The 49,979-nt window shown below is 72.1% G+C and carries 40 protein-coding genes and 2 pseudogenes; 19 read left to right on the forward strand and 23 right to left on the reverse strand.

Annotated elements, in window-relative coordinates; all coding sequences use genetic code 11:
* Positions 1-7: 7 nt before the first annotated feature.
* From E1211_RS08005 to tmk, 6 genes are all read right to left on the reverse strand, one after another.
* Entirely contained in the window at positions 8-847 is an 840-nt protein-coding gene (locus E1211_RS08005) for a regulatory iron-sulfur-containing complex subunit RicT (RefSeq protein ID WP_132346999.1), read from the reverse strand.
* A gap of 288 nt (positions 848-1,135) precedes the next feature.
* Positions 1,136-1,822 carry a hypothetical protein gene (locus tag E1211_RS08010; RefSeq protein WP_132347001.1) on the reverse strand — a complete coding sequence of 229 codons (687 nt, stop codon included), beginning with the start codon at positions 1,820-1,822 and terminating at the stop codon, positions 1,136-1,138.
* Positions 1,822-2,127 (reverse strand): hypothetical protein, encoded by a 306-nt coding sequence (locus E1211_RS08015; RefSeq protein WP_132347003.1) that lies wholly within the window; start codon positions 2,125-2,127, stop codon positions 1,822-1,824. Before E1211_RS08015 ends, E1211_RS08010 begins: the two co-directional genes overlap by 1 nt.
* Position 2,128: 1 nt before the next feature.
* Positions 2,129-2,458 (reverse strand): YbaB/EbfC family nucleoid-associated protein, encoded by a 330-nt coding sequence (locus E1211_RS08020; protein WP_120673670.1) that lies wholly within the window; start codon positions 2,456-2,458, stop codon positions 2,129-2,131.
* 144 nt (positions 2,459-2,602) lie between these two features.
* On the reverse strand, positions 2,603-3,862 hold the full coding sequence (locus E1211_RS08025) for a DNA polymerase III subunit delta' (protein WP_132347005.1): 1,260 nt from the start codon (positions 3,860-3,862) through the stop codon (positions 2,603-2,605).
* The gene (tmk, locus tag E1211_RS08030; protein ID WP_256371315.1) at positions 3,862-6,186 is read right to left on the reverse strand and encodes a dTMP kinase; all 2,325 of its coding nucleotides are present in this window, start codon (positions 6,184-6,186) and stop codon (positions 3,862-3,864) included. The genes E1211_RS08025 and tmk overlap by 1 nt, the downstream gene beginning before the upstream one ends.
* Before the next feature lie 147 nt (positions 6,187-6,333).
* On the opposite strand from tmk, the gene E1211_RS08035 reads away from it, so the two are divergent.
* A complete protein-coding gene (locus E1211_RS08035; RefSeq protein ID WP_132347007.1) occupies positions 6,334-7,542 on the forward strand; it encodes an amino acid deaminase/aldolase in 1,209 nt (402 codons plus the stop codon).
* A gap of 286 nt (positions 7,543-7,828) precedes the next feature.
* Here E1211_RS08035 and E1211_RS08040 read toward each other — a convergent pair whose 3' ends face one another.
* Positions 7,829-8,404 (reverse strand): TetR family transcriptional regulator, encoded by a 576-nt coding sequence (locus E1211_RS08040; RefSeq protein WP_132347059.1) that lies wholly within the window; start codon positions 8,402-8,404, stop codon positions 7,829-7,831.
* Between the two features lie 225 nt (positions 8,405-8,629).
* Here E1211_RS08040 and E1211_RS08045 point away from each other — a divergent pair, with 225 nt between their 5' ends.
* Positions 8,630-9,943, forward strand: a complete 1,314-nt coding sequence (locus tag E1211_RS08045) for a D-arabinono-1,4-lactone oxidase (RefSeq protein WP_132347009.1) — start codon at positions 8,630-8,632, stop codon at positions 9,941-9,943.
* 223 nt (positions 9,944-10,166) lie between these two features.
* Positions 10,167-11,048 (forward strand): DUF559 domain-containing protein, encoded by an 882-nt coding sequence (locus E1211_RS08050; RefSeq protein WP_132347011.1) that lies wholly within the window; start codon positions 10,167-10,169, stop codon positions 11,046-11,048.
* A 66-nt stretch (positions 11,049-11,114) separates the two neighbouring features.
* On the opposite strand, the gene topA is transcribed toward E1211_RS08050, so the two are convergent.
* The 6 genes from topA to E1211_RS08080 form a co-directional block, all read right to left on the reverse strand.
* Positions 11,115-13,943 carry a type I DNA topoisomerase gene (gene topA / locus E1211_RS08055; protein ID WP_132347013.1) on the reverse strand — a complete coding sequence of 943 codons (2,829 nt, stop codon included), beginning with the start codon at positions 13,941-13,943 and terminating at the stop codon, positions 11,115-11,117.
* Positions 13,944-14,353: 410 nt separating this feature from the next.
* Positions 14,354-15,148, reverse strand: a complete 795-nt coding sequence (locus E1211_RS08060; protein ID WP_243709417.1) for a hypothetical protein — start codon at positions 15,146-15,148, stop codon at positions 14,354-14,356.
* Positions 15,139-15,681, reverse strand: a complete 543-nt coding sequence (locus E1211_RS08065) for a hypothetical protein (protein ID WP_132347015.1) — start codon at positions 15,679-15,681, stop codon at positions 15,139-15,141. The genes E1211_RS08060 and E1211_RS08065 overlap by 10 nt, the downstream gene beginning before the upstream one ends.
* Positions 15,682-15,780: 99 nt before the next feature.
* Positions 15,781-18,141: a sodium-translocating pyrophosphatase gene (locus E1211_RS08070; protein WP_132347017.1), complete on the reverse strand. Its 2,361-nt coding sequence runs from the start codon at positions 18,139-18,141 to the stop codon at positions 15,781-15,783.
* 311 nt (positions 18,142-18,452) lie between these two features.
* Entirely contained in the window at positions 18,453-18,890 is a 438-nt protein-coding gene (locus E1211_RS08075) for an ATP-binding protein (protein WP_132347019.1), read from the reverse strand.
* Positions 18,887-19,243, reverse strand: a complete 357-nt coding sequence (locus E1211_RS08080; RefSeq protein ID WP_076470816.1) for an STAS domain-containing protein — start codon at positions 19,241-19,243, stop codon at positions 18,887-18,889. The genes E1211_RS08075 and E1211_RS08080 overlap by 4 nt, the downstream gene beginning before the upstream one ends.
* Before the next feature lie 169 nt (positions 19,244-19,412).
* Here E1211_RS08080 and E1211_RS08085 point away from each other — a divergent pair, with 169 nt between their 5' ends.
* Both E1211_RS08085 and E1211_RS08090 read left to right on the forward strand, forming a co-directional pair.
* Positions 19,413-21,776 carry a DEAD/DEAH box helicase gene (locus E1211_RS08085; protein ID WP_371686137.1) on the forward strand — a complete coding sequence of 788 codons (2,364 nt, stop codon included), beginning with the start codon at positions 19,413-19,415 and terminating at the stop codon, positions 21,774-21,776.
* A gap of 224 nt (positions 21,777-22,000) precedes the next feature.
* A complete protein-coding gene (locus tag E1211_RS08090) occupies positions 22,001-22,579 on the forward strand; it encodes a hypothetical protein (RefSeq protein WP_132347023.1) in 579 nt (192 codons plus the stop codon).
* A gap of 120 nt (positions 22,580-22,699) precedes the next feature.
* On the opposite strand, the gene E1211_RS08095 is transcribed toward E1211_RS08090, so the two are convergent.
* From E1211_RS08095 to ssd, 8 genes and pseudogenes are all read right to left on the reverse strand, one after another.
* A complete protein-coding gene (locus E1211_RS08095; protein WP_132347025.1) occupies positions 22,700-23,290 on the reverse strand; it encodes a hypothetical protein in 591 nt (196 codons plus the stop codon).
* 83 nt (positions 23,291-23,373) lie between these two features.
* Positions 23,374-23,859, reverse strand: coding sequence for an Rv3654c family TadE-like protein (locus E1211_RS08100; protein ID WP_132347027.1), 486 nt, complete (start codon positions 23,857-23,859; stop codon positions 23,374-23,376).
* A gap of 118 nt (positions 23,860-23,977) precedes the next feature.
* The gene (locus E1211_RS08105) at positions 23,978-24,349 is read right to left on the reverse strand and encodes a TadE family type IV pilus minor pilin (protein ID WP_132347029.1); all 372 of its coding nucleotides are present in this window, start codon (positions 24,347-24,349) and stop codon (positions 23,978-23,980) included.
* A complete protein-coding gene (locus E1211_RS08110; protein ID WP_208418639.1) occupies positions 24,346-24,474 on the reverse strand; it encodes a DUF4244 domain-containing protein in 129 nt (42 codons plus the stop codon). The genes E1211_RS08105 and E1211_RS08110 overlap by 4 nt, the downstream gene beginning before the upstream one ends.
* A 65-nt stretch (positions 24,475-24,539) precedes the next feature.
* Positions 24,540-25,385, reverse strand: a complete 846-nt coding sequence (locus tag E1211_RS08115; RefSeq protein WP_371686136.1) for a type II secretion system F family protein — start codon at positions 25,383-25,385, stop codon at positions 24,540-24,542.
* Positions 25,385-26,824 (reverse strand): hypothetical protein, encoded by a 1,440-nt coding sequence (locus tag E1211_RS33295; RefSeq protein ID WP_243709419.1) that lies wholly within the window; start codon positions 26,822-26,824, stop codon positions 25,385-25,387. Before E1211_RS33295 ends, E1211_RS08115 begins: the two co-directional genes overlap by 1 nt.
* On the reverse strand, positions 26,821-28,029 hold the full coding sequence (locus E1211_RS08125; protein ID WP_132347031.1) for a TadA family conjugal transfer-associated ATPase: 1,209 nt from the start codon (positions 28,027-28,029) through the stop codon (positions 26,821-26,823). The genes E1211_RS33295 and E1211_RS08125 overlap by 4 nt, the downstream gene beginning before the upstream one ends.
* Positions 28,026-29,127 (reverse strand): annotated as a pseudogene (gene ssd, locus E1211_RS08130) (septum site-determining protein Ssd). Before ssd ends, E1211_RS08125 begins: the two are co-directional and overlap by 4 nt.
* Before the next feature lie 270 nt (positions 29,128-29,397).
* On the opposite strand from ssd, the gene E1211_RS08135 reads away from it, so the two are divergent.
* The 3 genes and pseudogenes from E1211_RS08135 to E1211_RS08145 all read left to right on the forward strand — a co-directional run.
* Positions 29,398-30,015: a DUF6518 family protein gene (locus E1211_RS08135; RefSeq protein WP_132347033.1), complete on the forward strand. Its 618-nt coding sequence runs from the start codon at positions 29,398-29,400 to the stop codon at positions 30,013-30,015.
* Between the two features lie 230 nt (positions 30,016-30,245).
* A complete protein-coding gene (locus E1211_RS08140; protein WP_132347035.1) occupies positions 30,246-30,662 on the forward strand; it encodes a hypothetical protein in 417 nt (138 codons plus the stop codon).
* Between the two features lie 156 nt (positions 30,663-30,818).
* A pseudogene (locus E1211_RS08145) lies at positions 30,819-31,169 on the forward strand (transposase); the annotation flags it as partial.
* An 18-nt stretch (positions 31,170-31,187) separates the two neighbouring features.
* Here E1211_RS08145 and E1211_RS08150 read toward each other — a convergent pair.
* A complete protein-coding gene (locus E1211_RS08150) occupies positions 31,188-31,538 on the reverse strand; it encodes a hypothetical protein (RefSeq protein ID WP_132347037.1) in 351 nt (116 codons plus the stop codon).
* Positions 31,539-31,752: 214 nt separating this feature from the next.
* Here E1211_RS08150 and E1211_RS08155 point away from each other — a divergent pair, with 214 nt between their 5' ends.
* From E1211_RS08155 to E1211_RS08180, 7 genes are all read left to right on the forward strand, one after another.
* Positions 31,753-32,652 (forward strand): hypothetical protein, encoded by a 900-nt coding sequence (locus E1211_RS08155; RefSeq protein WP_132347039.1) that lies wholly within the window; start codon positions 31,753-31,755, stop codon positions 32,650-32,652.
* Positions 32,653-33,400: 748 nt separating this feature from the next.
* Positions 33,401-33,676: a hypothetical protein gene (locus tag E1211_RS33300; protein ID WP_243709420.1), complete on the forward strand. Its 276-nt coding sequence runs from the start codon at positions 33,401-33,403 to the stop codon at positions 33,674-33,676.
* A gap of 63 nt (positions 33,677-33,739) precedes the next feature.
* Positions 33,740-34,117, forward strand: a complete 378-nt coding sequence (locus E1211_RS33305; RefSeq protein ID WP_243709424.1) for a tyrosine-type recombinase/integrase — start codon at positions 33,740-33,742, stop codon at positions 34,115-34,117.
* 222 nt (positions 34,118-34,339) lie between these two features.
* The gene (locus E1211_RS08165; RefSeq protein WP_132347041.1) at positions 34,340-35,146 is read left to right on the forward strand and encodes an HAD family phosphatase; all 807 of its coding nucleotides are present in this window, start codon (positions 34,340-34,342) and stop codon (positions 35,144-35,146) included.
* Positions 35,147-35,553: 407 nt separating this feature from the next.
* Entirely contained in the window at positions 35,554-36,486 is a 933-nt protein-coding gene (locus E1211_RS08170) for a hypothetical protein (protein WP_132347043.1), read from the forward strand.
* Positions 36,483-37,829, forward strand: a complete 1,347-nt coding sequence (locus tag E1211_RS08175; protein WP_132347045.1) for a methyltransferase — start codon at positions 36,483-36,485, stop codon at positions 37,827-37,829. The genes E1211_RS08170 and E1211_RS08175 overlap by 4 nt, the downstream gene beginning before the upstream one ends.
* Entirely contained in the window at positions 37,742-38,374 is a 633-nt protein-coding gene (locus tag E1211_RS08180) for a TetR/AcrR family transcriptional regulator (RefSeq protein WP_132347047.1), read from the forward strand. Before E1211_RS08175 ends, E1211_RS08180 begins: the two co-directional genes overlap by 88 nt.
* Before the next feature lie 19 nt (positions 38,375-38,393).
* Here the strand turns inward: E1211_RS08180 and E1211_RS08185 are convergent, their stop codons facing one another.
* The gene (locus E1211_RS08185) at positions 38,394-39,140 is read right to left on the reverse strand and encodes an oxidoreductase (RefSeq protein ID WP_132347049.1); all 747 of its coding nucleotides are present in this window, start codon (positions 39,138-39,140) and stop codon (positions 38,394-38,396) included.
* 276 nt (positions 39,141-39,416) lie between these two features.
* On the opposite strand from E1211_RS08185, the gene acs reads away from it, so the two are divergent.
* The 4 genes from acs to E1211_RS08205 all read left to right on the forward strand — a co-directional run bounded on the left by acs (position 39,417) and on the right by E1211_RS08205 (position 49,871).
* Complete coding sequence (gene acs / locus E1211_RS08190) at positions 39,417-41,408, forward strand: acetate--CoA ligase (RefSeq protein WP_132347051.1); 1,992 nt, start codon at positions 39,417-39,419, stop codon at positions 41,406-41,408.
* A gap of 266 nt (positions 41,409-41,674) precedes the next feature.
* Entirely contained in the window at positions 41,675-44,467 is a 2,793-nt protein-coding gene (locus tag E1211_RS08195) for an immune inhibitor A domain-containing protein (protein WP_132347053.1), read from the forward strand.
* 381 nt (positions 44,468-44,848) lie between these two features.
* Positions 44,849-47,155, forward strand: coding sequence for an immune inhibitor A domain-containing protein (locus tag E1211_RS08200; RefSeq protein ID WP_132347055.1), 2,307 nt, complete (start codon positions 44,849-44,851; stop codon positions 47,153-47,155).
* 319 nt (positions 47,156-47,474) lie between these two features.
* On the forward strand, positions 47,475-49,871 hold the full coding sequence (locus E1211_RS08205) for an immune inhibitor A domain-containing protein (RefSeq protein ID WP_132347067.1): 2,397 nt from the start codon (positions 47,475-47,477) through the stop codon (positions 49,869-49,871).
* Positions 49,872-49,979 lie beyond the last annotated feature (108 nt).

A 49,979-nucleotide genomic window follows, 5' to 3' on the forward strand; every position in this document is an offset into this window, starting at 1 on the left:
CGGGGGGTCAGGTGTTGTAGTGCTGGTCGTGGGCCTGGCGGGGGGCGCAGACCGACGCGCGGGAGCAGGAGCAGCGGGAACCGTCGGCGTCCAGCCGGACCGTCAGCGAGTCGCGCGGGACGCTGTGGCCGACCACCCGGCCGTCACCCTCCGGTGTGGAGACCCTCGCACCGACCGCCGGCGCCGTCTCCTGGAACCGCTGGTACAGCGGGTGCTCGTACTTCAGGCAGCACATCAGTCGGCCGCACGCCCCGGAGATGCGCAGCGGGTTGAGTGGAAGGTCCTGGTCCTTCGCCATCCGGATAGTGACCGGCTCGAAGTCGGTGAGGAAGGTCGCGCAGCAGAGATCCCGCCCGCAGGAGCCGATGCCCCCCTGCACCCGGGCCGAGTCCCGGGCCGAGAGCTGACGCAGCTCGACCCGGCAGTGCAGGGTCGCCCCCAGATCGCGGACCAGGGAGCGGAAGTCCACCCGGTGCGGGGCGGTGAAGTAGACGGTGCTGCGCTCCCCGCCGGCCTCGGCGGAACCGAGCACATGGTCGACGGCCACCACCTTCATCGGCAGCCCGTGCGCCCGGATCAACCGCTTCGCGGCCACCTTCGCCTCGGCCTTACGGCGGCGCAGCGCCTCGTCACGGCGGAGGTCGTCCTCGCCGGCCACCCCGGCCAGCCTGGGGAAGCCGTCCGTGTCCTCGCTGACCCACTGCGCGGCCCAGACGCACTCCGCCACCTCGGGCCCGTCGTCCGTGGGCACCAGCACCTTGTCACCGACCTGCGGGCGGAACTCGCCGGGGTCGAGGTAGTAGAGGCGCCCGTACCGGTTGAAACTGACCGCGCAGAGCATGCCCATGCCCCCCACCCTACGACGAATCGGTGCCCCGCGTCGGGGCCGCCGTCGCCGCCCGGCTACACCGTGCAGCCATCCATGGGAGTCGAATCGAATGACTCGACGGCCAACCCGTCGTGCCGTTGGTCCTCGCCCGGACGGCTGAATCCGGGCCGCGACGGGCGACAAACGGCCCGCGGGCGCGTTGAGTGAGGACCAGACCTGCGGGGGGTGCAGGGGGAAGACCACGGCGTCGCCGACGGCAGCGGGTTCGGCCCGGTGCCCGAACGCGACGCCGTGGGCCGTCCGGGGTCACCACCCGACGCGGGTGGTGCCGTCGTAGCGGGGGCGGCCCACCACCGTGGGGCGCCACGTCGCCTCGGCGAGACTCGGCCCCCACTGCCGCAGCAGCGTCTCCGCCCCGTCGTACGCGACGCAGAGCACCGCCAGCACCCGCGCGGCGATCTCCGCCGCCTCCGTCACGCGCGGACCGGCAGACCCCGGTCGGGCCGCCGCCCCGGTCAGCACGGAGGTCGCGGCGACCACCGCCACGGCCTCGGCCGAGCGGAGTACGTCGGCGAGCGCCCGGGCCAGCGCGAGCCGGCTGCCCTCGATCCAGTCGGCGAGCGCGTCGGCGTAGCCCGCCGTGGAATCGAGCCGGCCGACGAGGCTGTCCGGCCCCTCGTCCAGGTGGCGCAGGAGCGCCGCCCGCGACTGCCCGTACGCCTCGGCGGCCGGCCCGGACCAGAGCATCGGATCGGTGAGCGTGGTGGAGACGTCGTCGTAGCCGCGGACCAGCCGACGCACCCCGTGACCCGCGTCGGCCATGGGCGTGGGGCGCAGCTCCAGGAAGTGGCGCACCGCCTCACCGGGGAGCACCTGCATCCGGCGCAGCAGCGGCCAGACCCGATGCTCGTCGGGGGCACCGGCGGCGAGCAGTGTGTCCACCCGGCGCAGCAGGTCGAGCCCCGGTTCGGCGAGGCGGTCCAGGGCGTCCATCACGCCTCCCCGGCCAGCCGCCGCCGGACCCCCCGGTCGACGTCGACGTAGTGGTCGGCGGCTTCCCGCACGGCTGACGCGGCGGCGTTGAGCCGGCCGGCGGCCATGCGGGCCTCGCGGGACCGGTTGTCGGTGGCCGCCGTCCACTGCCGGTGCAACGCGCGACCGATCTCGCCCGGCCGACCGGGCGCGTCGGCGCCGAACGCGGCCTGCGGCGGGTCGCTCGCGGTGACGGTGTGGGACAGCGTGGTGAGGGTGGCGGTGGCCTCGTCGAGGCGGGCGGCCAGCGCCCGCAGCGCGTCCATCTCAGGCCCCCGCGAGCGGTCGGTAGGCGGCGAAGGTCTCGTTGTGCAGCTTCTCCCGGGCCCACTCGGCGGCGTCCGCTGCGGCGGTGACGGCGGCCTGCACTGAATTGGCCACGTCACGGGGGTTGCGGGCATGCAGCGGGCCGAGGAAGCGGACGTCGGTGATCCGGCCACCGGCGGTCACCACCACCTCGACCAGCCCGTCCGGCGAGCGCACGGTGACCTCGACGGTCGACACCGCCTGGTCGAACTCGGCCTGGAGCGACTCGATCCGGCGGTAGCGCCGCACCGCCTCCTCGATCCACGCCTCGTCGATTTCCCCCCGTGGCATCGGCGGACTCCTCCCCCGGCTCATCCTCACTGAGCGTGGCTTCCCCGTCACCACGGCATGCCCCGGACCGTACCGTATGGAAATCGAACCTGTCGATGCCTGTGGACGAGCGGTCCGGCAGGCGGGATCCGCGCCGGGCTCCGGTCAGCCCTTCCAGAGGGCGAGCATCATCGCCTCGACGGCGATCCGTGGCTTCACGTTCGCCTCGAGGGCCGCGCGGCAGGTGAGCACGGCCTCCAGTCGGCGCAACGCTCCCTCGGCGTCCCACTTCTGCGCGCCGGCGGCCGCCACCTCGGCGGTGTCGGTGTGCACCGGCGCGACCGGTGCGCGTAGCGCCACGGTGAGCGCGTCCCGGTAGAAGCCGGCCAGGTCGACCAGCGCCCGGTCCAGCGCGTCCCGCTGGGCCCGGGTGGCCCGCGACTTCTGGCGCTTCTCCAGCTCCTTGAGCTGCCCGGCGGCGCCCCGGATGGCGCCGGCGGCGCCCCGGCCGGTGCCGCCCGCCCCGAGCGCCGTCTCCAGGGCAGTCCGCTCGGCGGCGTCGGCCTCCGCCACGGACGCCTCGGCCTCCGCCTCGGCGGCCTCGATCAACGCGGACGCCGCGTCGAACGCCGCGCCCACCCCGGTGAGCCGGCGCGGGACCGCGAGCACGGCGTCGCGCCGCTTGCGGGCCTCCGGGTCGCGGGCCAGCCGTCGGGCCCGGCCCACGTGCCCCTGGGCGGCGGCCGCCGCCCACTGCGCCACGTCGGGGGCGACGCCGTCCCGGCGGACCAGCACCTCGGCCACCGCGGCGGGCGGCGGCTGCCGCAGCGGTACGACCCGGCACCGCGACCGGATCGTCACCGAGACGTCGTCCGGGTGGGTGGACGGGGCGCAGAGCAGGAAGACCGTACGCGGGGGCGGCTCCTCGATCGCCTTGAGCAGCGCGTTGCCGGCCGCCTCGGTGAGCCGGTCGGCGTCCTCGATGATCACCACCTGCCAGCGCCCGCCGGACGGGGTGCTGGCGGCCCGCAGCACCAGCGCCCGCATCTCGCCGACGCCGATGGAGAGCCCCTCCGGCACCACCAGCCGGACGTCCGCGTGCGTGCCCGTCATCGTGGTGTGGCAGCCGGGGCACTCACCGCAGCCCGTGCCGTACGCGCACTGCAGGGCGGCGGCGAAGGCGCGCGCCGCCACCGACCGCCCGGAGCCCGGCGGCCCGGTGAAGATCCAGGCGTGGGTCATCCCGGCGCCCGGGTCGGCGGCGGGCGCGGCCTCGTCGACAGGCGCGCCGTCGACGGGCCCCGCCGGCACGAGCGCCCGCTCGCCGGCGGCGTGCCGCAGCACGGCGGCCGCCGCCGCGGCGGCCCGGCGCAGCGTGGCGACCGCCTCGTCCTGACCGACCAGGTCGGCGAAGACGTCCGGCATCAGGTCCGTTGCTCCATCGTCACCAGCTCCGCGTCGGATAACTCCGGCTGCACGGAGGTGTCCGGTCCCTGCGCCCGGCGCGGGTGCACGATCCCGGCCGGGTCGCCGAGCAGCTCGTCGACCCGCTGCGCCACCAGCCGGGCGATCTCCTCCAGCGGCCGGCCGGCGTCGAGCACCAGGTAGCGCTTCGGGTCGGCGGTGGCGAGGTCGAGGAACGCGTACCGGACCCGCTCGTGGAAGGCCACGGACTCGGCCTCCAGCCGGTCGGCGGACTCGCCGCGGGCCGCCGCCCGGGAGAGCCCGGTGCGCGGGTCGACGTCGAGCAGCACCACCAGGTCCGGCTTGAGCCCGCCGGTGGCCCAGGAGGAGAGCCAGGAGACCTCGTCGACCGGGAGCGTGCGCCCCGCCCCCTGGTACGCCAGGGAGGAGTCGACGTACCGGTCGCTGATCACCACACCGCCCCGGGTCAACGCCGGGCGGACCACCGTGGCCACGTGGTGGGCGCGGTCGGCCGCGTAGAGCAGCGCCTCGGCGCGCGGCGACGGCGCCTCCCCCTCGGCGGTGTCGAGCAGCAGCGACCGGATCCGCTCACCCACCGGCGTGGCACCCGGCTCGCGGGTGACCACGACGTCGCGGCCCTGCATGCGCAGCCGGTCGGCGAGCAGCGCGAGCTGGGTGGACTTCCCGGCGCCCTCGCCGCCCTCGAAGACCACGAAGAGCCCGTTGGAGACGAACGGCTCGGCGGGCATGAGCGGACGGCCCCGGATCGAGCCCCAGAGGTCGGCCAGGACGGGTACGCCCTTCTTGTCGTCCATCTGCCCGAACGCGCTGATGCCGGCGAAGATGCCGGCCGCGCCGGCGGCGAGCAGCAGCAGCCGGGTCGAGGAGACCGAGACGCCCAGGTCGGCGATCTCCAGCTTGCGGGAGCCGCCGACACCGGCGAGCAGGCTGCTCAGCGCGATCGCCAGGATCAGCACCAGCCGGGTACCGATCTGCACGACCGCGAAGACCCGCCCGCGCACCTCGTCGGCGATCTCCCCGCCGAGCAGCGTGGTGCCGGCCAGGAAGGCCATTCCGGCTCCGGCGCCGACCAGGATCGCCCCGACGATCGCCATCGACAGGTGGATGGCGAAGGCGAGGGTCATGACCGCCGCGCTGGCCAGCACGATGCTCATGCCGAACCAGCGGCGCCGGGACATCTCCTTGACGATCATCGGGCCGAGCCCGATGCCGAGCGCCAGGCCGATGAAGATCGCACCGAAGAGCAGGAAGAAGGCGGCGTCGCCGGCACCGAGCGAGTTCGCGAAGAACCGGGCGGTGCCGATCACGATGCCGCCACCGGCGAACGCGCCGAAGATGCCGAGCACCAGGCCCCGGACCAGTCGGGTGTGGGAGATGAACCGCCAGCCCTCGACGAACTGCCGGGTCATGCTCTGCTCGGCGTGCTCCTGCTTGCCGCCCCGGGTCTGGCTGATCTCCTTGATCCCGAACGCCACCACCACGGCGGTGGCGAGCCGGGAGAAGGAGTTGAACCAGAGCGCCAGCTGGGCCGGCTCCGCCCAGCCGGGGACCTCACCGCCGGTCGCCGCCCGCACGCTGCGGTCGAGCCCCGCGATGGCCAGCGCGGCGAGCACCGGCGTCAGGCCGTACGTGGTGATGAGGGTGAGCTGGTTGGCCGTCTCCAGCCGGGCACGCGGGATCAGGTTGGGTACCGCGGCCTCCTTGGCCGGGATCCACATCAGGGTGATCGACTCGATCAGGAAGGTGGCGATCGCCGCCCAGGTGACCACGAGGCCACCGCTGGCGCCGGTGAGGGCGTACAGCGGGATCGAGGCGAAGAGCACGAAACGCAGCAGGTCGCAGATGACCATGGTCCAGCGCCTGTCGAACCGGTCGGCGAAGACGCCGGCGAGCGGCCCGAGCACCAGCGCCGGCAACAGCCGTACGGCGATCACACCACCGAACGCGGCGCCCTGCGCCGTGCTGCCCTGCACCTGCGCCGCGGCGAAGACGGAGGTAGCCAGGAGGCCCAGCCAGTCGCCGAAGGAGGCGACACCGAGCACGAGCCAGAGCCGGCGGAACGGTCGGATGCGCAGCACCGAGCGGATCGCGTTGTAGCCGGACCGGTCGGTCTGGGGCGGGGTGCCCGGTTGGCTCGCGGCGCCGCCGACCTGCCCCTCGGCGCTGCCGAGCGGGGCGGTGGAACTCTCGACCGGGCCCGGCGGGCCGTCGGGCTGGCTGGCGGACGGCGACACGCCGGGCGACTCGCCGTTGTTCTGGCTTTCGATGGCCGTACCTCCACGTGCCGGCCCATCGCTGGGCATCCCCGGTGGAACACTCTAGACCCGGTGGGCTGCGGTCCCACCCTGACATTCTCCTGCTCGCCGAGCCTAGGCCGCCGGGACCATCACCCGCAGCCGGGCGTACGCGAGGCTATTTCGCATTGACCGCCGGACAGTTAGCGTGCACACGTGGCCATCGAACGCGACGAACTTCGCGAGCGCCTGGAACGGGCGACCGCCCACCTGGATCCGCCGTACGCCGTGGTCGACCTGGCCGCCTTCGACGCCAACGCGGCCGAGTTGGTCGGCCTCGCCGCCGGCAAGCCGCTCCGGCTCGCCAGCAAGTCGGTACGCAGCCGCGAGTTGATCGCCCGGGCCCTGGCCCGGCCGGGCTGGCGGGGCGTGATGGCGTTCACCCTGCCCGAGGCGATCTGGCTGGTCCGGGCCGGCGTCTGCGACGACGTGCTGGTGGCGTACCCGAGCGCCGACCGGGGCGCGCTCGCCGCGCTGACCGCCGACCCCGACCTCGCCGCGGCGATCACGTTGATGATCGACAGCACCGACCAGCTCGACCTGATCGACGGCGTGCGTGCCGCCGACCGCCGGCCCGAACTCCGGGTCTGCCTCGAACTCGACGCCTCCTGGCGGCCGATGGGTGGGCGGGTGCACGTCGGCGTACGGCGCTCCCCGGTGCACGGCGCGGCGGCGGCCGGCGCGTTCGCCGCCACGGTCGCCGGGCGCGCCGGCTTCCGGGTGGTCGGCCTCATGGCGTACGAGGCGCAGATCGCCGGCCTCGGCGACGCGCCGCCCGGGCAGGCGTTGCTCGGTCAGGCGATCCGCCTGGCCAAGCGTGGCTCGTACCGGGAACTGCTCGCCCGGCGGGGCGCGGCGGTGGCGGCCGTACGCGAGCACGCCGACCTGGAGTTCGTCAACGGCGGCGGCACCGGCAGCGTGGCCGCGACCAGCGCCGACCCCGCGGTCACCGAGGTCACCGCGGGATCGGGTCTCTACGGTCCGACCCTCTTCGACGCGTACCGCGCCTGGCGCCCCACCCCGGCGGCCTACTTCACCTGCTCGGTGGTGCGCCGGCCGGCCCCCGGCCTCGTCACGGTGCTCGGCGGCGGCTGGATCGCCTCCGGTCCGGCCGCGGCCAGCCGACTGCCCCGGCCGGTCCTCCCGGCCGGACTGAAACTGCTCGGCCCCGAGGGCGCGGGCGAGGTGCAGACGCCGCTGACCGGCGCCGCCGCGGACACACTCCGCGTCGGCGATCGGGTGTGGTTCCGGCACGCCAAGGCCGGTGAGCTCGGCGAGCACGTCAACGAGCTGCACCTGGTCGAAGGGGACACGGTCGTCGCGACGGCGCCCACCTACCGGGGGGAGGGGCACGCCTTCCTCTGACCCGGTCCCCCGCGCCGGCCCGGGCGCCGCACGCGGGGTTCGTCGCGCAGGCGGGGTCCTCGCCGCACGCGCGGGATCGGCGCCGCGTGTGCCGGATCGGCGCCGCGCATGCGGCATCGGCGCAGCAGACGGGGTCGTGGCGCCGCGCGCCGGTTCGTCGCCGCACACGCGGGATCGTCGCCGCACACGCGGGATCGTCGCCGCACACGCGGGTCGAGCCGGGCCGGGCGGCGCGGACCGGCCGGCCCGCACGTCGGTCCGGGACCGATCGGGCCGGCCGGACGGCTCAGCCGGCCCGGGCGCCGTCGGTCGCGGCGTCGACCTGACGGTGCAGGTACTCCCGGATCAGTGCCTTCGCCTCGGCCAGCACCCGGTCGTCCCCCTCGGTACTCCGGCGGAACGCGAGCTTGATGAGCGCGTCGGCCGTCTCCACGGCGACTTCCAGGTGGAAGCGGAGCTCGGGGACATCGGTGAGCCCGAAGCGCTCGGTGAGCACCCGGGCCAACTGGTCCGCGATCACCCCGTTGTTGTCCCGCTGCTCATCGAGCAGGTGCAGGTCGACCACGTCGCCGAAGTGCAGGGTACGGAAGCCCGGAACGGTGCGGTGCATCGTGATGTACTCGTCGATGCTCGCGTCGACGCCGTCCCACCAGTGGGTCAGGTCGTCCGAGGCGAACCGCTCGTCGAGCCGCTGGAGGTAGGACTCCATCGTGCGCAGGGTCAGCGCCTGCACGATCGCCCGCTTGTCCGGAAAGAACTGGTAAACCGACCCGATCGCCACCTCGGCACGCTCGGCGAGCAAGGTCGTGGTCAGCCCCTCGTACCCCACCTCGTCGACGAGTTCGGCGCAGGCGTCCAGCATCCGCTGGACTCGCGCGACACTTCGACCCTGCACCGGTACGCGGCGCAGCGGCCCGGTCGTGGCAGCTGGTGTGGACACTCGGCGCCACCCCCCTTCGACGGATGAACATATCTGCACGTCACTAGCTCGTGACTACCGGTACAACGAGCGGACCTCAGTTGCGGTATTTACCAGCGACAACGTTCCTGATATGAAGTCACTTCATATTCACATCGAGGAGCGCGCATGGCCGGCACCGCACCGTCCACCGTCCCCTGGTCCAACTGGGCCGGCAACCAACGCGGTGCCGCCATCATCCTGCGCCCCGGCTCCGTCGCCGACGTCGTCGATACCGTTCTCGCCACCCGGGACGCCGGCGGACGGCTCCGGGTCGCGGGCAGCGGCCACTCGTTCACCCCGATCGCCCTCGCCGACGACCGGCGGATGGAGCTGTCGGCGCTCGACACCGGCGTACGGGTCGACGCCGAACGGCGGCTCGTCACCGTGCCCGCGGGGACGACGCTGCACGCGCTCAACGACCTGCTCGCCCGGCACGGCCTCGCGCTGCCCAACCTGGGCGACATCGACGCGCAGACCGTCGCCGGGGCGATCTCCACGGGCACCCACGGCACCGGCGCCGGGTACGGCTGCCTGGCCACCTTCGTCGAGGCGATCACGCTGGTCACCGGGGCCGGCGAGGTGCTGCACTGCTCGGCCGAGGAGAACTCCGACGTCCTCGCCGCCGCCCGGGTCTCACTCGGCGCGCTCGGCGTGCTGGTCGAGGTGACGCTGCGCGTCGTGGACGCGTTCGTGCTGCACGCGCACGAGCGGCCGGCGCCCCTCGGTGACGTGCTGGCCGGGCTGCCGGAGCTCGTCGAGGCGCACGACCACGTCGAGTTCTACTGGTTCCCGTACACGGCCCGGGTGCAGGTGAAGGCGAACGACCGGGTGCCCGTCGACGATCGGCCGCTGTCGCGGCTGCGCGGCTGGCTGGACGACGAGTTCCTCTCCAACACCGTCTTCGCGGGTGCCTGCCGGGTCGGACGCGCCGTACCGGCCCTCGCCCCGACCATCAGCGCCATCTCCGCGCGGGCGCTCACCGAACGCCACTACACCGGGCGCTCCGACGCGGTCTTCTGCACCTCGCGCCGCGTCCGCTTCGTGGAGATGGAGTACGGTCTGCCCCGCGCCGCGCTCGGCGAGGCACTCGACGCGCTGCGACGGATCGTCGACGGGCTGCCGTTCAAGGTGCTCTTCCCGGTCGAGGTGCGCTTCACGGCGGCCGACGACATCTGGCTCTCCCACGGGTACGGCCGCGACTCCGTATACCTCGCCATCCACCAGTACGTCGGCATGCCGTACGAGCCGTACTTCACCGCCTTCGAGCGTGTCGCCGAGGAGCTCGGTGGCCGGCCGCACTGGGGCAAGCTGCACTGGCGGGACGCGGAGTCGCTGGCCCCCGCGTACCCCCGCTGGGCCGACTTCCACGCCGTCCGCGACCGCCTGGACCCCGACCGCGTCTTCACCAACCCCCACCTCACCCGCATCCTGGGCGCCTAACCCCGCAATCTTGGAACGAAAACGCCCCTATCACGGCAGATTCGTACCAAGATCTTCGCGCTATCCACAGGGACCGATAGAGCTCAAGAGATTGCGGCATGGTGGGGAGGTGAGGGGGCATGGGCGACAGGGACGGAGGCGAGGCGGCTGGGCGGCGCTACGCCGGGCTTTGCCGGCGGACGACGCCGATGAACTGACTTGGCTACTGTTCCACCAGGATGATGTGATCCGGCTCGACCAGGCGCGCTCCCACCTCTCGCCGGGGGCGATTCGGCACCGGGTCGAGACCGGCCGCTGGCGGCAGGTGCACCGCGCCATATACGTCACCCACAGCGGTCCCGTCGGTCCCGACCAGTTCCGGTGGATCGCCGTGCTCGCGGCCGGGCCGGCGGCCCTGCTCGGAGGGCTTACCGCAGCGCAGGCATGTGGCCTGCGCCGGTACGACGGCGCCACCGTGCACCTGCTGACACCGGCGGCACACCGGGCCCGCTCGCTGCCTTCCGGCGTCCGCCTGCACCGCACCACCGTGCTGAGCGAGGAGGACGTCCTCCGGGTGGGGCAGCCACCGCGCACTCTGCCGGCGCGGTCACTGGTGGACGCCGCCCAGTGGGCAGCCTCCGACGAGGACGCCCGCGCGATCATCGCCGCCGGTTTCCAGCAACGGCTCGTCGCGGGCGACGATCTTCACCGGGTCCTCGACCGGCTGCCACGTGCCCGTCGTCGTCGGCTCATCATGCAGACGGCCTCGGACGCCGGTGGTGGCGCCCACTCCCTGGCCGAGCTGGATTTCCTCGGGCTCGTTCGGCACGCCGGTCTGCCCGAGCCGTCCCGTCAGGTCGTCAGGTACGACCCATCCGGACGACGCAGATACCTCGACGCCTGGTTCGAGGAGTGGCGTGTCCACGTGGAGATCGACGGTGGACAGCATCTCGACCCGCGTGTCGCGTGGGCCGACATGCGACGACAGAACGACCTCTGGCTCGACGGTGACCGCGTACTCCGCTTTCCGGCGTGGGCGATCCGCACGCAACCCGAGGAGGTCATCAGCCAGCTTCGAGCCGCGCTTCGCGCCGCCGGCTGGCCCGACGCACCTCAGCACGATTGATCTTGGTACGAATACGTCCCGTCAGAGGCACATTCGCACCAAGATCTCGCCTTGGCTCGTCCGAGGTCAGTCAGTGGGGGTGGCGGCCTTGCGGGGAGCGGCCTTCTTCGCGGGAGTGGCCTTGGCCGTCGTGGTCTTCTTCGCGGCCGTCGACTTCGCCGCCGCCGCGGTCTTCTTCGCCGCAGTCGACTTCGCCGCCGTGGTCTTCTTCGCCGTGGTCTTCTTGGCGGCCGCCTTCTTGCGCGGCGCCGGGCCCTTCGCCCGCTTCTCGGCGAGCATCTGCGAGGCCTCCTCGAGGCTGAGCGCCTCGGGGGTCTGACCACGCCGCAGCGACGCGTTCACCTCACCGTCGGTCACGTACGGGCCGAACCGGCCGTCCTTGATGACCAGCGGCTTCTCGGTCGCCGGGTCCGCCCCCAGCTCACGCAGCGGAGGCGCGGCGGCTCGCCGCTGGCGCGTCTTCGGGGCGGCCAGCAGGGCCAGCGCCTCGTCGAGCGTGACGGTGAACATCTTCTCCTCGGAGTCCAGCGACCGGAACTCCTCGCCCCGCTTGACGTACGGGCCGTAACGGCCGTTGTTGGCGAAGACCTCGCCGCCGTCGGGGGCGACACCGACCAGCCGGGGCAGGCTGAGCAGCTTCAACGCCTCGTCGAAGGTGAGCGAGTCGGGCGTCTGCGAGCGCAGCAGTGACGACTTGCGTTCGCCGCTGGCCACGTACGGGCCGAACCGGCCGGACTTGAGCAGGATCGGCTCGCCGGTGGCCGGGTCGTCGCCGAGCTTGCGCTCACCACCGCCGCCGAGGAAGAGCTCGTGCACCTTCTCCGGGGTCAACTCGTCCGGCGCCAGGCCCTCGGGGATCGGTGCCCGGTCGCCGTGCGCGGCGCCCTCCTCACCCTCCGCGGGCGGGGCCGCCTCCTCGCCCGGAACCCGCCGCTCCAGGTACGGGCCGTACCGCCCGACCCGGACGACCACGTCGCGGCCCTCGTCGTCGGCGAAGAGCGGGATCGAGTTGACGCTACGGGCGTCGATCTCGCTGAGGTTCTCGGTGACCAGCTTCTTCAGGCCGCCCGCGTGGGCGATCGTCTGGTCGCCGGTGCCGTTGGTGCCGCCGAAGTAGAACGAGGTGAGGAAGTCGACGGCGGCGTGGTCCCCGCCGGCGATCTCGTCCAGCTCGTTCTCCATGCTGGCGGTGAAGTCGTAGTCGATGAGGCGCGGGTAGTGCCGCTCCATCAGGCCGATCACCGCGAACGCCAGGAAGGTCGGGATCATCGCCTGGCCGCGCTTGTTGACGTAGCCGCGGTCCTGGATGGTCTGCATGATCGACGCATAGGTCGACGGGCGGCCGATGCCCAGCTCCTCCAGCGCCTTGACCAGCGAGGCCTCGGTGTAGCGGGCCGGCGGCTGGGTGTGGTGGCCCTGGGCGGCCAGCTCCTCGGCGGTCAGCGGCTGGTCCTTGACCAGGGTCGGCAGGCGGCGCTCGGCGTCCTCGGCCTCGGCGTTCTCGTCGTCGCTCGACTCGACGTACGCGCGCAGGAAGCCCGGGTCGGTGATGGTCTTGCCGGTGGCGCCGAAGTCGACCTCCTCGCTCGTCGAGGAGATCGCCCGGATGCGGACCGAGACGCTGGAGCCGACCGCGTCGGTCATCTGCGAGGCGATGGTGCGCCGCCAGATCAGCTCGTAGAGCTTGAACTCCTCGGCCGACAGCTCCTTGGCCACCTCGCCCGGGGTGCGGAAGTTGTCGCCCGCCGGGCGGATCGCCTCGTGCGCCTCCTGGGCGTTCTTCACCTTGCCGGTGTAGCGACGCGGCTCCGGCGGCACGCTGCGCTCGCCGTAGAGCTCGACGATCTGCCGGCGGGCCGCCGCGATGGCGGTCTCCGACAGGTTCACCGAGTCGGTACGCATATAGGTGATGTAGCCGTTCTCGTAGAGCCGCTGCGCGGTGCGCATCGTCTGCTGGGACGAGAACCGCAGCTTGCGGGCCGCCTCCTGCTGGAGGGTGGAGGTGATGAACGGCGCGTACGGGCGACGGCGGTAGGGCTTCTCCTCGACCCGGGTGACAGTGAACGGACGGTTCTCCAGCCGGGCGGCGAGGCCCCGGGCACCGCTCTCGTCCAGGTGCACCACACCGGCGCCGGGCTTCACCCGACCGGTGGTCGGCTCGAAGTCCTTACCGGTGGCGATCCGGTCGCCGTTGAGGGCGATCAGGGTGGCGTGGAACGTACGGGGGCCCTCGCCGGAGTTCGCCACCGCGAGCGTGGCCAGGATGTCCCAGTATTCGGCGGTGCGGAACGCCATCCGCTGCCGCTCCCGCTCGACCACGATGCGGGTGGCCACCGACTGCACCCGACCCGCCGAGAGCTTCGGCATGACCTTCTTCCACAGCACGGGCGAGACCTCGTAGCCGTAGAGGCGGTCGAGGATGCGTCGGGCCTCCTGCGCGTCGACCAGGTCGCGGTCGATCTCGCGCGGGTTCGCCACCGCCGCCTGGATGGCCGGTTTGGTGATCTCGTGGAAGACCATCCGCTTGACCGGCACCTTGGGCTTGAGCGTCTCCACCAGGTGCCAGGCGATCGCCTCGCCCTCGCGGTCCTCATCCGTGGCCAGGAAGATCTCGTCGACCTCCTTGGCCAGCTTGGTCAGCTTGCTGATCTGCTGCTTCCGGTCGGACGAGACCACGTAGAGGGCGTGGAAGCCGTTGTCGACGTCCACCCCGAGCCGCGCCCACGGCTCACCCTTGTACTTCGCCGGTACGTCGGCGGCGTTGCGCGGAAGGTCCCGGACATGGCCGAAGCTCGCCTCCACGACGTACCCCGGGCCGAGGTAGCCCGAGATCGTCTTGGCCTTCGCCGGTGACTCGACGATGACCAGACGGGTGGTTCCCGCGTTGCTCGGCACGTCTCTCCCTGACCTAACTCCTGCTCGTGACCGCTCGGTACCCGTTTCAGGTCGTGTTCGACCCGCCGGACCCCGGCGGTCCGGATGTCCAACGTAACGCGCCGTCCGCGTTTCGGGTTTCGCGGGCGGCAAACCACCCCGGCGAGGGGTGGATGTGCCGGACGGCGCCACCGTACACCGTGGGTAGGGCCCTGAGCGGGCCACTGTGATGATGGCGGGCCCACGTCCGAGTTCCCAACTGCCGGTTTTATACCTGTATCGTCCTGCCCCCTGTCCGCCACCGGACAGCCCGGGCCCCGCGCACCCGCACGGCCTTTTCAGGGAACGAGTGGCCTTGGCGTGCTGGATGGCCACTCGTTCCGAGACAGCGTCCGCGCGAGCAGCGGTGCGGCGAGGGTCGGTGACGGTCGTCAGGGCCAGCTCGGCGGCGGCGCGGCGGCCGGACGGTCGCCCACCAGTTCGGCGAGGCGGCGCAGCCGGTTACGGCCGGTGATCAGGTACGCCGGGCCGCCCGCTGCCCGATCGAGCAGTTCACCGGCGAGTCCGACCGCGGCGAGCGCCCGGGAGACCGGCTCCCAGCACTCCTCGTCCGCCGCGCCCAGGCGCAGCCGGCACCCGGGCGGGTCGACCTCTCCCGCCGCCGCCAGCCAGAGCCGCAGCCGCCGCCCGTTGAGATGGAAACCGGCCGGCGGCCGCTTGGCCGCCCCCCGCGTCCACGCCACCGCGAGCGGTTTGAGCGCCCGGGTGTACGAGGTGCGTACCGCGTGCCGCTCGTCCTCCGTCGGCTCCCAGCTCGCCGCGAGCCCCCGCTGGGCCAGCTCCGCCACCAGCACGTGCACCCGCCACGGTGCGTCCACCACGATCGAGAGCCGGGCGGTGCCCCCCATCCGGACCACCTCGCCGGGACCGGCGAGCAGGCCGGCGAGGTCGGCCACGGCCGGCTCGACCGTCTCCGCGCCGAAGAAGACCAGTTGCCGCCCCGCCTCGTCGACGCCCTCCCGGGGGGAGCGCGCCGCGCCCACGTTCGCCGGCCGTCCGGACCTCGCACCCGCCTTCGGATCCGGCGGACCGGCCCCGACGCCGGGATCGCCGGCGCCCTCCGACGGGGAAGACCCCCGGCGGCGGTTCGGTGCTGCCGGTCCGGGCACCGGGAAGAGCGTCGGGAGCTGCTCTCCCGACGGTTCGCCGAGCCCGTTCAGCGACACTCCGGCACCTCGTCGAAAGCCTGTCTCAACTCCTCCGAGTTGAGGCGGCTGGTGTCCAGCGTGCTTGCGTCGTACTCCTTGTTGAGTGTCTCCACCGCGGCCCGCACACCGTCGTAGAAGGCGGTGGGCTCGCCGGTGCCCAACCCTCCGACGGTCTCCGCCGCGCGGCCGTAGGCGTCACGCATCTGCCCGAGGGCGGTACGGAACCCGGCGGAGATCTCCTCGCCGTGCTCGGCCTCCGGCACGCCGGCCTCCTCGACCTTGCGTCGGGCGGTCTCGCTGGCCTTCTCCGCCCCGTCGAAGAGGCGGACCAGGTTCTCCTTCGCCTGCGCGGGAGTGGTCTGCGCCGTCATCTGCTGGTCGGTGCTGCTGGTGAGCCTGCTGATCTCCGACCGCCACGGGGCGAGCGCCGCACAGACCGAGGACGCCCACGCGCGGGGACTGGGGCCGCCGCCGCACCCGCCGGCCACCAGAGCGAGCGTGGCCAGGACCACCGTGAGCTTTCCGGCGGCAGTCGCCCGGCACGTACGCATGCGTTGCAGCGTACGGCCTCCGTCGAACGCAGGCACCGCTCAGGTTTGGGTGGCCCCGGCCGGCGACGCACGCCGGCCGGGGCCCTGGGGCGGTACCCGTCAGGCCGGGACCGTCTCCGACCGCTGGTCGGCGCTACCCGACCCGGTGCCGTCGCCGGCGTCCGTGTCGGACATCGCCACACCCTTGCGCTTGCTGACGTACACCGCCGCGACGACGACCAGCGCGGCCACGACCGCGATGGCGATCCGCAGGCCGGTGTTCTTCTCGTCACCGATGCTCCAGGCCACCACGGCCGGCGCGATCAGCAGCGAGACCAGGTTCATCACCTTGATCAGCGGGTTGATCGCCGGACCGGCGGTGTCCTTGAACGGGTCGCCGACGGTGTCGCCGATGACGGTGGCGCCGTGCGACTCGGAGCCCTTGCCGCCGTACGCGCCGTCCTCGACCAGCTTCTTGGCGTTGTCCCAGGCCCCACCGGAGTTGGACAGGAAGACCGCCATCAAGGTGCCCGCCCCGATCGCACCGGCCAGGTACGACGCCAGCGCCCCCGGGCCGAGGCCGAAGCCGACCGCGATCGGCGCCAGGATGGCGAGCAGGCCGGGGGTCATCAGCTCGCGCTGCGCGTCCCGGGTGCAGATGTCGACGACCTTGCCGTACTCCGGCCGCTGGGTGCGGTCCATGATGCCGGGCAGCTCACGGAACTGCCGGCGGACCTCCATGACGACGGCGCCCGCCGAGCGGGAGACCGCGTTGATGGCCAGCCCCGAGAAGAGGAAGACCACCGCCGCGCCGATGATCAGGCCGACGAGGTTCCGCGGGTTCGCCACGTTCAGCGAGTTGAGGATCTCGGCGCCGACGTCGCCCACCCCGGCGTCCGCGTACGCGGTGCGCAGGGTGTCGGTGTAGGAGCCGAAGAGCGCGGTCGCCGCGAGCACCGCGGTGGCGATGGCGATGCCCTTGGTGATCGCCTTGGTGGTGTTGCCCACGGCGTCCAGCTCGGTCAGCGTCCGGGCGCCGTGCTCGTCGATGTCGCCGGACATCTCCGCCACACCCTGCGCGTTGTCGGAGATCGGGCCGAAGGTGTCCATCGCCACGATCACGCCGACCGTGGTCAGCAGACCGGTGCCGGCCAGCGCGACCGCGAAGAGGGAGAGCGTGATGGAGCTGCCGCCGAGCAGGAAGGCGCCGAAGACGCCCGCACCGATGAGCAACGCCGAGTAGACCGCCGACTCCAGGCCGACGCTGATGCCGGCGAGGATGACGGTGGCCGGGCCGGTCTGCGAGCTCTTGCCGATGTCCTGCACCGGGCGCCGGTTGGTCTCGGTGAAGTAGCCGGTCAGCGCCTGGATCGCGGCGGCCAGCACGATACCGATGACCACCGCGCCGATGGCCACCAGCCGCGGGTTGCGGTCGACGTCGGTGAGCCCGCCCTCCAGCTCGGCGAAGGTCGCCGGCAGGTACGCGTACGCGGCGATCGCCACCAGCACCGCCGAGATCACCGCGGAGAGGTAGAAGGCCCGGTTGATCGCGGTGAGGCCGTTGCGGTCGGAGGAACGCAGCCGGGTGATGAACACGCCGACGATCGCGACCAGCACGCCGATCGTGGAGATGATCAGCGGGAAGACCAGCCCGTCCTCGCCGAACGCGGCCCGGCCGAGGATCAGCGCGGCGACCAGGGTCACCGCGTACGACTCGAAGAGGTCGGCGGCCATGCCGGCGCAGTCGCCGACGTTGTCGCCCACGTTGTCGGCGATGGTCGCGGCGTTACGCGGGTCGTCCTCGGGGATGCCCTGCTCGACCTTGCCGACCAGGTCGGCGCCGACGTCGGCGGCCTTGGTGAAGATGCCGCCGCCGACCCGCATGAACATGGCCAGCAGTGCGGCGCCGAAGCCGAAGCCCTCCAGCACGGTCGGGGCGTCGCCGCGGAAGACGATGACGACGAGCGCCGCACCGAAGAGGCCGAGGCCGACGGTGAGGAAGCCGACCACGCCACCGGTCCGGAAGGCGATCCTCATGGCCGCCTCGCGCCCACCCTGCCGCTCCCGGGCGGCGGCCGCGACCCGCAGGTTGGCGCGGGTGGCGAGCCACATGCCGGCGCCACCGATGAACGCGCTGAACAGTGCGCCGACCACGAAGAAGGCGGACCGGCCGATCTTCACGGCGAGCTCGCTGCCGTCGGTGTCGTGCACCGGCAGCAGGAAGAGCAGTACGACGGCGATGACGACGAAGATCGCCAGGGTGCGGAACTGCCGGAGCAGGTACGCCGACGCGCCCTCCTGGACCGCGCCGGAGATCTCCTGCATGTTGGCGGTGCCCTTGCCGGCCGCCAGGACCGCCCTGGTCAGGGCGGCGGCGAAGACGAGCGCCACCAGCGCGATGACCGCGGCGATGACGACGTACGTGACATTGGCTCCGGTAAGGGAAAGCCCGCCGCCCTCGGCGGCCAAGGTCTCGGACATCTGTGTCCTCCTGTACCGAACACGCACCGGTCGGTGGAGACGCACCGCCCGGCGCCTGGATGCGGACTCGCAAGCGCCCGCCGACCGCACCGAACGGACCAGCGACGAACACCCGTTCCCGCTGGCTGCGGGATGGATCACTTGCTGACAACCCGGGTACTGTAGCCCTCCGCAGTGTCCGAGGTCACACCCAGGGTCCGCCCCATGCCGATGATCTTCGTCGCTGTGTTATGAGGAAGAATCTGATATAGGAGCCGGTCCATGCCGAACAGGCCGCGCCCGATGGGCACGGCCTGTGTGGACGGAAGCGGTCAGCGGCGTACCGGCCAGACCATGCGCACCTCGGTGCCGACGCCCTCGTCGACCGGGCGGACCTGAAGGTCCTCCACGAAACCGGCGAGCAGGGCGAAACCCACGCCGGTGGTGAGCGCCTCGTCGGTGAGCGACTCGTTGGCCAGCTCGTCCGGGGGGAGCGCGGCGAGTCCGATGCCCGCCTCGATCGGCGCCCGGTCGACGACCCGGACGGCGTACTGCCCGGAGTCGGACATCTCCATCAGCACCGGGTCGTGCAGCCCGTACTGGCGGTGGAGGGCGACGGCGCGGGTGCACGCCTCACCGATGGCGAGACGCACCTCGTCGAGCAGGTCCTCGCGGACCCCGGCCCGGCGGGCGACCGCGACGCCCACCAGGCGGGCGGTGCGCACGTGCACCGGCGCCGGGGAGAAGGAGAGGCGGACCGTCGCCATCACGCGCCGGCACCCGTCGAGTCGGCGGCGATCGCCGCGTCGACCGTCGGGTGCAGCGGAAAGACCTGGTCGAGCGCGGTGATCCGGAAGATCTTCAGCAGCGGCTCCTTGTCGCAGACCAGCGCGAAGCTACCGCCCGCCGCGCGCAGCCGCTTCAGCGCGCCGACCAGCACCCCCAGGCCGGTGGAGTCGAGGAAGTCCACCCGTCCGAGATCCACCACCACGTGCCGGGCGCCGCCGTCGATCAGTTCGAGGAGCCGTTCGCGCAACCGGGGGGCGGTGTAGACGTCCACCTCACCACCGACCTCGAGCACCGTGTGCTCCCCCACGGCCCGGGTCGCCAGCGACAGCTCCATCTGTCCTCCTCGCAAGAGCCGTAAACTCTTCTGGGCATCTAACCACTACCGCCGGAAGACGCAGTCGTCACCGGCGAAGCCTCCCCCATACCCCGGCCCCCGGCTTTCCATCTCCGAACACCAGTGCGAAAGTTCTCCAGTGACTCACGACAGCTTCAGCTCGGCGCGGCTGGCGCCGCGCCATGACCTGAAGCCGTCGACCTCTGCCACCGTATCCGCAGGTGCCGGCCCCCGGCACGCGCCGGCCGAGCTGCTGGCCCGGCTGCGCGCCCGCGCCGACGCCGACCCGGTCACCCACGTCGAGCGGGTACCGGCCCGCGCGGGCGTGCCGGCCCCGTGGCCGCAGTGGGTGCCGGAGGAGCTGCGGGCCGCGTTCGCCGGGCGCGGCGTGGTCGCGCCCTGGCGGCACCAGGCCGAGGCGGCCGCCCTGGCGTACGACGGTCAGCACGTCGTGGTCGCCACCGGCACCGCGTCCGGCAAGTCCCTGGCGTACCAGATGCCGGCGCTCGCCACCCTGCTCGCGGACCCCCGGGCCACCGTGCTCTACCTCGCGCCGACCAAGGCGCTCGCCGCCGACCAGCTGCGCGCCGTCACCGAGCTGGAGCTGGAGGGGGTACGCCCCGCCTGCTACGACGGGGACACGCCGCGCGCCGAGCGGGAGTGGATCCGGCGGCACTCCCGGTTCGTGCTGACCAACCCGGACATGCTGCACCACGGCATCCTCCCCGGGCACGGCCAGTGGTCGGGCTTCCTCCGCCGGCTCACGTACGTGGTGATCGACGAGTGCCACACCTACCGGGGAGTCTTCGGCTCGCACGTCGCCCACGTGCTGCGCCGCCTGCGGCGGCAGTGCGCGCGCTTCGGAAGTGCGCCCGTCTTCGTGCTCGCCTCCGCGACCTCCGGTGACCCGGCCACCGCGGCGGAGCGGCTCACCGGGCTGCCCGTGGCCGCCGTCACCGAGGACACGTCGCCCCGCGGCGGGGTGACCTTCGCGCTCTGGGAGCCACCGTTGCTGCCCTCGGCCGACACCTCGTCCGACGCGGCCGACCTCGCCCCCGTACGCCGGTCGGCGCTGCGGGAGACCGCGGACCTGCTCGCCGACACGGTCGCCGCGGGCGTACGCAGCCTCGCCTTCGTCCGCTCCCGCCGGGGCGCCGAGGTGGTGGCCGCGAACACCCGGCGGGCCCTCGACGAGGCGGTACCCGGCCTCGGCGACCGGGTCGCCGCCTACCGCGGCGGCTACCTGCGCGAGGAGCGGCGGGAGCTGGAGCGGGCGCTGCTCCACGGTGACCTGCTCGGGCTGGCCTCGACCAACGCGCTGGAGCTCGGCGTCGACCTGGTCGGCCTCGACGCGGTGCTGATCTGCGGCTACCCCGGCACCCGGGCCTCGCTCTGGCAGCAGGCGGGGCGGGCCGGACGCTCCGGGCAGGAGGCGCTCGCCGTGCTGGTGGCCCGGGACGACCCGCTCGACACCTACCTGGTGCACCACCCGGAGGCGGTCTTCGGGCGGCCGGTGGAGGCGACAGTGCTCGACCCGGCCAACCCGTACGTCCTCGCGCCGCAGCTCGCCTGCGCCGCGGCCGAGGCCCCGCTCACCCCGGCCGACCTGGCGCTCTTCGGCGACGGGGCGAAGGAGGCGATCGACCAGCTCGTCGCGACCGGCGCGCTGCGGCAACGCCCGACCGGCTGGTACTGGCGGCACCGCGAACGCCCCCAGGTGGACCTGCGGGGCGAGGACGGAGCGCCGGTGGTCGTGGTGGAGGCGGCCACCGGGCGACTGCTCGGCACGGTGGACGGCGGCTCGTCGCACTTCCTGCTCCACCCCGGCGCGGTCTACCTGCATCAGGGTGTCTCGTACGTGGTGGACGAGCTGGACCTGGTCGACGGGTGCGCGCTCGTGCACGTCGAGGAGCCGGACTGCTCCACCCACGCCCGGGACGTCACCGACGTCTCCGTGGTGTCGGTGCGGTCGTACGTCGACGCCGGACCGGTCGGGATGTTCCTCGGCGAGGTGGACGTGACCAGCCAGGTGGTCTCCTACCAGCGGCGACGGATCGCCACCGGCGAGGTGATCGACACTCGTCCGCTGGACCTGCCGGCCCGTGAGCTGCGTACGGTGGCCGTCTGGTTCACGCTCTCCCCGGAGTCGCTGGCCGCGGCCGGCGTCGATCCGGGCGACGTGCCGGGCGGGCTGCACGCCGCCGAACACGCGGCGATCGGGCTGCTGCCGCTCATCGCCACCTGCGACCGTTGGGACATCGGCGGGCTCTCCACCGCCCTGCACCCGGACACCGAGGCACCGACAGTCTTCGTCTACGACGGGCATCCGGGTGGGGCCGGTTTCGCCGAGCGCGCGTACGGCACGGCGGCGACCTGGCTGCGGGCCACCCGGGACGCGATCGCCGAGTGCGCGTGCGAGGCCGGCTGCCCGTCCTGCGTGCAGTCCCCGAAGTGCGGCAACGGCAACAACCCGCTCTCCAAGGCGGACGCCGTCCGGGTGCTGGACGTGGTGCTGGCGAACCTGCCGTCCTGACCGCCTGGGCGCACCCCCGCCGAACGCCGTGGGCTGGTGACCGTCGGCGCGCCGCGGGTCCGGCACGCCAGGTCGACGCCGGCGTTCGGAGGACGGTACGGGGCGCCGTGACCGTCGGGCGCGCCGGCGGGTCCGGCACGCCGGGTCGACGCGGCGTTCGGGGGACGGTGCGGGGCGCGGTGTTGTGCGAAACTCCGGCGACCCTTATCGAGGAGAACACGAAGATGCAGCCCGACATGTTGCAGGCCCAGCAGCGTTTCCACATCCGCCAGCGGGTGCGGCTCATGGTCAACCAGTACGAGGTCCTCGCGGTGACGCCGGACGGTTCGGAGGGGCAGCTGCTGGCTTTCGCCCAGCAGAAGCGCCTCGCCTTCAAGGAGCAGGTCACCCTCTACACGGACGACTCGAAGCAGCAGCCCGTCCTCGGCTTCAAGGCCCGCCAGGCGCTCGACCTCGGCGCCACGTACGACGTCACCGACGCGGCCGGCAACCCGGTCGGCCTGTTCCGCAAGGATTTCGCGCAGTCCCTGCTGCGCTCCACGTGGCACGTCGAGCAGGCCGGCCTGCCGCCGGTCACCGGGCAGGAGCGCAGTCTGCCGGTGGCGTTGCTGCGGCGTTTCGTCGACTCGCTCTCCTGGCTGCCGTACCACTTCGATTTCACCGCCGGCGGCCAGCCCGTCTTCTCGGTGGTGAAGAAGTGGGGCCTGCGGGACCGGTACGTGGTCGAGATCCAGCACCCGCAGATCGACAGGCGACTCGTCATCGCCATGGCCATCGCCCTGGACGCGCTCCAGGCCCGCTGACCCCGGTGCCGCCCCGGTGACGCCGCTAGGCCGTGGCGTCCCGGGGCGCCTGCCGTCCGGGCACTCACACCAGACGTCCTCCGCTATCCGGAAGGGCTCACCCCGCGACCGGCGCGCCGCTTACCGGGCGGTGAGGTCTCGCCATCGGCTGGTCTGGGTGCGGACCCGGTCGGCCTCGGCGGCGTTCCTGACGTTCCCCAACCAGATCAAGCTCGGGTCGTCGGGCACCGAACGGTCATTGACCATCCGTGCGACGGCGGGCAGCCCAGTGGGCTCGGCGAACGAGCGCAGTCGCGCGGCCACCGCCCCACCCCGGCCAGGCCCCGTGAGGTAGACCTGGATGGCGCTGACATGTGACCAGGGCAGCAGTGGGCCCCGACCGGCGAACAGGGCGATGCCGTGTGGGCAGAGGTCGGCGGCGTACCGCCACGACTGGCGGGAGAGATCAGGCTGGGACTGGCCCCCTCCTCCGGGCGGCCGACTCGCCCGATTGACCGTCAGCCACAGAGCAAGAACCAGCATCACGAAAACGCAGGCCATGACGCCGAGTCGTACAGAGACCGCCAGTGCGCCCTCGCTCGAGAGGCTCCACCGGATTCCCACCCAGGAGACCACCACGATGCCGGCTGTGGTCAGCAGCAGTACCAGCCATCGGCCCAGACCGAGCGGACGGTGATCACGCAGGCCGATCGACGCGTCGCACCCGTGCATGCCACACCTCCCCGTTCATCGACGATGGTAGTGGCTGCCATCGCGCTGGTACACGCCTCGGATTTCGTAGGCCACATCGGACGTCAACTCCGTAGCGGGCCGGCGCGCGCGCTGACCGTGGCGACACGGGTCAGGCCGGGCAGCGGGGTTACCCTGACCTCGGCGCTGAGCACCACGTCGAGACCGTCGAGCCGACAGGCCAGCAGGTGGCCGCCGTTGCGCGCCGCGATGTCGGCCGCCGCCGAACAGGCCGCCCCGTCCCCGTCGAGCGCCCGCCCGGCACCGGCCAGCGCGCCGAGATCCGCCGCCACCGCCGCCTGCTGGCGCGCCGCCCGGGCCGCGTTCACCGCTGCGCCGAACATCCCCACCACCACGAAGACCAGCCCGACGGCGAGCAGACAGACACTTGCGCCTCCCCGCTCGCGGTCTGATCCCGTCACCGATCGGCGCCCCCAGCTGCTCAGCGCGCAGCCTCCACCCAGGTCGCCGGCACCCGCGCCCACGCTGCGCGCCCGACCGTTCGGCGCACCGCGAAGCGCACGACGGAAATCTGCCTCCACCCCGCGCATCACACCGCCCTGCGCGCGGCCGGAACCCGTCTCCGCCCCGCGCCGCCCGGAGGTCACGAGGGCCCCGCTTCCGTGTTGCCGGAGTTGCGCGGTGGGACGCCTGGCCGCTGGCGCGGGCTCACGACGGGCCCACTTCGGCGACACCGGGCTCGACAGCGGCCACCGCGGTCGCGGTCACGGTGATCCGGGGCAGTCGGGCGCCGAGTGCGCGGACCGGTGCCCGTACGGTCACCTGCACCCGCCCGCCACCCGTGGAGACGGTGAACTCCGCCCCCGCGGGCGCGGCCCGGGCACCGGCGGCGGGACCGTCCTCGCCGCGGGAGGCGGCCAGCGCGGCCTCCCGCGCCGCGTGCAGGCAGCCGGCCCGGGTGGTGACCGCGTTGACGGCCGTCAGCCCGGCGAGTAGGAGCAGCAGCAGCGCCGGCAGGCCGGCCGTCAGTTCGGCGGTGAACGAACCCCGGTCGCGGCCGGCCAGCCGGCGCCGGATCACTTGAGCGCCCGGTCGATGACGGCCGTCAACGCGGACTGGACGTTCCCGGACGTCAGGACCTTCAGCAGGATGCCCGCGAAGGCGACCGCCGCCAGCGTGCCGACGGCGTACTCGGCGGTGTTCATCCCGGCGTCCCCGCGCAGGCGGGCCAGCAGTTTGCGCACGTTGGTTACCCCTTCCTCGATGTTCCTCAGAGCACGTCACCGAGCACGGCGACGATCACCGGCACCAGGCCGGCGAGAATGAAGGCCGGCAGGAAGCAGAGCCCGAGCGGCAGCACGATGAGCACGCCTGCCCGGCGGGCCGACGCCTCCGCGGCAGTGGCCCGGTCGGCGCGCAGGTCGTCGGCGAGCCGGGTCAGCGCGCCGGCCAGCGCGGCGCCACTGTTCGACGACCGGTACGCGGCGGCGGCCACCCGCTCCGCCCCGGGCACCCCGTCGAGTGCTGACCATGCCTCCTCGGGACCACCGCCGAGCAGCAGCGTCCGGCCGACCCGCCCGAGCCGGGCCGCGAGCGGGCCGTCCAACGCCTCGGCGACCGCGAGCACCGATCTGTCCACGGGTGCCCCCGCGCGCATCGCGGCGGCCAGCAGATCCGCGGCGAGCGGCAGGTCGGCTGCCTCTCGGAGCCGGCGGTTGCGGTCGGCGGGCGGCTCGATCCGCCGGAGCAGCCGATCCAGCAGGATCGCGGCCGGCGCGGCGGTGAGCAGGCCGAGCCAGTTGCCGGCGACCACGGCCACCGCCAGACCGCCCAGCAGCGAGGCAAGCCGAATCAGGTCGGGACGCCGCCCGCGCCGGGATCCGTCGCTGTCGGCCGGAGGGCCGTCCGCGCTCACCGGGCCACCGCCGGGCACCCGGGCCGGGCGTCCGAACCCGAACCACCACCGAGGGGACCCCGACTCGTCGCGGTGCGGTGGTGACCCGGGCGGGCGGGGTTCGCGTAGCGCCCGCAGCCGGTCCAGCGGCCGGCGGCCGGTCGTCGCGGCCATCAGGGCAGCCGCGGCCAGGCAACCGGCGGCGAGGACGGCCCGGGACATCAGGCGCCCCGAGCCGGTGCGGCGCTGAGGCGGTCGGCCCAGAAGAGCCCGGCGGCCTGGAGCGCGACCGCGAGCAGCGTGCAGCCGGCCCCGATCGGGGTGCGCAGCAGGACGTGGACCGGGTCGACGCCGATGCCGTACCCGAGCCCGACCCCGCCGAGCGGAAGAGCGGCCAGCAGCCAGGCGGTGGCTCGCGCGCCCGCCGCCTGTGCGGCTGCGGCGGCCAGCCCGCGGTCGGTCGACCGGGCGTCGGCCTCGATCCGCTCCACCAGGTCGGCCAGCGGCGCGCCGGTCCGGTCGGCGAGCCGTACGGCGGCCGACGCGAGCCGGTGGAGCCGATCCGGCCCTTCGGGCTGCTCCTCCGGGTCGGCCAGCGCCGGGACCGGAAGCCCGGCCCGCAGGTCCGCGGCGAACCCGCAGAGCTGATCCAGTCGCCGTCGGCGGGTCCGCTCGACCTGCCGCGTCGACGTCCACCGGATCGCCGCGCGCATGCCCAACAGGGCGTACGCCGCCAGCGCCACGGCGGCGACCGGGCCACCGAGCAGCCCTCCCAGGCCGGCGCCGGCCAGCCCGGTCAGGAGCAGGCTGCGCCTCGGTGCCCGGCCCAGCGCACGAGCCCAGCGGGGACCGCCACTGGTAGGTGGCGCACCGGGCGGGCGGTGGAGCGTGACGCTCGGCGCCGCCGTCCTGCCCAGCGCCGCAGGGCCGCGGCCGTCCCGCCGGGTGGGCGGGCCCGACGGTCCGGACGCCCGTCCCGGCCCGGGACCCTGCCCCGTCGGCCGCGACATCCGGGGAGAGACGTCCCCGCCGGCCGACCACCCCGCGCTCTTCGTGTCGCCGGTGGCCTGCTCCCGCCGGCCCGCTCCGACAGGCGACGCCTGCGCCGGTTGGTGCGCGTGACGGGCGGAGAGCCGACCGGCCGCTTCCTCCGGCGGGTGAGCGGGCGCTGCCACCGGGCTCGGCGCGGTGACGAGCCCCGACCATCCGCCGGTCGCACCCGCGTGGTCGACGCCGCCGGCTGGATGCCCGAGCGGGGCGGCCTCCGCGCCGACGGGCGGACGCTCAGGCGCCCCAGCCGGGCGCGCCAACGGGGTGGTCTCCACGTCGCTCGGCGGGCGCCGGGGCGCCCCGGCCGGCTGCGGCCGTTCCGTGCCGGCGGGGTGGCTCGGCCCGGCCGTAGGGTCTCGGCGCGCAGCCACGCCCGCCTCTGCTGAGCACCGCTCGGGTCGGGCGTCCGGGGCACCCGGAGGATCGTCCCGGTTCCTCAGTTCGGCGACCCAGGCGATGAGCGCCTCGTCCGCCGAGCGGCGCGCCCGCCGTCCCGAGCCGCCGATCGTGCTCATCAGCGCCCGGCGACGGGCCCGGGCGCCACCCACTGGCCAACCGACGAGGACGGCCGCCACCAGCAGCACCAGCGTCGACCAGACCGCCGGGCTCATGCCGGCCCCGCCGATCCGGGCCAGGGCTGGCTGAGGATCGGCGGCACCGGCACGCCCCGCTCGCGCAGCAGCGTGGCGAGGGCCCGGGCGGCCGGGCCGGGGCCGCGCCCGCGCGCCCAGGCGGGCACCACAGTGACCAGCCGGTCCGGTTCCTCGGGCAGCAGCAGGTAGACCGACTCCAGCACCCGGCCCCGGTCGCTACGGCGCACCTGCAACAACACCTGCAAGGCGGCGGCGACCTGGGCGTGCAGCGCGGCACGCGGCAGCCCGCCGAGCATTCCCAGCGCCTCCAGGCGGGCCGGCACGTCGGTCGGGGCGTTGGCGTGCAGGGTTCCCGCGCCGCCGTCGTGGCCGGTGTTCAGGGCGGCGAGCAGATCCACCACCTCGCCACCCCGGCACTCGCCGACGACCAGCCGGTCGGGTCGCATCCGCAGCGCCTGGCGGACCAGGTCGGCCAGGCCGACCACGCCGGATCCCTCCACATTGGCGGTTCGCGCCTGCAACCCCACCACGTGCGGATGCCTCGGCCGCAACTCGGCGGCGTCCTCCACCAGCACGATCCGCTCGGTCACCGGTACGAGCCCGAGCAACGTGTTGAGCAGGGTGGTCTTGCCCGAGCCCGTGCCCCCGGTCACCAGGTAGGCGAGCCGGGCCGCCACCACGGCGGAGAGCACCGGTGCGACGGACCGGGGCACGGTACCGTGCTGCACCAGCTCGTCCAGGGTGAACGGCCGCTGCCGGAAGGTGCGCAGCGACAGGTACGGCCCGTCCGTCGCCACCGGCGGCAGGACGGCGTGCAGCCGGGTGCCGTCGGCGAGCCGGGCGTCCGCGTACGGGGAGCCGTCGTCCAGCCGCCGGCCGGCGCTCGCGGTCAGCCGCTGCGCCAGCCGGCGTACGTCGTCGGCCGAGCCGAGCGGCACCGCCACCTGGTGCAGGCCCTGCCCCCGGTCGACCCACACCCGGACGCCGTTGACCAGTACGTCCGTCACCTCTGGGTCGGCCAGCAGCGGGGCGAGCGGACCGGCGCCGACCAGCTCGTCGCGTACCCGGTCGGCCATCCGCAGCACCGCCGTGTCACCGAGTACGGCGGCGTCGGACTCGGCGCGTACGGCAGAGACGATCGCGGCCGGCGTCACCGGGGTCGCGGAGGAGGCGATCCGCTGCCGTACCCGGGCGGGGAGGCCGTCGTCCGATCTGCCGGTCATGCCGCACCGGCCGTGGGTGCGCCGGTGAGCTCGGCGACGATCCGCTGGCAGAGGGCGGCCAGCGGGCCGCGCCCCGTGGCGGCGGGTGCCTCGCCCCGCTCGAGCCCCCGCACGATCGCCGGCTCGGGTCGGAGCGTGCCGGCCAGCGGGAGCCCGAGTGCCCGCGCCACCTCGTCGGCCCGCAGCCGGCCGGGTGCCGGCCCGCGCACGATGACCGAGAGGTCGGCGCAGTGCAGGGCGGCGGTGGCCGCGACCCGGGACGCCGCCGCGATGGCGCGCAGCTCCGCCGGGACGACCAGGTAGGCCCGGTCGGCGGCCTGCAACGCGATTACGGCCGCGTCGTCGAGTTGCCGGGGCAGGTCGACGGCGACGAAGTCCCGGCCACGGCGGGCGGCGTCGAGGGTGGCCGCCATCGCCGGGGCCGGCAGGGCGAGCAGGTCACCCCGATCCCAGGAGAGCACCACCAGGTCGCCCCGGCGGGGCAGCGCCCGGACCAGCGCGGGTGCGTCGACCCGACCGTCGGCGTCGGTGAGCGACGGCCAGCGGAGCCCGTCCAGCTGTTCCCAGCCCAGGACCAGATCGAGCCCGCCGCCGAGCGGGTCGGCGTCCACGAGCAGCGTCCGCAGCCGGGTGCGGGCCGCGGTGACCGCGAGCCCGCCGGCCAGGATGCTCGCCCCGGCACCACCCCGGCCGCCGAGCACGGCCACGATGCGGGCCGCGGCCACCGGCCGGTCGGCGCCGTGTTCGGCGAAGCGGTCCACCAGCCACGGCTCGGCCGCCGGCAGGGTGGCGACGTGCTCGGCACCGATCAGCTCGGCCACCTCCCAGCCGGGGTCGAGTTCGCCGGAGCGGCCCACCAGGACCAGGGCGGGGACGCTGCGGCAGCCGGGCCCGCAGGCAGGGCTGCGCCTGGTCGACGCCGACCAGCACGAGCGGCGCCGGCAGCCAGCGGGTGCGCGCGGCAGCCGGATCGGGGGCGAGTTCCACCTCGGCACCGCCGGCGGCGGCGAGCCGGAGCAGGTCGTCGAGGAGTACGCCGTCACCCGTGACGACCAGCGGGCGCCGGCCGGGTGACGGGACGGAGGTACGGGGTGGCATCGCGGCCTCCAGCAGTGAGGGCTCGAAGTGCTGCCCGAGACCCTGCTCGCGATCCGCGCCGTCGGCCGCCCCGCGGAGGTCGGCTGTGGACAACCGCGTCGGCTGTGGACAGCGCCCGGCGCAGCAGTGGATCTGCTAAGCCTCGTGTCGTACGCCCTGTTGAGCCCCGGGCGGACACTGCCCGGGGCTCGGCCGACTCGCGCCGGGGCCGCCCGGGTGCGCGCGAAGGCCGCCAAACTTCCGCCGGTGAATACTGAGTATGCTTCCCGGGTGCAGCCCGATCGTCGAACGGCGGCCCTCGTCACACCGGTGGCCGGTTTCCTGCTCGGATTCCTGGACTTCGTGTGGATCAAGTGGGTGCCGTACCCCTTCGCGGAGCTGGGCAACTCCACCGCCACCTGGGCGATCGCCGCGTTCGTCCTCGGCTACTGGATCCGGTCGGGCTGGTTACGCGCGGCGCTCGGCGCCGTCGCCCTGCTCGTCGTAGCGGTGCCCAGCTACTACGTCGCGGCGGCCCTCCTCCAGGGCGACAGCCTGGCTGCGGTGTGGGCACCGACATCGCTGGTCTGGATGCTCTTCGGCGTCCTCGCCGGCACCGTCTTCGGCATCGGCGGCGCCTGGGCGCGGGCGACCGGCTGGCGCGGGATCCTCGGGACCGCCCTGCCGGCCGCGGCGCTCTTCGAGGAGGCGGCACGGTTCGTGGGCAAGGTCGAGGATCCGCACTACCCCTCGGGCGCCGAGTGGAACATCGCCATCGACGCCGCGCTCGGTGTACTGGCCGTGGTGTTGATCGGCAGGTCGAACCGCCGGCGAGCACTCGCGCTGGTCGCCGCCCTACCGCTCGCCCTGGTCATCTTCGTCGGATTCACGTTGGCCGGTGGCTTCTGAGCACTGCGGCCCGCTGGTCACCGCGCTGTGTCGTACGCGGCGACACGACGCGCCCCGCTCCGCGCGACCCGGAAAGGGACGACCCCGTCGGGGGGATGCGGTCTCGCGCTGCCTCCTTGCCGCCTCGCTGCCTGGGTTGTGGTCGGCAGGCAGCGCCAAGGCCAATGCCCCGGTCGATAAGTACGAGGGCTCAGGCACCAGGCCGGCATGGCCGTGGAGGATCGGGGACCATGACGACGCACTTGCGATTGGTACTGTCCGGCGCATCACTAACCCTGCTCGGCGGCCTGCTCCTGGCGGCGGCGACGGTCGGCACCTGGCTCGCCTGGCTGAGCTGGAACACCGGCTACCGGATCGACCCGGAGACCGGCGCGACCAGCGGCCCGTACGCGGTGTGGCAGGTGGCCGGCTGCGTGCTCACGCTTGCCGTGATCGCCGCCGCCGGCGGCTGGTGGCTCAGCCCCTGGTTGGTCGCGCCAGTGATGGCGCTCGCCTTCACGCTTCCCTGGTCCGTGGACGCCGCGTCGAGCGATCGCACCGGGCTGTGGGCGGTAGGCGCGATTTTGGTGCTTATAGGCACGGCGGCCGGCAGCGGGGTGGTCAGCCTGGGTATCCACCTGCTCCGCCGGCGACTGACCGGCTCGTGACCCGGCACCGCCGCAGCACCTGCCCTCACACCACTCCTACCGCGAGTGCGGCTGTGGCCCTGCACGGCCGCCACGTCAAGCGGACCTTGACGCACGTATGCACGCTGCCGGAACAGACGGATTCTCCCGGCCCGTTGCGGGCCGCCTCGAAGGCGTACAGAAGGCGACAACCCCCACCGGCTGCGGTCCGAAGCCGCCTTCGCCCGACTCTGCGGCGTCGCCCCCATCCCCGCCAGCTCCGGACGGACCGACCGCCATCGCCTGCACCGCGGCGGAGACCGTGACGCCAACAGCGCCCTTTGGCGGATCACCCTCGTCCGCATGCGATGCCACCAGCCCACCAAGGACTACGTCGCTCGCCGCACCGCCGAGGGCGAGACCAAGCCCGAAATCATGCGGTGCCTCAAGCGCTACGTCGCCCGCGAGGCCTTCAGCCGTCTCAGCGGACCGACGCCACCACCGCTACAGGCCGAAGCAAAGCAGGGCAGGACGTCGGCAGCTGGGTAGTGATACGCCGCCGGTGCTCTACGGCCAAGCCTCCCACGGCAGCGCCTCTCGCCAGCCTGGCCCGCCGGAAGCCCAGTCCGCCAGGACTTTCGCGATGGGCTCGACTCCGATCACCACCGGCTGCCTCGGCACATGTGCCTGGAAGTGCTTGTCCTCACCGCCCTCGCGGTATTCCACCTGGTAGCTCAAGTCGTCATTGAGGAAGACCTGCATGTAGTGCTGCCCCGCCGGCTCCAGGTCAAGCCTCTCGACGATGAGAAACCGCCACGTCAGGTTCAGGTCCGCGAGAGCGTCATGGAGCGTCGTCTCGGACGGATCATCCCAAACCTGTCCGCCCGCCTCACGCGCCCTCACCACCGGCCCAGCCACGGCCAGACTCTACCGCTACGTCAAATGCCCGCCGCTATGGCCGGAAGTTTGACAGAAATAGGAGCGTCCACATCGGCGGCAGTCGGCTGTCGGGTCTCCGGACCTGCATGACAAGTCGGTATCAGGACCTGCGCGACACTCCCGCATTCACCGACATCACGGGCGTGGGTGATACTTCCTTGCCCGCTGATCGAGGGCGACAAGGAGCAGCCGCATGCAGCCGGAGTCCGGAAACGGCGACGACGCCGTCGCACGCGCGCGGGAGCTAGTTCTGGCCAAGCAGTTCGAGCCCGCCGTCGCACTGCTGCGCGAACATCTGACTGCACATCCGGACGACGGTGTCGGCTGGCGCCGCCTCGCCAACGCGTTGATCGGGCTCGACGAGGAAGCGGCCGCGGTCGAGGCGGCCGGCCGAGCAATCGAGGTCAATTCCGAGGATGCGGTGGCCTACCGCTACCGCGCGCTGGCTAATCAGCTGCTCAGCAGGTACCGGGAGTCGTATGCCGACGCGAAGCGCGCAGTGGAGCTTGCACCCGATGATCACGAGGCACTGAGCCTGCTCGCCTTAAATGTCCTCGCGGTCAGTCGCGACACGGCACGGTTCAAAGAGCTCATCCAACGAGCGCTCATCGTGAATCCAGGCAGCGCCGCGGCGAGGGGCGCGCTCAGGGGGTATCGGGCGATCCAGCGCCGCACCGTGGCGGTCGCGGCAAACCTCGCGGCCTTCCCGGTCGCGGTCGTGCTGCTGTGTGGTTGGTTCGCGGTAGACACCGGCAGGTCGAGCGACGCTCGTTGGATGATCTGGCCCGGCTTCGTCGCCTTAGCCGCCATGGTGGTTATCGGCCCGCTCACTCGATCGGCAGAACGAGTGTTCCCGATGCTCACGTTGACCCAGGTGTCCACGGCGGCGATCGCCGCCGGAGTCATCGCGGCCGCTGCGGGGTACGGCGCCACGCGAGCAATCCCAGCCGCAGCCACCCTTGGCCTGACCTCCGTCGCGATATCAGGCTTGTCGGGAATCCCCCTCTCGCGTCGCGGCGCACGAAAAAGCACGTCAATAGAACCAACGACTGGCCGTAGCGCACCCAGCCGGTTTGCGTCACGCAGGTCCTGAGACCGATCTGTCACGCGGGGCCGGAGACCAGACATCGCCGGCAGACGGCCGCCACCTGCTGGCCTGTCCGCAGGATGGTGGGAGTCGGGGGCCTTCCCTAGGCTGAGCACATCGCAGCCCTCGTCGATGTCGCCCGGGAGATCGCGCGGCGCAAGTCGGAAGCCCCGTTGCCGCGGAGGTGGAGTCACGTTCGTGCGGTTGCGGCCGAGGCTCAGGCCGTCAGCGCGGCCGTCTCGCCCGAGGATCATGACGTGTTGGTGGCCTCCGCGTGGTTTCACGATGTGGGTTACAGCCCTGACTTGGTCGATACCGGCTTCCACTCCCTCGATGGCGGGAGGCGGCTGCGACGGGAGCAGTTCGACGACAGGATCACCGGGCCCGACGTCGACAGCCTCGATTGCGAGGCGGTGCAAGCGGGCGTCGGGTCGGGGGTCAGCATGGTGACCGCAGGAAAGGCGGCCTCGAACTATCGTGCCGCACATGCTGTTCGATGCCTCCCTCCCACAGTTGTTCTTCGCCCTGGTCTTATGGCTGGCTGGGCAGGCCGTTCTGTACCTCGTGATCCGGACAGCGGTGCGCCACGCCATGGAGGACGCGGATCGTCGTCGAGCATCAGAGCGACGCGGGTAAGCCGCAGAGTCCCGCCCCGCCGGCCGATGCCGGCCGTAGGTTGCCAGCAGGCCGAGTGGGGCGGGACCACGCCACGCCTGCACGGCGCCTTGATCGGGGGTGGCTGCACGTCGCCCAGGTGGCGGTGGAGACCCACGGCGGAATCGTGCTGCGGGCGTATCCGAAGACGCGGGCCGGCGTACGGGCGGTGCCGATGCCGCCGTTCCTCGTCGACGAGCTGCGGCGGCGCGGGACCGCGGTGCCGGACGGGCGGGCGTTGGTCTTCGCCGACCGGGACGGCGGGCCGCAGCGGCGGTCGAACTTCCGGCGGCGAGTGTGGCTGCCGTCGCTCGTTTGCTCCGGGTTGCTCGGTCGGGTGGTCGAGGTGGGGCCGGGCCGGTGGGTGGCGTCGTAGCCGGATCGGGACGGTCGGGAGCAGCGGGCGGAGTTCGCCGACGAGGCGGCGGCAGTGGCGCAGGTGGGGGCCTCGGCGTTCGGCGGGCTGCGGTTCCACGACCTGCGGCACTCGTACATCACCTGGCTGGTGACGGACGGGGTGCCGGTCAACGTGGTGCGGCGGGTCCTGGGGCACGAGAAGGCGTCAACGACGCTGGACCGTTACACGCACACGCCCGACGACTACGCCGATCGGATGCGGCTGACGTTCGCTGACGATTCGCTGACTTTCCGCCCGTCGCCCCGTTCAACGGGCCCGGGAGACACGGCTTCACCTGGGCCGGAGGCGAACCCACAAAGGGACGACCCCCGTCGGGGGGAGACGGGGGTCGTCGGGAGGTTCGGCTCCGGGGGGGTCGAGCCGAACCAACTCAGCGGTCACGGGGGGTGCAACCGCTGAGGGTCTGCCTACTGTCGGATATGAGCACTCGTCGTGCGGACAAGTCTGCCTGAGCGGACCTGTTACGTCGAGTGGTGTTCACTCCACTCCCTGCGAATTTGTTTTCGCAGAGTGTGATCGCGGTCACGGTGCGCAGAGGTGACCGGGTCCGGCCGCCGATCTGGCGATCATTGGACCCCGGGCACCCGCCGACCATAGACCATCGGACTAGACTTTCGCGCCGTGGGCCGAGGTGCCGCTTTTTTCGATCTGGACAAGACCGTCATCGCCAAGTCGAGCGCCCTGGCGTTCGGCCGTCCGTTCTACCGGGACGGGCTGATCACACGCCGTGACGTGGTCAAGTCGGCGTACGCGCAGCTGATGTTCCGGCTGGGCGGCACCGACGAGCAGACCATGGCTCGCACCCGGGACTACCTGGCGACACTCTGCAAGGGCTGGCCGGTGGAGCAGGTCCGCCAGATCGTCGCGGAGACGCTGCACGAACTGATCAACCCGTACGTCTACGCCGAGGCCGCCGCGCTCATCGAGGAACATCACGCGGCCGGCCGGGACGTGGTGCTCGTCTCCGCCTCCGGCGAGGAGATGGTCCGACCGATCGGCGAGCTGCTCGGGGTGACCGACGTGATTGCCACCCGGATGGCGGTGGAGGACGGCCGGTACAGCGGCGAGGTCGAGTTCTACGCGGCCGGCCCGAGCAAGGTCGAGGGCGTGAACCGGCTCGCCGAGGAGCGCGGCTACGACCTGGCCGACTCGTACGCCTACTCCGACTCGTACAGCGATCGGCCGCTGCTGGAGTGCGTCGGTCATCCCACCGCCGTGAACCCGGACCGGCAGCTGCGCCGGCTCGCCACCGAGAACGCCTGGCCGGTGCTGGAGTTCCGTCATCCCATCCCGCTGGGCCGGCGGCTCCGCGAGCGTCCGGCGGTCCCGGTGGCCGCGGCGGCGCTCGGCGTCGGCGTCGGGGTGGCGATCGGCATCGCCTGGTACGGGCGACACCGGCGCACCCGGGCGGCCTCCACCGCCACCTGACCCGGCCCTTCCGCCACCTAGGCGGTCAGGTCACGAAGGCCGCACCACTGGCATGCCGGGCACCCGACCGCGCCACTTCCGGCCCGGCACCTCCACCGCTGGCTCACACCCACCGGCTCCTCCACCGCGACGACCGCCGGCCAGCCGCCGCGGCCAGCGCTGACGGCCGCCGCCAGGCCTGCTGTGTCATTGCCGTGGAACAGACCGGACAGTGCCATGGGCCCATCGCGACCCGTTGCGGCGCAACCTCACCTGTTCGGCTCCGAGCGGCGCAATCCGCCGCCCCCACCATGAAGGCCTGACCGCACCCGGCTCGCGGCTGACTGCCGCCGTCAACCCACTTGAGCAAACGCTCAAATCTTCCTATGCTTCCGCCTTGAGCGACCGCTCAAATGCGGGGAGGAAACATGCCGGAGCAGGACGAGGCGAAGCCGGAGCCGGACCAGCCGGAGCCGCACGAGCCGCAGCCGGAAAGAACGATTGCCAACTGGGTCCTGGCCGGTCTGATCACGGCCTTCGGCCTGGTGGTCTTCACGGTGGCGGTACGCGACGGCCACGCTGACAGCGCCCTGCTCTTCGTGGCGCTCCCGGTGATCCTGGCCGCGGCGCTGGCCCTCACCCCCGGGCGCACGTCCCACGGCCGGGTCTTCAGCGTCACCACCATCGCGCTGCTGCTGGCCGCGGTGGCGCTGCACGAGGGTGCGATCTGCGTCGTACTCGCCGCACCGCTGGTCTACGCGGTGGCCCACGGCAGCACCGCATTCATCCGGCTGGTCCGTCGCTCCTCACGGACGTACGCCGTGATCGCCGTACCGCTGCTGCTCCTGCCCGGCCTGGAAGGTAGCGGAATCGGGCCGCGGATCGACCCCGGCCAGTTCGTCGAGGTGACCCGCGTCGTCAACCTGCCGCCCGATGAGGTGGCGGGCCGCATCGCGGCCGGGCCACGACCGGCCGCCATCCGGTCCGCGGCTCTGCGGCTGCTCGGCGTTCCGACGCCCGGACAGGTCGTCGGCGACGGTCTGGCGCCAGGAGATCGCTGGGTCTTCGGATACCACGGCAGCGCGCATGGCCCCGGCGGCCACCTGCTCGCCGAGGTCGAGGTCAGCGAGCCCGGACACCTCAGCTTCCGCTTCGTGGAAGACACCTCGATCACCGGCCGCTGGCTGACGTGGCGGCACGCCGACCTGCGCTGGCAACCAGCCGGATCCAACCGTACGCAGATCCGCGTCGCCGTGCGGTACGAGCGTGGTCTCGACCCGTCCTGGTACTTCGGTCCCCTGCAGAACGCGTTGCTCGGTGAGGGCGTGGAGCACCTGCTCGACATGATGACGCTGCGATGACGGCCGCCCGTTATCTCGTCCTGGTGGTGCCGCTGCTGGCGGTGCTCGCAGCCGCACGGTTCGAGCGTGGTCGTCACGCCCGAGCCGCCGCTCTGTTGGCCTTCGTGGTCAGCATGATCGGGATCGCCGCCCTCAACGACGCCGCCCGGCTGGCCGGCTGGTTCGCCTTCGCCCCGGTTACCGGTGCCTGGCGCGGCATGCCGGTCGACCTGTGGATCGGCTGGGCCGCCCTGTGGGGCCCACTGCCCGTGCTGTTGCGCCGGGTGCTCCCGCTACCGCTCGCGCTCGGCCTGCTGCTCTGGTTCGACGCGGTCGCGATGCCCACGCTCACGCCACTGGTCCAGCTCGGACCGCACTGGCTGGTCGGCGAGGCGGTCGGCCTGATCGCCGTCGCCCTGCCGGCGCAACTGCTCGGCAGGTTCAGCGCCGATCGCCGCCACCTGCGTACACGGACCCTGCTCCAGGTCGGCCTCTTCACCGCGATGCTGCTGTGGTTCCTACCCACCCTGGCCTTCGAGCTGGGCGGCGGGTCGTGGGCCCCTCTCAGCGCGATGTCGGTGCCGATGCTGCTGATCGTCGCCCAGGTTGGACTGCTGGTCGCCGCGCCGGCGCTCGCGGCGGTGCGCGATTTCGCGGCCCTCGGCGGCGGCACGCCCTACCCGTGGGACCCGCCCCGCCGGCTCGTCACCACCGGCCCTTACGCCTACCTGGCGAACCCCATGCAGCTCGGCGCGGTGGCCCTCGTGCTGGTCGTCGCCACAGCCACCCGAAGCCCCGCGCTCGTGGTCGTGGCGGTGACCGCGGTCGCCTTCAGCGCGGCCGTGGCTCGGCCACACGAGGAGCACGACCTTGCGAGGCGGTACGGCCTGCGTTGGCGGGACTATCGGCGGCAGGTGCACAACTGGTGGCCGCGCTGGCGACCGTATGCCACCGGTGCTTCCGCGGTCCTCTGGCTCGATGACGACTGCGGCCCCTGCACGGCGGTCTGGCGCTTCCTCGACCGCCGGGCCCCGGTGAACCTCACCATCGCACCTGCGGCGGAGCACCCGCAGGTGCTGTGGCGGGCCGGGTACGCGGGCGGCGACGGCCACACGGAACGGGGGGTGGCCGCCGTCGCCCGCGCACTCGAACACGTCAACCTGGGCTGGGCATGGGTGGGCTGGATGCTGCGACTGCCGGGGGTCACCTGGCTGGCACAGCTGGTCAGCGATGCGATGATCGCACCGCCCCATCCAGTGAGTCGGCGAGGAGAGCGATGTCCGACACCAAGCAACGGCTGCTCGACGGGACGATCACCGCGATCCGCCAGTACGGCATCGCAGGTGTGTCGGCCCGGACCATAGCCGCGGCCGCCGGGGTGAACCAGGCTCTCGTCTTCTACCACTTCGGCACCGTGGACGACCTGCTCACAGCCGCCTGCCGGGCGAGCACCGCCGAGCGGGTGCGGCACTGGTCGACCAGCCTGGAGCAGGTCCGCTCCCTCCGGGAGCTTCTCGCGGTCGGGCGGGAGCTGCACGAACAGGAACGGGAACTGGGCAACGTCTCGATCCTGGCGCAGATGCTGGCGGGCGCACAGGGGGACGAAGGGCTCGCCGCGCCCACGGCGGCGTCGCTCCAGCTCTGGGTTGACGCGATCGAGATCGTCCTGCTCCGGCTCCTCGACGGGTCCCCGTTCGCAGAGGTCGCCGACGTGCCCGGGCTGGCCCGGGCCGTGTCCGCCGCGTTCATCGGCCTGGAGCTCTACGACGGGGTGGACCGCGCGAGCGCCGACCAGGCACTGTCCGCGCTCGACCAGCTCGCGGTGCTCATCGAGGTCGTCGACGACCTCGGTCCGATCGCTCGGCGAGCGTTGCAGGGCAGGATCAACCGGGCCGCACGGCGGAGCTGACGGCCGGACCAGCCCCGGCTCAGGAGGCGGCCAGCACCTCGTCGCCGATCCGGGTGAGTTCGTCGGCGGCCACCTCGACCGCCGTCATGTAGTGCCGCAGCCAGGAGCGGAGCCCGTCGGGGGTTCCGGTGGCGAAGGCCCCGGCCGCACCGACGTACTCGGGCTCCCGCTCGTGATGGCCGACGTCCACCGCGAGCAAGCCGCGCGGGTCGGTTCCGCTGGCCAGCAGCACCAGCCGGGCCGCGCCGCGGGCCACCACGCCGGACGGGCCGGCGAACGGCCGCAGCGCCAGCAGCTCGCCGTGCACGACGGACGCGAGCACCAGCGGGGTGACCCGGGTGCCACCGGCCACCAGCGCCGCGAGGTGGTCCAGGCGGGCGCCGACCACGGGGTCGGCGACCGGCCGCCCCAGCTCCGGCTCGGGTACGACGTCGCGGGCGGCGAGGACGTGCAGTCTGGCCAGCGCCTGCCGGGGCGCCTTCGGCCAGAGGTCGGTCAGCCCGGGTAGCGCCCCGGCGACGCGCAACGCGCCCTGGAGCACCGGGTCGGTGACGGTGCCGGCCCGGACCGCCTCGCGGTCGTACCCGTACCCCTCGAGGGCGGCGCTGGCCACCGCGGACCGGAGGCTCACCTCGGCGGTGACCTGCCCCCCGTGCCGGCGCAGCGCGCGGTGCCGCAACGCCTCGTCGAACCGTTCCCGGGCCCGCTGCGCGGCGGGGGCGACGTCGGCGAGTTCGAGCAGCGGAGCGAGCGGGTCGGTGGTCACCCCGTCACGCTAGCGACCCGGGTGGGGGCGACGGCGACCAACCGCCGCCGGGGCGAGCGACAGCACCCGGAGACGGGCGCAGCGGGCGCCGCCGCGGTTGCCGCGCGGGCCGAGGGTCGAGCCGCACAACGCGCCGCGCATCAGCGTCGCGTGCAGTTGGGCGCGCGACGTGGGCCGTTGGGCGCGGGGGCGGACTCCCGGCGGTCGCCTCACCTGGCCGGCCGGACTAACCTCTCCTGACGAGACTCAGGTCACCCCGAGCGACGAGGAGCACGGATGAGCGAGGCATTGGCCAACTTGCTGAACGAGACGCGCCAGTTCCCGCCGCCGGCCGAGCTCGCCGCGAACGCCAACGTGAAGGCCGGCGCGTACGACGAGGCGACGGCCGACCGGCTGGCTTTCTGGGAGCGGCAGGCCGGGCGGCTGACCTGGTCGAAGCAGTGGGAGCAGGCGCTCGACTGGTCGAACGCGCCGTTCGCGAAGTGGTTCGTGGGCGGCCGGCTCAACGTGGCGTACAACTGCCTGGACCGGCACGTGGAGGCCGGCCGGGGCGACAAGGTGGCGATCCACTGGGAGGGCGAGCCGGGCGACACCCGGACCCTCACCTACGCCGACCTGCACAAGCTCACCTGCCAGGCGGCGAACGCCCTCACCGATCTGGGTGTCACGGCCGGCGACCGGGTGGCGATCTACCTGCCGATGGTTCCGGAGGCGGCCGCCGCGATGCTGGCCTGCGCCCGGATCGGCGCCACGCACAGCGTGGTCTTCGGCGGCTTCTCCGCGGACGCGCTGACGAACCGGATCCAGGACGCCAGCGCCAAGGTGGTCATCACGGCCGACGGCGGCTACCGGCGGGGCAAGCCGTCGGCGCTCAAGCCGACCGTGGACGAGGCGGTGGCGAAGTGCCCGTCGGTGGAGCACGTGCTCGTGGTCCGCCGTACCGGTGAGGACGTCGCCTGGTCGGCGAAGGACCACTGGTGGCACGAGACGGTGGAGACCGCCTCGCCGGAGCACACCGCGGAGCCGTTCGACGCCGAGCATCCGCTCTTCATCCTCTACACCAGCGGCACCACGGCCCGGCCGAAGGGCATCCTGCACACCACCGGCGGCTACCTGACCCAGGCGTCGTACACCACGCACGCGGTCTTCGACCTGAAGCCGGAGAGCGACGTCTACTGGTGCACGGCGGACATCGGCTGGGTGACCGGCCACTCGTACATCGTGTACGGCCCGCTCTCGAACGGCGCCACCCAGGTGATGTACGAGGGCACGCCGGACACCCCGCACAGGGGCCGGTTCTGGGAGATCGTCGACAAGTACAAGGTGACGATCCTCTACACCGCGCCGACGCTGATCCGCACCATGATGAAGTGGGGCGAGGACATCCCGGCCGGGTACGACCTCTCCTCGCTGCGGCTGCTCGGCAGCGTCGGCGAGCCGATCAACCCGGAGGCGTGGATCTGGTACCGCCAGTACGTCGGGCGGGGCGAGCTGCCCGTCGTGGACACCTGGTGGCAGACCGAGACCGGGGCCATCATGATCTCCCCGCTTCCCGGGGTGACCGAGGCGAAGCCGGGCAGCGCCATGGCGCCGCTGCCGGGCATCGTGGCCGACGTCGTGGACGACCAGGGCCAGTCGGTGCCCAACGGTGGCGGCGGCTACCTGGTCATCAAGGAGCCCTGGCCGTCGATGCTGCGTACCGTCTGGGGCGACGACAACCGTTTCCTCGAGACGTACTGGTCCCGGTTCGGGGCCGGCGCGAGCGGCGGGTCGGGCGACTGGGTCTACTTCGCCGGTGACGGCGCGAAGAAGGACGACGACGGGCACGTCTGGCTGCTCGGCCGGGTCGACGACGTGATGCTGGTGTCCGGGCACAACATCTCGACCACGGAGGTGGAGTCGGCGCTGGTCTCCCACCCGTCGGTCGCCGAGGCGGCGGTGGTCGGCGCGACCGACCCGACGACGGGGCAGGCGATCGTGGCGTTCGCGATCCCCCGGGGCAGCGTGGAGAGTGGGGGCGACGCGGGCGAGCAGCTCATCGCGGACCTGCGTAACCACGTGGCGAAGACGCTCGGCCCGATCGCCAAGCCCCGGCAGATCCTGCTCGTGCCCGAGCTGCCGAAGACCCGCTCCGGCAAGATCATGCGGCGGTTGCTGCGGGACGTGGCGGAGAACCGGTCGCTGGGCGACGTCACCACGCTCCAGGACTCCTCGGTGATGGAGCTCATCGCGGCCGGCATGAGCGGCGGGAAGTCCGACGAGGACTGACCCCTGACGTACCGGATGGAGGGTGGTGGCCGAACGGCCACCACCCTCCGTCATTTCTTACGGCTTGCGACACGACCCGATACCCGGTGTCACATCGGTCGGTCGGGTGAACCGAAAAAGACTGAATGGACACAGGGGGCCTCCGACCCCTGTCGCTCGGGCGCCCTCGTGATTTACGTTCACGCCGGCCGCGCCGCTTCGACGAACGTCACATCGATGAGGCGCCGGCCGAGGTCCTGCCATCCCATGCCCGAGATCGGAGCGGCATGAACAAAAGACCCCAGTCCAGCGGGCGTCGACGGCTACTCGTCGCGCTGCCCGCCATCGCCCTCGCCGCCACGTCACTGACCGTGACCAGCAGCGCGGCGGCCGAGACCACCTCGGTGCCGCGGGCGGTGATCGGATCCGACGAGTACTACATCAACTACGCCGAGCCGGAGGTGCAGCCGGACACGTCCGGCCGCGAGGTCAAGGGCAAGGACGGCGTCTACGCCCCGGCCCACGAGAAGATCCGCGAGTTCGATCGCAAGCACGCTCGCGGCAACCCCGTCACCGCACGGGAGCTGGCCAAGATCGAGGCCAAGTCGATCAAGAGCGGCAAGAACCCGCGGAAGATCAAGCAGGCGCCGACCACCCAGACGGCGAAGCTGCTGACCCTGCTGGTGGAGTTCAACGACCAGGCCAACGACGACTTCACCGACGTCATGGTGCCGCGGACGGTCTTCGAGGACCGCACCTGCGTCCCCGGCACCGTGCAGAACGGGCCGAAGCACAACAACATCCCGAACCCGGCCAAGCTGGGATACGAGGACAACAACTCGATGTGGGTGCCGGACTTCTCGCCCGCGCACTTCGACAAGATGCTGTACACCAAGACCGGCATCACCGAGCGGGTGCGCAAGGACCTGAAGGGTCCGGACGGCAAGCGCGGCATCGACATCTCCGGCCGCACCATGCACAACATGTACCTGGAGATGTCGAAGGGCGCGTACACGGTGGACGGGCAGGCCAGCCCGTGGATCACCGTGCCGCACTCGGAGGCCTGGTACGCGGCGAACCGCTGCTTCCAGGACGAGAACGGCAACTGGGTCGCCGGGCGTGAGCAGTCGATGAACGGCCACCCGGACAACCCGGCCGGCGCCGGCCGGCTCGCCACCGACGCGATCTCCACGCTGGCGGCGTCGGACCCGGACTTCCCGTGGGCCGACTACGACATCGAGGACCAGGCCGACCGGGACGGGGACGGCAACTTCTTCGAGCCGGACGGCGTGATCGACCACCTGGTGCTGGTGCACGCCGGCAAGGGCAAGTCCTCCGGCGGCGGCGCGCAGGGCGTCTACGCGGTCTGGGCGCACTCCTCCTCGGTGCCGGGCGGCTACACCATCCCGGGCACGAACCTCCAGGTGTCGAACTACATCGTTCAGCCGGAGGACGCCGGGGTGGGCGTCTTCGCCCACGAGTTCGGTCACGACCTCGGCCTGCCGGACCTCTACGACACCTCGGGCAACGCCGACTCGGACGTGGACTTCTGGGACCTGATGGCCTCGGGTTCACACTCCGGCGAGATCTTCCAGGCGCTCCCCACCCACATGGGCATCTGGGACAAGTGGGTGCTCGGCTGGGCCGACCCGCTGACCGTCGCCCCCGGCTCCCGGCCACGCTACGTGGAGCTCGGGCAGACCTCGCGCACCCCGGTCGGCACCGAGGACGGCATCAAGATCGACCTGCCGGACAAGGTCATCACGCTGGCCGAGCCGCACAGTGGCGCGAACATGTGGCACAGCGGCAACGACCAGGAGTGGGCCGACGTCCGGCTGACCCGTTCGGTCGCGGTTCCGGCGGCGGCCGACGCGAAGTTCTGGATGTGGAACAACTACGTCATCGAGGCGGACTGGGACTACGGCTTCGTCGAGGTCTCGACCGACGGCGGGACCACCTGGACCGAGCAGAAGGTCTACGACGAGGCCGGCACCGTGGTCACCACGCCGGACGACTACCCGGACCCGAACGGCCGGATGAACGACTTCGGCGGCAAGAAGTACGGCCTGACCGGCAGCACCGAGGGCTGGCGGCACGACTACGTCGACCTGTCGGCGTACGCGGGCACGACCATCCAGCTGCGGCTGCGCCAGGCCACCGACGAGGCGTTCGAGGAGCGGGGCTGGTTCGCCGACGACTTCTCGGTCACCGGCGGCGGCGCCACCACCTGGAGTGACGACGTCGAGAACGGCGCCAACGGCTGGACGCCCAGCGTGCACACCTGGGTCGACACCACGGGCGAGGGCTGGAACATCGACAGCGGCACCATGGTCCAGGCGCACTACTACCTGGCCGAGTGGCGCAACTTCGACGGCTTCGACAAGGGCCTGAAGTACGCCTACGACACGGTCTACTCGCGCGACGCGTGGAAGGTCGACCGGATCTCGTACAACGCCCCGGGCATGCTGGTCTGGTACCGGGACACCGCGCTCGGCGACGTCAACCACGTCACCGGGCAGCTCACCGCGCTGCCCAGCTACGGCGCGAAGGGCGGGTTGCTGATCGTCGACTCGCACTTCGACCCGTTGCGGCGCAAGGGTGCGGCGGCCGTCAAGGACCCGTCGGTGACGGACAACCTGCCCAGCCGTCCGCAGTCGTCGAACGCGGCGTTCTCGCTGAAGCCGACGTACCCCTTCCAGGAGTGCCTGGAGGCGGCGGGCGAGCCGTACAGCGCGTACTGCACGAAGTTCGGGGCGCAGCCGGCGGTGAAGACGTTCACGGACGCCAAGGGCTGGTACCCGGGCATCGAGATGCGCGACGGCGCGCCGTACGCCCGGGACAGCGACGCCTCGGTCGTGCTGCCCTCGCGGAACAACGCGCCGTACACCACCCGGGTGACCCACCCGAACGGTAAGCCGGCGCCGGAGTTCTACGGCATGACGTTGAGCGGTGGCGCCATCACGTTGGGCACCGGCAACCCCGGCGACATGCGCGTCAACTACGGCGTGTCGATCAAGATCGAGAAGAGCGCGAAGGACAACTCGGCCGCCTGGGTCTACGTGACCCCGTCCAAGCGGTGACCTGACCGTTCTCGTCGCGGCCCGTCCGGAGCTCGGCTCCGGGCGGGCCGCCTCGTTTCCGAGCCCGGGGCGTGGCGGTGTCCAGCCATCGACGGAGTACGCGGGTGACACGCTGGCGCGCGGCGGCGCTCTCCCTCGGGGACCTCATAATCACCGCCGCATCGAGCGCTCGTGATTAAAACGTAATGTTAAAAGTTGCTTAGGGCTACGGATACATTGCGGGAATTTGTCCACAACAAACCCGCCCAAACCAGATGATCATTCCTTCCCGGCAACCTCGTGACACGCTCCGCCTCCTCTGTAAGGGTGGTTGACGCAATTCATGACAGTCGCTTGCACGTGTGCGGCCTGTCATGTAACAGATCCACAAAGGAGGACCCTTTGAGGAGACGAGTCACAGCCGGCCTGGCGACCGCCGCGGCCGCGCTGCTGGCGGCGGGAGCCGTGGCGACGCCGGCCTCCGGCGCCCCGGCGGCGAACCCGACCCCCTCATCCGACCGGGCCGAGCACGGCCCGGACAATCTCCCCGACCCGAAGGCGGATCAGCAGCGGGCCCTCCGCAAGCAGGCCATCGGCGACCTGCTCACCGGCAAGGCCAAGCTCGAGACCCGCCACGGCTCCAAGGTCATCAAGATCAAGGACAAGTTCGTCGAGTACCAGCAGCCGCCGAAGGTCGACCCGATCTTCACGATGCTGGTGAACTTCGGCGACAAGGTGGACCCGCGGACCGGCGGCGCCGCCGGCCCGGTGGTGAACCAGATCCCGAAGCCCGACCGCAAGTACGACGGCGGCGCGACCGACGACAACAGCACCACCTGGTCGGAGAACTACGACCGCCAGCACTACCTCGACATGTTCTACGGTCGCCGCGGCGAGTCGATGCGGGACTTCTACCTGGCGCAGTCCGGCGGCCGGTACACCGTCGGCGGCGATGTCAGCGACTGGGTCACCGTGCCGTTCAACGAGGCCCGGTACGGCTCGAACGCCATCCCGGAGAGCGACGGCTCCTGGAACTTCATCAAGGACACCGCCACCTCCTGGTACGACAGCCAGCTCGCGGCCGGCAAGACGCCGGAGCAGGTCAAGGAGTACCTGGCCCAGTTCGACATCTGGGACCGGTACGACTTCGACCAGGACGGCAACTTCAACGAGCCCGACGGCTACATCGACCACTTCCAGGCCGTACACGCCGGTATCGGCGAGGAGGCCGGTGGTGGCGCCGAGGGTGAGGACGCCATCTGGTCGCACCGCTGGGCCGCGTTCACCAACCTGGCCGGCAGCGCCGGTCCGGCGGGCAACAAGGCCGGCGGCGTGCAGATCGGCGACACCGGCATGTGGATCCGCGACTACACCACCGAGCCGGAGAACGGCGGCCTCGGGGTCTTCGCCCACGAGTACGGCCACGACCTCGGTCTGCCCGACCTCTACGACACGGTCGGCGGCGACAACGGCGTCGGCTTCTGGAGCCTCATGTCGTCCGGCTCGTGGCTGAGCCACGGCAAGCAGGACATCGGCTCGACCCCGGGCTACATGGACCCGTGGTCGAAGCTCTTCCTCGGCTGGCTGAACTACTCCACCGTCGAGTACGGCAAGGGCACCAGCGAGGTCACGCTCGGCCCGGCCGGCGACAGCAACGGCCCGCTGGCCCAGGCCGTCGTCGTGAACCTGCCGCCGCAGGAGCAGACCACCACCTACAACACGCCGTTCGGCGGGTCGTACGAGTGGTGGGGCGGCAGCGCCGACGACCTGAACACCACGCTGGCCCGGCAGCTCGACCTGACCGGCGCCTCCTCCGCCTCGATCAACGCCAAGGCCTGGTACGAGATCGAGGAGGACTTCGACTACCTCTACGCCGAGGTGTCGGCCGATAACGGCGCGAGCTGGACGCAGCTGGGCAACCCGCTGATCGAGGCCGGCGAGACCGGGCTCGACGGCTCGTCCAACGGTGAGTGGGTGGACCTGAACTACGACCTGTCGGCCTATGCCGGCAAGGTCGTCCAGTTCCGCTACCGCTACCAGAGCGACGGCGGGCTCCACCTCGCCGGCGCGTTCCTGGACAACGTCTCGCTGGTCAAGGACGGAGTCGCCGCCTGGACCGACGACGTCGAGACGCCGGCCGCCGAGTGGACCGCCCGGGGCTTCACCCGGATGGGCGGCGAGGTGACCGCCGAGTACCCCCGCTTCTACATCGCGGAGAACCGGACCTACTTCGGTTACGACGAGACGCTGAAGACCGGCGGCTACAACTACGGCTACACCAACACCCGCCCCAACTGGGTGGAGCGGTACGCGAACCAGCCGGGCATGCTGGTCTGGTACGTGAACTACGCCTACGGTGACAACAACACGTCGGAGCACCCCGGATACGGCCTGAACCTGCCGGTCGACGTCCGGCCGGGGTCGATCACGGTGCCGGGTCAGGGCACCGTCACCAACCGGCGCAACGGCTTCGACGCGACCTTCAGCCGCCACCAGAAGCCGGCGCAGACCTTCCACCTCAACGGGGTGCCGGTCACCCTGCCGAAGCTGAAGGCCAACCCGGTCTTCGACGACAGCGTGGTGGACCGCTACTGGTCGGCGCAGAACGAGCAGAACTCGGTGAAGGTGGCCGGAACGGGCACTCGCCTCGAAATCGTTAAGCAGGGTAACCACCCGACCGACAAGATGGTCGTGCGGATCAGCAACTGATCCATCGATCATCTTCGGGGCCGGTGGCGGAAACGCCGCCGGCCCCTTTTTCGTACCTTCGACAGGGTTGATCGAAATGCACCGCTGCTTGCGTGTGAAGGCGGATCCGCCCTGCTCATGTACAACGTGGGACCGGCCGGAGTATGACGGCTGAAGGCAGAGTCAACAAAAACTTGCAACAAATCGACGCGGCTGTCTTCCCCCTCGACGCAGCAGTGTCTATGTTCACCAGTGGCCCCCTAGGGGGCCGTCTCAGCCGGCCCGCAACCCCGGGGGGCCGGTTCCCTCACATCGGAGGTACCACGTGCGCAAAGTCGCAGTGGGTCTGCTCGGGCTTTCGCTGACAGCGACGGGACTGGTGGCTGGCGCCTCCGCCAGCGCGGCGCCGAAGCTGCCGGCCGCCGCTCCGTCGGTGGCCGAACCCGCCCATGTGGACCACGACCTGCCCAACCCGCTTGAGGACAAGCGGCGGGCGATGCGCCAGGAGGGCCTGAGCGACGTCCTCTCTGGCCGGGCCACGACCCAGAAGATCAACGGCAGCACGGTGGTCAAGGTCGGCGAGACCGCGGCCGTCGGCGGCGCGGCGAGCCGGTCCGCCAAGGCCACCAAGGCCGGCAAGGGCGCGACCAAGGACCAGTACGTCGAGCTCGGCCGCGAGACGACGGACAAGATCTTCGTGATCCTCGCCGAGTTCGGTAACCAGCGGCACCCGAACTACCCGGACCAGGACACCGACCCGGACACGGCGGGCCCGACCCGCTTCGACGGGCCGCTGCACAACGAGATCCCGCAGCCCAACCGGGCGGTGGACAACTCGACGATCTGGCAGCCGGACTTCAGCGCCGACCACTTCCGGCAGATCTACTTCGGCACCAACCCGGGCGACGAGTCGCTGAAGCAGTACTACGAGGCGCAGTCCTCGGGCCGCTACAGCGTCGAGGGTGAGGTCACCGACTGGGTCAAGGTGCCGTACAACGAGGCCCGCTACGGCCGCTCCGGCGGCTACCCCTGCGCCTCGAACGTCTGCACCAACACCTGGAACCTGGTCGCGGACGCCGCCAACCAGTGGGTCGCCGACCAGAAGGCCGCCGGCAAGACCGACGCGGAGATCGCCGCCGAGGTCAAGTCCATGGACCAGTGGGACCGGTACGACCACGACGGTGACGGCAACTTCAACGAGTCGGACGGCTACATCGACCACTTCCAGATCGTCCACTCCGGCGGTGACGAGGCCGACGGTGACCCGCACCAGGGTGAGGACGCCATCTGGAGCCATCGCTGGTACGCCTTCGCGTCCGACCAGGGCGTCACCGGCCCGCCGAACTTCCCGGCCGGCGGTGCCCAGATCGGCAACACCGGCATCTGGATCGGTGACTACACCATCCAGCCGGAGAACGGTGGCCGCAGCGTCTTCTACCACGAGTACGGCCACGACCTCGGTCTGCCGGACGACTACAACGTGGTGAGCGGCGGCGACAACAACAACGAGCACTGGACCCTGATGGCCCAGAGCCGGCTCGGCGCCAAGAACGACGAGGGCATCGGTGACCGGGGCGGCGACCTCGGCGCCTGGAACAAGCTCCAGCTCGGCTGGCTCGACTACGAGGTGGTCGTGGCCGGTCAGAAGCGGACCCTGGAGCTCGGCCCGCAGGAGTACAACTCCGACAAGGCGCAGGCCGCCGTGGTCGTGCTCCCGCAGCGGGAGTACACCTTCGACCACGGCGCGCCGTTCGCCGGCACGAAGCAGTTCTTCTCCGGCAACCGGGACGACCTGAACAGCACCATGACCCGGACGCTGGACCTCACCGGCAAGACCAGTGCCGCGTTCAGCATGAAGGGCCGCTACAGCATCGAGGCCGACTTCGACTACCTCTTCTTCGAGGCGTCGACCGACGGCCAGTCCTGGACGCCGCTGCCCGGCACGGCCAACGGTGCGCCGCTGAAGGAGATCTCGACCGGACGCTACGCCCTGGACGGCTCCAGCGGTGGGCAGTGGGTGGACATCAACATCCCGCTGACCGCCTACGCCGGCCAGAACGTGCAGTTCCGGCTCCGCTACCAGACCGACGGCGGTGTCTCCGAGGGCGGCTTCTACGGTGACGCCGTCACCGTGACCGCCGACGGGCAGACCCTGCTCAGCGACGGTGCCGAGGCCGGTGCCGCGGGCTGGACCCTCGCCGGTGGCTTCGAGATCGCCGAGGCCTCCTACACCCGGCTCTTCGACAACTACTACATCGCCGGCAACCGGTCGTACGTCTCGTACGACAAGTACCTCAAGACCGGCCCGTACTTCTTCGGGTACACGAACACCCGCCCGGACTGGGTGGACCACTACGCGTACCAGGAGGGTCTGCTGATCTCGTACTGGAACACCCGGTACGAGGACAACGACACCTTCGAGCACCCGGGCGAGGGTCGCAACATGATCATCGACGCCCACCCGCGGCCGATCTACAACCTGACCGGCCAGGCGTGGCGGGCCCGGGTCCAGGTGTACGACGCGACGTTCGGCCTGAAGAAGGCCGACTCGTTCACGCTGCACCTGAACAGCCAGCCGCAGTACATCCGCGGCCAGGCCGCCGAGCCGCTCTTCGACGACACCAAGAAGTACTTCTACGAGGAGCTGCCGAACCACGGCGTCAAGCTCCCCGCGGTCGGTGTCAAGATCAAGGTGCTGGAGCAGAAGGGCACCTCGATGAAGATCCGGATCTCCTGATCCGCTGATCGACGTACCACCACGCGATGCCCGGGCAGGTCACCTGCCTGGGCATCGCCCTTTTCGCGGGTCTCCGCCCGCACCCGTCGAGGCCACCGCAGCCCGGCC

This window comes from Micromonospora sp. 15K316, from assembly GCF_004348525.1.
Classification (GTDB): Bacteria; Actinomycetota; Actinomycetes; order Mycobacteriales; family Micromonosporaceae; genus Micromonospora.

Coding starts and splice junctions, on each gene's coding strand:
- E1211_RS08005 (WP_132346999.1), bottom strand. CDS start 847: ATGGGCATGCTCTGCGCGGTCAGTTTCAACCGGTACGGGCGCCTCTAC.
- E1211_RS08010 (WP_132347001.1), bottom strand. CDS start 1,822: ATGGACGCCCTGGACCGCCTCGCCGAACCGGGGCTCGACCTGCTGCGC.
- E1211_RS08015 (WP_132347003.1), bottom strand. CDS start 2,127: ATGGACGCGCTGCGGGCGCTGGCCGCCCGCCTCGACGAGGCCACCGCC.
- E1211_RS08020 (WP_120673670.1), bottom strand. CDS start 2,458: ATGCCACGGGGGGAAATCGACGAGGCGTGGATCGAGGAGGCGGTGCGG.
- E1211_RS08025 (WP_132347005.1), bottom strand. CDS start 3,862: ATGCCGGACGTCTTCGCCGACCTGGTCGGTCAGGACGAGGCGGTCGCC.
- tmk (WP_256371315.1), bottom strand. CDS start 6,186: ATGCCCAGCGATGGGCCGGCACGTGGAGGTACGGCCATCGAAAGCCAG.
- E1211_RS08040 (WP_132347059.1), bottom strand. CDS start 8,404: ATGCTGGACGCCTGCGCCGAACTCGTCGACGAGGTGGGGTACGAGGGG.
- E1211_RS08045 (WP_132347009.1), top strand. CDS start 8,630: ATGGCCGGCACCGCACCGTCCACCGTCCCCTGGTCCAACTGGGCCGGC.
- E1211_RS08065 (WP_132347015.1), bottom strand. CDS start 15,681: ATGCGTACGTGCCGGGCGACTGCCGCCGGAAAGCTCACGGTGGTCCTG.
- E1211_RS08070 (WP_132347017.1), bottom strand. CDS start 18,141: ATGTCCGAGACCTTGGCCGCCGAGGGCGGCGGGCTTTCCCTTACCGGA.
- E1211_RS08080 (WP_076470816.1), bottom strand. CDS start 19,243: ATGGAGCTGTCGCTGGCGACCCGGGCCGTGGGGGAGCACACGGTGCTC.
- E1211_RS08090 (WP_132347023.1), top strand. CDS start 22,001: ATGCAGCCCGACATGTTGCAGGCCCAGCAGCGTTTCCACATCCGCCAG.
- E1211_RS08095 (WP_132347025.1), bottom strand. CDS start 23,290: ATGCACGGGTGCGACGCGTCGATCGGCCTGCGTGATCACCGTCCGCTC.
- E1211_RS08100 (WP_132347027.1), bottom strand. CDS start 23,859: ATGCGCGGGGTGGAGGCAGATTTCCGTCGTGCGCTTCGCGGTGCGCCG.
- E1211_RS08110 (WP_208418639.1), bottom strand. CDS start 24,474: ATGAACACCGCCGAGTACGCCGTCGGCACGCTGGCGGCGGTCGCCTTC.
- E1211_RS08115 (WP_371686136.1), bottom strand. CDS start 25,385: ATGTCCCGGGCCGTCCTCGCCGCCGGTTGCCTGGCCGCGGCTGCCCTG.
- E1211_RS33295 (WP_243709419.1), bottom strand. CDS start 26,824: ATGAGCCCGGCGGTCTGGTCGACGCTGGTGCTGCTGGTGGCGGCCGTC.
- E1211_RS08125 (WP_132347031.1), bottom strand. CDS start 28,029: ATGACCGGCAGATCGGACGACGGCCTCCCCGCCCGGGTACGGCAGCGG.
- E1211_RS08140 (WP_132347035.1), top strand. CDS start 30,246: ATGACGACGCACTTGCGATTGGTACTGTCCGGCGCATCACTAACCCTG.
- E1211_RS08155 (WP_132347039.1), top strand. CDS start 31,753: ATGCAGCCGGAGTCCGGAAACGGCGACGACGCCGTCGCACGCGCGCGG.
- E1211_RS08170 (WP_132347043.1), top strand. CDS start 35,554: ATGCCGGAGCAGGACGAGGCGAAGCCGGAGCCGGACCAGCCGGAGCCG.
- E1211_RS08175 (WP_132347045.1), top strand. CDS start 36,483: ATGACGGCCGCCCGTTATCTCGTCCTGGTGGTGCCGCTGCTGGCGGTG.
- E1211_RS08180 (WP_132347047.1), top strand. CDS start 37,742: ATGTCCGACACCAAGCAACGGCTGCTCGACGGGACGATCACCGCGATC.
- acs (WP_132347051.1), top strand. CDS start 39,417: ATGAGCGAGGCATTGGCCAACTTGCTGAACGAGACGCGCCAGTTCCCG.
- E1211_RS08195 (WP_132347053.1), top strand. CDS start 41,675: ATGAACAAAAGACCCCAGTCCAGCGGGCGTCGACGGCTACTCGTCGCG.